This window comes from Paenarthrobacter sp. 4246 (assembly GCF_040546855.1).
In the GTDB taxonomy this organism is placed as follows: domain Bacteria; phylum Actinomycetota; class Actinomycetes; order Actinomycetales; family Micrococcaceae; genus Arthrobacter.
In genome coordinates this window covers 112,970-170,477 of record NZ_JBEPOP010000011.1, presented here as the reverse complement: position 1 = coordinate 170,477, position 57,508 = coordinate 112,970, and the positions used below count along the sequence as shown (strand labels likewise).

Sequence of the window (57,508 nt, the reverse complement as noted above, 5' to 3'; positions counted from 1 at the left end):
TGGAGGCAGTCACTGGAAGCGACGTCGTTTCGCTGGTTCGCTCGGGGAATTTGGTGGCTATCCAAGCGGTCCGTCAAGCGGGTCGCGACATCGGAGAAATGCTCAACATGTGTGTGAGCTTCATCAACCCCGCCCTCATTGTTGTGGGCGGCTCTCTTGCCCAATCCGGAGAACACCTTATGGCAGGGATACGCGAAACGGTCTACGCACGATCAACTCCGCTGGCCACCCAGCACCTGAGTATCACCCAGTCCGAAACCGGGCCGGAGGCTGGCGTCGTTGGCGCCAGTATCCTGGCACTCGAGTATGTCCTCTCCCCTCAACGGGTCAATCACTGGGCAACAAAGCTGCTTTGCGGCGAAAACGAACCTAACAACACTCGTATAGAGGAGCATGTGCTCCAGAAATCCCGGCCGCTCCTTGAGTCCATGGGCAAACAATTTCAGAACACATAAAAGCACCAGCCGACGGTGCATTCAGAGGTAAAATTGACCTACCAGCGGACATCATTTTCGGTCGGTCTGACGAGTCACCGCAAGCGCTTCCCTAAGCCGCCGTGCCAGCTCGCAAGACTGCCATGATGTTCAGCTGGTGAAGGAGGACGGCATGCCTCAATCTGCTGACGGGAACAGCGCCCGGGTGCGACGATACGCCGTTCCGGAGGGGCTCAATCCCGAACAACGATTCGAGCATTGGCGGGTGTGGTACGGCAACGCCGTCGAAACACCGATGCGGCTGGAGAGGTCGGACAGCGAGACCCCAGCGTCCACGAGTCCCTCAGCCATTAATCTTGCCGGACCGGGCTTCAGCCTCATAGAGATGAACAACTCCCCCGCACTGGGTTTCTGGGGGCCTAATCCCGATTCCAGGGATCTGCGCCTGGCATATTTCCGCAAGGCACCGGGCCTGACCCTCGATCTCAACGGCATACCCGAGCCAGTTCCGCAGGGCTCAGTCAGATTCATCGACACCTCACTGGGCGGAAGTTTCGATGCGCCCGGAGGGTTTCACGCACAGCAGCTCAACATAGACCGCGTCAGTCTCAACGTCAGTGAAGGCGAATTGCGAACCCTTCTTCGCCTTCCCGACCTTGCAAGCCACCCAATTGTAGGCACCTTCGTGATCCCCGCGCTGATGAGTTGGAAGCGGCCGGGCATCGACAGTGAGGCGACAGCAACCGGCGAAATCCTGAGATCCGTCATGGCCACCCTGGTGGGCTCTCTTCTCGAAACGCCGGTGGACGATGAGGCCCAGAGACCGGCACTGAGCCGTGCGGTAAAGAAGTATCTTGAGACCAGCTACGACAATCCAAACCTGGACGTGGCAATGATCGCCGGAAAGTTCAACCTCTCCCGTCGCTCGTTGTTCTACTTTTTTGAAACTGAAGAACTCCGCCTGGGGGAACGAATACGGGCATTGAGAACCCGGAAAGCACTGGAGCTCTTACTTCAAGCCGATGTCAAAAGAGTCACTTATTCAGAAATTGCGACTCTCTGCGGATTCACCAACATCCAAAGCATGCGCCGTGCCATCAAAGAATTTACCGGGATGAACGTGAGGGAAATTCATAAATCCGAGCCCGTCGTTCATCTCGCACTGCAACAATTGCGTCAGAGGCTCAACCTCGGAGTCTGAACAACCATCTCCGTAGACGCCTCCCGACACGCCGGCCATGACACTGTCCTCCATGCGCGCCTTCATAGTTCCACCAGGAACAGCGGTTACCGCAGTGGAGGATGGTCTGCAGTTTCCTTGCCGGAAGGTACTGACCGAAGGGGCCGCGAAGGGTGGGCGGCGTGAAAGTTGGGCGCCGCACTCCCCATGGATTTCAGCTGGGCAAGGGCAATACGGGCGCGCCGGATGAATCGATAAGCCCGCCATGAGCCGAAGAGGACAGCCGCAAAGAAGACCAGGCCTATGGCAAGGAGCGGCCACGGTGCGTAAAAGACGCGCGTGCCAGCCTCACTGGTGCCGGCCTCAGAAGTCACCGTTGCCTCGGCCGTGCCGGTCTGGAAGATGGGTGCCCGGGCGAAAGTGGCGTGCAGGTCGATGCTCTCTCCTGGAAGGAGACCATCGGGTGTGTCGAATTCCAACCTCGTCGCCGTTGCTGGCCAGCCTGAGAGGTTCAGGTGAGCGGACGGATGCAGGATGGTGTTTCCGGTGTTGCGTACGGGCAAGATGAAGTCGAGGTTGTCCCCGTTTTGTTTCCAGCTCAGGCTGCCATGGGCCAGTGATTTGGCCGCGGTGCCAGCAACGTTGAGGTAAATACGGACGCCTTGGCGTTGAATCGTGTCCAGTCGCACAGCGGTATCGCCGTTGACTGCCGTGGTCTTGCCTTCGACGGTGGGGCTCTGGATGATGAGCCCTCCTGCATAGTCTCCTGGAGGTGTGCCTTCGGGAACGGTGAGACGGAAGGGAACTTTCAGCTGCGTGTTGGCGGGGACGGTGATCCGTTCCGCCTCAAGCTCGACCCACGCGCCGACACCTTCGCGGGGGGTGGATTGAGCGGCCATCGCAAAGGTTCCCTGCACTGTGTTCTCCCCGTCCACTGGATAGGTCAGCAGGGTCACGGGCGAGGAAGTGTGGTTGGAAACGACGGCAGTGGCCTCTGTCGCGGCGCCGGGATGGAGGGACAGGTGGAAAAAGTCCGATTCTGTCTCCGGGCGGATACCCAAAGTCCCATTATCTACCGCAGAGGCGGGGGCGGCCACGAGGAGAATATCCAGGATCAGCAGTGACATGGCGACGATCACTCGGCCGGGCCGGTGTGGGGAAGGTGTTTTCACGTTTTCTCAGTCCTGAAAGCATCCGGATCAGCGATTGTGGTGCTGTGGTGTGGAAAATGACGGGTCGTCCGGGCGGCCAGCGGATATTGGCCGCTTACCGGCCCGCCCGGCTCCCCTATAAAGAGGACGGCGGACGGGCCCACGTGTTTTAGCCCATGGTGTAAGTGATGGTGGAGGTGTAGGGGTTCAGGGCTCCGCTGGCGCCAACCGCGTAATTGGAGCGGTAGGCGTTGGCCGGAATGGCGAGGCTGAACGCCGGGGCCAGCGTGTACGTTCCCATGTTCTGGCCCACGGAGGAGACCAATGCCTGGGAGGACGTTGACAGAGCCAAAGCCGGAGCGGCGATGGTCGCAGCAGAGTCTGAGCCCGCGCCCGCTGTGACGGTGCCGGGCGTGATCGTCAAACCGCTGACAGGGATAGTGCGCGGAATCGATTCATCTGCTCCTGCGGCGCTGGTGGGCGTGGATGCGCTCACCGTAAGAGCCCACGCCGAGCCCGTGCCGCGGGCATCGGTGATGGTCCATTCCGAGGAGGCATTGCCCGTGGAGGTCTGGGTATTCGATCCGTCCAGCGTGACCCCTGTCAGGGTGGCTCCGTAGGTGGTGGCCGTAAGCGTTCCGCCGGAGATCGTGGAGTCGACGACGTCGGCCGAGGCAGGGGTCAGTCCGACGGCCAGAGCGACAGCGGAAGCGGCGAGGATAGCCGATAGTTTGGTAATTCTACGCATGGTTGTTTCCTGTGTTTGAGCTGACAAAAAGTGAAAACGCGCATCCCGCTGGGACGGTGAACCCGACGATCAGCGTGGATTTAGTCTACGAATCTTGATGTCCCGAAAAAGTGGCGAAGAATTCGTTTCATGCAGACCTTTCGCGAAAGGGCATCACTTCGTGCACATTGGGTGGTGAGCGCGGGGATACAAAAAGAGAAGACCGCAAATTACCGGTCTTCTCTTTAAAGGCACGCCAGCGGAACTCTGCCACTGCCCGTCGTCGTCCGCTGTTCCCCGGGCTACTTCGTGAGTGCCTCCTCCAACCAGGACCTCAACACCGGCGCGGGAGCCGCACCGGCCTGCCTAGCGACGATCTTGCCGTCAACGATGACCATCAACGTTGGCACTGCCTGTATTGCGAACCTGGCGGAAAGCTGCGGCGAGTGGTCCACATCGACCTTCACAAGTTTGATCTGCCCAGCGCGTTCGTGGGCCAACGTGTCCAGCACGGGGCTCACCACCCGGCACGGTCCACACCACACCGCCCAAAAGTCCACCAACACCGGAACGCCTGCCTGTTCGGCGATCGCACTGAAGTCATCGTCGCCCGCTTCAACCACCCAAGGAAGCTCCCTGTGGCAGTTCCCACAGCGCGGTCGGCCGTCAGCGGCGGCCGGAACGCGGTTCGACTTGCCGCAATGAGGACATTTAATGATGGCTTTGTTCATGTGGTTCCGGCCTCCGTAAGCTCTGTTGTGCTGTATTCAACCACGAGCTCGTTTCCGGACACGGTCACGCTGACCACTCCGCCTTCCGCGATGCTGCCTCGCAGCAGGGCCCGACCCACTTGTGTTTCGACCACATGGGAAATATACCGGCGCAGCGGCCGGGCTCCGTAGACCGGATCGAAGCCGCGTTCAGCAATCTGAAGGCGTGCCTCTTCGGCCAAGTGCAGCTCAATTTGCTGCTCGGCCAGCCGCTGCCGCAGCTGCTGGAACAGCAAATCAACGATTAGTTCGATTTGTGGCAGACCCAAGGGTGCGAACAAAACCGTGTCGTCGACACGGTTAAGGAACTCGGGTCGGAAATGAGCCCTGAGCTCACCCAGCACCATGCCGCGCGCCTCATCGGTGATCGTCCCGCCTTCCGCCGAGCCTTCCAAGAGATACTGGGAGCCGATATTTGAGGTCATGATGATGACAGTGTTGCGGAAATCAACGGTCCGGCCCTGCGAGTCCGTAATCCGCCCGTCGTCGAGAACCTGCAGCAAGGTGTTGAAGATGTCCGGATGGGCCTTTTCAACCTCGTCGAACAGCACCACCGAGTAGGGCTTCCGGCGTACCGCTTCCGTGAGTTGCCCTCCTTCGTCGTAGCCGATGTAGCCCGGTGGTGCCCCCAGCAGGCGGCTCACTGTGTGGCGCTCCTGATACTCGCTCATGTCCAGCCGGATCATTGCGCTCTCGCTGTCGAATAGCGATGCAGCCAATGCCTTGGCAAGCTCGGTCTTCCCGACGCCCGTGGGGCCGAGGAAGATGAAGGATCCGATTGGCCTGCGGGGATCCCGGATACCGGAGCGGGCCCTGATGATGGCATCCGACACCGCGTCAATAGCTTCTTCCTGCCCGACGACGCGGGTACGCAGGATTTCATCCAGATGCAGGACTTTTTCACGTTCGCCCTGCTTCAGCCGGGCGACCGGTATCCCGGTCCAGGCCGCCACGATGTCGGCGATCTCGTCCTCGGTCACCACCTCGCGGAGCAAACGATTTTCACCTTGTTTCGCGGTAAGTCGTTCCTCTTCGCTGGCCAGCCGCCGTTCGAGGTCGGCAAGTCGGCCGTAGCGCAGCTCTGCCGCCAGGTTGAGGTCGTAGTTTCGTTCGGCTTCCTCAGCTTCCAGCCGCGCCCGTTCCAGTTCTGTACGTATTTCCTGCAGCTTGTGGATTGCCTGCCGTTCGGCTTCCCACTGGGCCCTCTTGGCGTCCGCTTCGGCGCGCAAGTCAGCCAACTCACGCCTTAGTTCCGTCAGCCGGGCCTTGCTGGCCGGGTCGGTTTCCTTGGCGAGTGCAGCTTCTTCGATTTCGAGCCGCGTCACCTTTCGGGTGAGCTCATCCAGTTCCGCCGGCATCGAGTCAATTTCCGTCCTGAGCCGGGCGCACGCTTCATCCACAAGGTCGATGGCCTTGTCCGGAAGAAACCGGTCAGTGATGTACCGGTGGGAAAGGGAGGCCGCAGCCACAAGGGCACTATCCTGGATCCGTACGCCGTGGAATACCTCGAGGCGCTCCCTCAAGCCTCGAAGGATTGAAATGGCGTCTTCGACGTCGGGTTCCTCAACCGTGACCGGCTGGAAGCGGCGCTCCAATGCGGGATCAGACTCGATGTGTTTGCGGTATTCGTCGAGCGTGGTGGCGCCGATCATGTGCAGCTCCCCGCGGGCCAACATGGGCTTAAGCATGTTACCGGCGTCCATCGACCCCTCGGAAGCGCCTGCCCCGACGACGGTGTGCAGTTCGTCCACAAAGAGCAGGATCCTTCCTTCTGCCGCCAGCACCTCGGCCAGCACCGCCTTCAACCGCTCTTCGAATTCGCCGCGGTACTTGGCACCGGCCACGAGGGCACTCAGGTCCAGCGAGAAAATGGTCTTGTTCTTCAGACCTTCCGGTACATCCTGCCGGACGATCCGCTGGGCCAGTCCCTCCACGATGGCGGTCTTGCCGACTCCAGGCTCGCCGATTAGCACCGGGTTGTTTTTGGTCTTGCGTGAGAGTATCTGGACAACCCGCCGAATTTCCGCGTCGCGGCCGATGACGGGATCCAACTTTCCGGTACGCGCGTCCGCCACCAAATCGCGGCCGTACTTCTCCAGTGCTTCATAGGTTTGCTCCGGCGTTGCCGAGGTTACGCGCTGGTTTCCCCTGACCTGGGTCAGGACCGACAGGAACGCCTCGCGGGTAATGCCGTGCTCAGCCAGCACCCTGCCGGCTGCAGTGGACCGTCCTTCCTCGGCCAGCGCAACCAGCAGGTGCTCCACCGAGACGTACTCGTCTTTAAGCCGTTTGGCTTCACGTTCAGCGGCATCGAGGAGTGCGCCAAGCCTACGGCTGACGTACACCTGGCCGGGCGCTGCGCCTGGCCCCGTGACTTTCGGTTTCTTTCGCAGCTCGGTCTCGACCGCCCTGTTCAGCTCCTCCACGTCAATCTGCATGCCCACGAGCAGCCGGGGGACCAGTCCCCCCTCCTGTTCCAGCAGGGCCGCAAGAAGGTGCTCCCCGTCGGTCTCGGTATGGCCGTGTTGCCGGGCGATCCGCTGTGCCCCCGCCAACGCCTCGTGCGACTTCTGGGTAAAGCTCTCCATGTTCATCGCGAAGCAGTCCTTTCCACGTACGAGACTTCAACCAAACGTCGTTCCAGCGCGTCTACCCTCGCCAGCAAATCCAGTACCAGCGGGATTGCCGCATAGTTCAGCGAAAGCTCCGAATGCAGCCGCAGGATGCGCGCAATCAGTTCCGGAGCCCTCGGAGAGAACCAGGGGCCGCCAGGACCATCGCCTCCCAGCGGCCGGACCAGATCCAACTCCACGAACCTCAGGACGACGTCAGAGTGGACACCGCTGCTGCGAGCCACCGCTTCAAGACTCAGGCGCCACGGATAGGCGAGCGGATATTCCCGGCTCATAACAGCCCCTCCCTCGGGTGAAAGTCGGACACGGCTGAAAGCTGCTCGTAGAGCTTGCGCACCTCACCACTCAACCGCGGGGGCACCATGACGCGGATCTCCGCGTAGAGGTTCCCCGGGTGGCCCTTCGGATCGGGCACTCCCTGCCCGCGAAGCCGAAGTCTGCGTCCGCTGGACGATCCTTCGGGAACGGTAATGGTCACCGGGCCGCCGGGCGCGTTGACCTTGATCTTGGCCCCGAGGGCAGCTTCCGACGGAGTGACGGGAAGGTCGAAATGGATGTCCCGGCCCTTGAGACGGAATCTTGCGTCCGGCTGGATGCGCACTGACAGGAAGAGATCCCCCGGCCGACCCCCATCGCGGCCAACGGCACCCTCCCCCGCGAGCCGGATGCGCTGGCCGTCCACCACACCGGGGGGCACGTCGACGTCGTAGTTCCGCGTCTCGCCACCCGGCTCTGTCAGGCGAACCGTGCGCCGTCCGCCGCGGATCGCTTCTTCCAGGGTCAGCCGAAGCTCTGCCTCATGGTCTGAGCCAGGCGCCGGACCCATCCCCTGCTGACGGAACCAGCCACCAAGCAGATCCTCCCAATCAACGTCGCCTCCCATGTCGACATGGGCGCCGCCGTACGCGCCGCTTCCCGGACGGGGACCCGGGCGCGGACCACCGGAACCCGGCCCCGTGCCGCCGCCCTCGGAACCAGCACCGCGACCGGCATACTGCCGGAATTCCGTGCCGAAACGGTCATAGCGCGCCCTGGTTTCGGGATCAGATAAAGTATCGTACGCCTCGCCTATCTCCTTGAACTTGTCCGCAGCATCCGGCTCACGGTTGACGTCCGGATGGTATTTTCTTGCCAGTTTGCGGTAGGCCCGCTGGATTGCATCCGGCTGTGCCGTGCGAGGGACGCCGAGCACTGAGTAGTGATCCTTAGCCACGGTCAGCGTTCACCGCCCGGCTCACCACGACGGCGGCAGGCCTGAGGACGGTATCAGTCCCGCCGTAGCCCGGGCGCAGAACGTTGAGCACTGTCCCCGGCGGAACGTCGTCCGTCTCCGTCACGCTCACCACCTCGTGAATCCGCGGGTCAAAGGGGACATTCTCGCCGTCGATCCGCGGGTACCCCAGGCGGGCCAGGATCTCGATGGCCTGAGTACGGATAGCGGCCAGGCCGTCGACGAGGGGGTCCCTGGCAGAGGGGGCATGCGCGAGTGCAAGTTCCAGATTGTCCAAGACAGGCAGCCAAAGCAGCGAGACCGCTGCGCGCTCCTGGGCCCTTAGCTGTGAAGCCTCCCGGGCAGCGCGTTTTCGAATGTTGTCTGCGTCAGCCAGCGCGCGGCGCCAAAGATCCTCCATCTTGGCCAGCGCTTCCGCCGGCACCCCCGTCCCGGTTGCGGTTGCGCCGGCTGAGGCGGCTTCTGCCCCATCACTCCCTGGATCGGCGTGCCCATCCAGCCCTGTGTGGTCGCTCACGGCCGCACCTAGCCACGATCGAATTCTGCATCGACAATGTCATCCTCATCCACATTGTCAGAGGACCCGTGCTGAGACACAGGTCCCGGGCCCGCCCCCGCACCGGCCACGGAGGCGGCCGAGGCACTCAACGCTGACTGCAACTGTTGAAGCTCGGAAATCAGTTCCCTCGCGGCGCCAACGTCCGTCTGGTTACTGACGGCATCCCGCGCCTGACCAACCAGTAGTTCAGCTCGGGCCTTATCGTGCACCGGGACTGCGTCACCAAGCTCATTGACGGCCCGTTCAACGCGATAGGCCACCGCATCGAGTTCATTGAGAGTGTCAATGCGTTCCCGATTCTGCACATCCTCGCTTCTGTGGGACTCGGCCTCGGCAATCATGCGCTCGACTTCCCTGGCGTCGAGGTTGGAGCCCTCGCTGATCGTGATGCCTTGTTCCTTGCCCGTGTCCTTGTCACGGGCGGTGACGTTGAGAATCCCGTTTGCGTCGACGTCGAACGTGACCTCAACCTGTGGTTCGCCGCGAGGTGCTGGTCGGATATCGGTCAGCTGGAAACGGCCCAAAACCCGATTATCCGCAGCCATTTCCCTTTCCCCCTGCAGGACCACGACGTCCACGGCGGGCTGGTTATCATCGGCAGTGGAGAATACTTCGCTGCGCCTTGCGGGGATGGTCGTGTTGCGCTCGATGATCTTTGTCATCACACCGCCGCGGGTCTCTACTCCCAGCGAAAGCGGCACGACGTCCAGTAGCAAGACATCCGAGACCTCGCCCTTGAGCACTCCGGCCTGAATCGCCGCGCCGATGGCCACGACTTCGTCCGGATTGACGCTCATATTAGGGTCTTTTCCACCGGTCAGGCGCCGAACAACGTTCTGTACCGCGGGAATGCGGGTGGAGCCGCCGACCAAAATCACTTCATCGATGTCATTGGCGGTAACTTTGGCATCCGTCATCGCCTGTTTGACTGGATCCATGGTCCTTTCCACCAGGTCATGGGTGATGTCTTCAAAAACGGAGCGCCGAACGGTGGTCGTCAGATGCTTGGGGCCTGTCGCATCCGCAGTGACGAAAGGAAGGCTCACCTGTGTCTGGGTCACAGAACTTAGCTCGACCTTCGCTTTCTCGGCCGCTTCGAACAGCCGTTGCAGTGCCTGCGCATCCGCCCGAAGATCGATGCCCTCCTGCTTCTGGAAATCGTCGGCCAAGTAATCGACAAGGCGGCGGTCGAAATCGTCCCCGCCAAGGTGCGTGTCGCCGGCCGTGGATCGGACCTCCACAACGCCGTCGCCGACATCCAGCAGGCTCACGTCAAAAGTTCCTCCGCCCAGGTCAAAAACCAAAACCGTCTCATGCTGACGTTTGTCGATGCCGTAGGCCAGGGCAGCTGCGGTAGGTTCGTTGATGATCCGCAGGACTTCCAACCCCGCAATTTTTCCAGCGTCCTTGGTCGCTGTGCGCTGTGCATCGTTGAAGTACGCAGGAACCGTAATGACAGCTTCCGTTACCTTCTCACCCAACTGCTTCGCGGCGTCGTCCACTAGCTTACGGAGGACGAGCGCGCTCACTTCCTCAGGTGCAACTTTCTTACCCTGCACTTGGAAACGCGCCACACCGTTGTCGTCCGCCACCACGTCGAAACTCACCGCCTTGGCCTCATCAGTGATCTCATCATTGTGACGGCCGATAAATCGCTTGGCAGACGTGATGGTTCCCTTCGGGTTGAGGATCGCCTGCCGGCGAGCGAGTTGCCCCACAAGCCGTTCCCCACTGTCGGTGTAAGCCACAACAGACGGGGTCGTCCGCGCTCCTTCCGCGTTGGGAATGACGCGTGCCTCCCCACCTTCCCAGACAGCAATCACCGAGTTGGTTGTTCCGAGATCAATTCCTACTGCCTTGCCCATGACACACTCCGGTCCTAGAGGACGCGACCGGCCCTGCGACGATGTCCGCCCGAGGTTGCACCGCATGACGTACGCGCCGCTGAGCCAAAAGCTCAAGGTTTTCATGGCTGGGTCATGCAGACTTATGAGGTTGAGTCTGCCCCTCGGACGGGAGAGCCGCATGACCCTGTGAGGTCAGATATGCGCCATCGAACTGACCTGTCATGCGAAGGGACCAGGAGCGTGGAGTCCAAGGCACTGAAATAGTAGGGAACCGCCCAGCAGCTGGCCGGACCATTCGAGGGTCACGGGCACGTGAACCACTTGACAGGCAGCCGAGCCGGGTCTACTACTGGGCTTTATCTGGTGCACCCGCTCGCAGGGCCGGATGGTACCTACGCCATCGGTCAATGCCGACGTACCATCTCTGTTGGCCCTCACGGCCGGTCGGCTCCATGGACGAACCAACATAGGAGCCGACATGGCTACACGAATTCCTGACCCGCATCTCGCGCACATTAATCCGGTCAGGGTTCGCACACCGCAAGGCTGCGAGGAATGTCTCTCCCTGGGTACTCCCTGGGTTCACCTTAGGCTGTGTCTGACCTGCGGCCATGTAGGGTGTTGTGATTCCTCCCCCATGCGGCACGCCAGAGCCCACGCCACGGAGTTGCATCCAATCGTTCTTTCCATGGAGCCCGGCGAAAACTGGCGTTGGTGCTATCCCCATGAGGCGTTTGTCTAAGAAATCGACGGGTGCACCCAGCTGATGCAGCCTTTTGCAGACTCTGCGCCGGCCGAAACACCGGATGTTTCTGGCGCCTATCCGCGGCTGAGCCATGCCCAGATCGAACTGCTTAACCGCGTCGGCGCTATAAGGGCAATAACAGCGGGAGAAGTCCTCACGCCGGAGGGCGAGCCCGGAGGTGATTTCTTCGTCATACTGCAGGGCAAAGTTCTGGTCGTGGAGGGGCTGCATGACGTTCACAGCAAACAACACGCGGAGCTGGGTCCGGACACCCGAATCCTCGAAGTCCACGGTCCGGGGCGGTTCCTCGGTGAACTGGGCTTGGTCGAGGGGCAACCGGCCTTTGTCAGCAGTGTGTCCGCCGAAGCTTCTGAAGTCCTCCAGATCAGCGGGGATGATCTGCGCCGTGTGGTCCTGACTGACGCCGCGGTGGGCGAGACCATCCTGCGTGCCTATCTTCAGCGCAGAGTCCTGCTGATCGGCTCTGGCGCAGGGATCCGGATCGTTGGCTCCCGCTTCAGCCGGGACACCCTTCGCCTCCTTGAGTTCTCAGCATCCAATCGCTTGCCTCATCGGCTGGTTGATCTGGAGAACGACGACCAAGCACAAGCCATCCTGGACCGGGCCGGTATCCTCGCAAGTGACCTTCCCGCAGTGGTGCTGAATGCTTCGCAAGTCCTCAGGAACCCGTCAAATGCAGACCTGGCACTCGCCACAGGCTTGCGCGCTGTCAAAGAACATTCGGCCCCATACGATCTCATGGTGATCGGGGCTGGCCCGGCCGGCCTGGCAGCCGCAGTCTACGCAGCGTCCGACGGCTTGTCCGTCGTCCTCAAAGAAAGCGTCGGATTGGGTGGGCAGGCCGGAACGTCGCCGCGGATCGAAAACTTCCTGGGCTTCCCCGCCGGCATCTCCGGCGGCGAACTCACTGAAAGGGCGATCCTTCAGGCCCGTAAATTCGGGGTCCAAATTAACGTCGCGTGCGGGGCACGCACCATCGAATTGAGGGACGGCGAGTTCCGCGCCGAGTTTGACGGCAGCGGCCCTGCCTCCTCGCGGGCAGCGTTGCTGGCGACTGGGGTCCGCTACCGCCGCCTGCCGATCCCTGGGCTTGAGGAACTGGAGGGAAGCAGTGTCTTCTACGCCGCCACAGTCCATGAAGCCAGACTCTGCGGGTCGCAGGCAGTGACAGTCGTCGGCGGTGGAAACTCCGCCGGTCAAGCCGCGCTTTTCCTGGCCGGAACCGGAGCAGCAGTACGTTTGGTGGTGCGGGGGGCAGACCTACGCGCGGACATGTCCCGATACCTCGCGGAACGGATCGAAGAGCAACCCGCCATAACGGTACTGCTGGGGGCCACCATCGTGGGCGTGGGTGGTTCAGGCGAACTCGAGCGGATCGTGGTCAATCTGCGCACCACAGGTGAACGACGCATCTTCGAATCCCGCTACCTCTTCATTTTCATCGGTGCTGTGCCGCACACAGAATGGTTGCAAGGTATCCTCGCGCTGGATGACCAAGGCTTTGTTCTGACCGGGGCTGATCTCGAGGACCTCCCTCCGGAGTCCAGCCATCTGGGGCGCAGGCGCCTGCCCCTTGAAACAAGCCTCCCCGGGATGTTCGCGGTCGGGGACGTTCGACATGGATCGGTGAAACGCGTAACAGCTGCTGCCGGCGAAGGATCAACAGCCGTAGCAATGATCCACGAGCACCTGCGCATCCTCCGCGATGGACCAATTGGCAGGCCAACGACAACATCTTAACATTGGCGCCATACGGGCGTAGGTTGGTGGTGCAATGCTGATCCAGCCCGTGCCGCATCGGCCGCAGAGTGGGCGGGGCCGGCAAGAGAGGATGGATCCTCTATCGGACCCACCCTTCGTTGGATAGTGGGCCCCGGACTGCCGTCCATCCAGGCATGTGTCCACTCCTTAACGCCCTCCGGACAGACACGAGGATCAAATGATTGATCGACGTGCGGCAGAAGAGTTCCTTAACACTGCCGCGCAAGCAGTATCGGAGTTGTCGTTCTGTGAAGTCCAGGACCGCTACCTCGCAGTGGATGGCCAGCTGAATCCCGTCCTCGCAGGCACGGCGGTTCCCCAGGATTATGACCTCCGACTCCTCAACGGCAATGACGCAGTTCTGCCATGCGCAACGCCGGGGTGGCGATACGCACTGTTCACCGTTAGCGAGGGCGAACTGAACGGATGCTTGGTACTGTCCGCCACCGAACCTCCGGACGGTCCGCAGCTGACACAGCTCCGAAAGATTGCGGGGATGGCCACCAGGACTGGCGCCACGGTTTCCCCCGCCGAATCCCGGGATGACGCAATGGGTCAGACGAGCCACAATGTGGACCTCGACCAACATCTGCTGTCCCTCTCGGCGCGAGTCCTTGAGCTGGAAGAACAAGACCGTATCCGGGATGCTTTGGACCAAGGTGCGACCCGCGACCTCGGGCAAAATGACACCAGGGAGGGATTCCTGGCGGAGGTCCTTTCACGGCTGACAGGGCGTCCCATCTATATTGAAGACGCATTCGGGAAGATCGCTGCGGAAGCGGGGATCGGGTCGACGTACCCCTACCCCAAGCTGACCGCGGCGGCCAGGTCGCGCACGGCCCAACTCTGGATGTCCTCTGGCTCACCAGTCCGCGAACCCCGAAGGCTCGTCGCCGTTGCTCTGTCGCACAGTGAGGTTCTGGGAGCTGTTTGCATGTTGGAAACCGAGCTGCCGATCACAGCTGCCAACGTCTTCGCCTTGAAGTATGCCACGCGGCTCTTGGAAGCAGAGTTGTCGCACCGCCGCGCCCTTGCCCTGCTGGAACTAAAGCTGGGGCGGGACCTCGTGGACGAACTCGTATCCGGGATGGAACCCACCAACGCAGGCGTTCGTACCGCGGCATTGGGCTATGACATCAAGGGTCCGCAACACGTCATCGTTACTGTGTGGGAACCGCCGCGAACTGACGATACGGTCGTGGTCGCACTGCGCCGCACGCTCCAGGAACTCCATTCATCCGCACTGGTATCACGGCGCTCGGACATGGTAATTGCTGTAGTACAAGGAGACCCGTTGGGTGCGGAGGTCTTTTCAGTCCTGGCCAAAACCCTGCGAAGTGCCACCGGCTCCATGGGCATCGGCGGTCCATGCCTGGATGTCGGCCACATTCCGCGTTCCTTTTCGGAAGCCTTGCACGCGTTGCATATTCGATCCTCTTCAATTGATTGCTACGGCCTCACCCGCTTTGATCAACTGGGGATCTACCGGATCCTGGACACAGCCGGGAGCGAACCGGACCTGGGGGGCTACGTCGACGAGTGGCTTGGCACGCTCCAGCGTTCCGACGACAGCCGGGGGTCTGACCTGGTTCAAACCTTGGCCCAATACCTTGACCACGGCGGCAACTACGACAGTACAGCCGAAAGTCTGGCCATCCATCGAAGCACCCTGCGCTACCGCTTGAACTCCATTCGGCAGGTCACCGGCTTCGACCTTGCCGATCCCGAGACCCGCCTGAACCTGCACGTCGCGACGCGAGCATGGCGCCTGCGTCCGCACGGCGACCCGTTTCACATCCCCTAGCCACGTTGTGATCGTGCAGAGCGACCGTGAGCATGCCCACAAAGTCAAACAAGGATAAGCGGTATCCAGGGTGACGGTGACACTCATTTGGTAACGACACTGAACCAAGGGAGGCAAAGGCGTGCCGGACCATTCGGGTGATGCTAACCCCAAAATCGCACGTACGCTGGGCGTCCTCGCCGAACCGGAGGTCACTGCTGAGTTCGCCGAGCGCAATGGGCGCGAAGTGCGCGATCTGCTCAACCTTGCCGATGAGCGCCATGTCTGGTCCGTGGTCGTCGAATACCAGGACTTTACTGCCGGCAATGGGTTGGCGCCCATGCTGAACTCCTTAGCCAAGCACCGCAGTCTCCGCGCCTGGGATGTCATGGTCTGCCTAACCGATCTTCCGATTCGTCTGGATGGCCGGACTGTCGTAGCGGAAGTAGCGCTTGAAGAACAAATTTCCTTGGTTTCCTTGCCTGCCCTCGGCGCCGTCAACATCGACCGCCGGGTCCGCACTGCCGTCGTCGATCTCAGCTGGGCAATGCACCGCCCCTTCGATCCCGAGGATAACGTCGTGGAGTTCGGTCCACCTTCCTTCCACGAATCCAGGCACATTCAGACCACCGTTCCCGACCAAGGGCCGATTGGGTTCCGCTACGTCTCCGCAACCCGCCTCGGCCGGGGACGGTTGCTGGCGGGCATGCTGCGGGCGAACCGCCCTTGGCGACTCGTCTTTGGACTGAGAAGCGCAATGGCCGCCGCGATCGCTACGGGCGCCTTTGCACTTGTCACGGACACCATTTGGCAGCTCGCTGACCTCCTCGGGGCACCAAGGCTGACTTTGCTGATGGCGCTTTCCATCAGTTCAATGGTGTTCTGGATCATCGCCCAGCACGACTTGTGGGAAGGATCCAAACGCAACGATGCCCTCGAACGATACAAGGCTTCCTTGTACAACATCTCGACCGTGTGGTCACTGGCAATCGGCGTCGTGATCAGCTATACCCTCTTGTTCGTCGCCGTGCTGCTGGCCGCAGCGTTCACCATCGACAATGCCCTGTTGGCGTTGACCCTGCAACATCCAGTAACTGTGTGGGACTTTGCTGAAGTCGCATGGATGACCACCTCTGCGGCGCTTATCGGTGGAGCGTTGGGCTCGGGGTTCGAGTCAAAGGACGACATCCTTCGAGCCGCGTACGGTCAGCGGGAACGCCATCGTCGCCAGTCGGTCGACGACGGCGAATGAGCCCGTCATGCCGGAGACTGCTATTTCGCACTGAGTCATGCCCGCTAAGACCGGCGATGCAGTGGCCCTGACTTGTCACCCGTTGGCTCAAAGGAAGCACCAACGCAAGCGACTTCACCTGGACCTCAGCAAAGTGGCCACTTCCGCGCGAGTAGTCCGACCGTCCGCGGATGCATCTGTTGACCAGCCGCAGGTAGTATTTACTGTCGGTCAGCCACCCCCACAACATGATTACTCACTGTCGCAGGGACGCGTCGCGTTGAATCCAGTTCCAGCCAGAAAGTCCCACCCCATGGAAAACACACCTCTCGACGATTCGGCTGGCGGCCCGGATGTGTCACCTCATGACCAACTACGACGCTACGCCGTTCCGGTTGGGCTCACTCCCGAGGAAAAGTTCGAACACTGGCGGAGTTGGTACGGCAGTGCAATCGACGCTCCCGTTCGGTTGGAGAAGACCGGCAAACTGGTGGGGACGAGTTTCAATCCCACCGCAGTAAGTCTTGACGGTCCCGGCTTCAGCCTCGTTGACGTCACAAATGAACCCGCCAATTGCTTCTGGAACGGGCAGACATTGCCCAGCGACTGGCTTATATATTTCAGGACTGCATGCAACAAGTTCAGCTTCTCGGGACGCTCGGAGTCCGTCTCTCCCGGAACAGTCAGGTTCTTTGATCTTTCTTTGCCAGGCAACTTCCATGCACCAGCCGGATTCAGCGCCGTACGCGTCCACTTCGATCCGGACCTGCTGGGCTTGGATGAGAAAGCGATGAAACGGCTGAAAGGGCTGGCAGACATCAGGGAAAATCCCATACTGCGTGGGCTGATTCTTCCTGCCTTGTCGGGCTGGCAGGGCTCGGTCATTGCGAAGGAGATTCAGCATCTCCAACCGGTCGTCCGATCGATGATGCTGGCTCTGGTCAGCTCCTTGCTCGAGGCCCGGGCCGATCCCGACGATCTCAGGCTGGCCCGCATCGCATCGATCAAGAAATTCGTGCGCAAGAACTTCAGAAATCCTGCGCTCACTGTTGACGAGGTCGTGGCATATTCTTTTCTCTCGCGCCGAGCGCTCTACTATCTTTTCGACGACGAAAGCCTTCAGGTCAGCGGACACATCCGCGCCCTCCGAACCTTGGAAGCCATTGAGCTCCTCGCCGAAGCAACTGCCTGGAGACGTTCCCTGACCGACATCGCCGGCGCCAGCGGGTTCACAAGCCTCCCCGCCATGCGGCGCGCCGTCAAGGAATTCACTGGCCTCTCGCTAAGGGATGCGCAGGAGAGCCCTGTGCTCCTGCGAACTCGAGCCGACGAATTAAGAAAACAGACCGAGCTGTGAACCGTCGGGCTGAAGCTTGCCCTGCATGAAATCGCCAGACCGCATTGTGTCAGAGTGATAAGCCCGGAGACTCGGCGTCGGATTCGGAGGGGCACCGGAGCCGGTGGACATCAATGTACTCGCCGACGGTCGCGGCCCCTTACTCCCAAGGATCAGCCCTGGATATGGTGACGATCGTCAATCCCACATGTTGGCGACCCGTTCTGCAACCGCGACCAGTCCGCGGGAAGTACGGATGGTCGTCCCAACAGGTACCCCTGCCCGGTGTCCACCCCCAGCTCAGCGAGCGTAGCCAGTTCCGAACTGGTTTCGATCCCCTCGGCGACCAGCCCCGCCCCAACGTGTGAAGCGAAACTGAGCATCGCCGCGAACAGAGCTTTCTGGCCGGGGTTGTCATCGATTCCTGCGACAATCGACCGGTCAAGTTTGATGAGCTCCGGGCTGAGCCTCAGGATGTGTCGCATGGATGAGAACCCGGCTCCGACGTCATCAATAGCTATTCGTACCCCGGCGCTTCTCAGTGGGGCTAGTGCCGCCGTGAGACGGGCGTAGTCAGCCACGGGTGAGCGCTCCGTCAGCTCAACGACGATTCGTTCGGGCCTGAGACCTGATTTCCCCACGATCCCACTTAGCCTCAGGTCAAGGCACGCAGATGGGGAAAGATTGACGGCCACGTAGACGTGGGCAGGAAGACGCGCTGCGGCGGTCAGTGCTGTTTCCAGGGCAAGGAACTCGACTTCGAGGCCGCGACCGATGGACTCTGCGTCTGCGAACCACTGATCCGGAGGCCTGAAGGGAGGGTCCATGAACCGCGTGAGCGCTTCGGCGCCGACGATCTCGCCCGTCCCCAAATGACATATCGGCTGGAACACGGTAATCAGTGACCGGGTCGCAAACAAGGATTCGACGCGTGCAGCGACGTCCTGGTCCCCGTGCTTCGGCGCACGAGGGGCCTCCGCGGTCTTGAGCTCCGTGAGGCCGGAGGTGTGTGACACTTCGATGAGCCCACCATGTCGTGTCCGTATGAGTTGCCACGTGCCATGAACAGCGGCCGGAAAAAGCAGGATCGAGATGAGGGCACAAACCCTGGCATGCGCCTCCAGGTCGGCCCACGGCTCGAGTCCGAGAGAAAGGGGCAGGAGTACCGACAACGTCGATAGCACCGCGCCCAACTGCAGGGATAGCAACCATCGAGCCCACACACTTGCAGGAGGGCGGACGCCGTCAGTCAACCCTGGAGACATAGGCATCAGACGCCGACGGAGAGATGCTCCGAAGAACGCTCTAAGCCGCTCCATCAGTCGTGGCAGTGTAGTCATCGAGCGCATCGTGTGTCCACTGCATGAGGGGCGATCGATGGCGCTTCAGACGAAATCCGCATTCTCTGCGGACCCGCTTCCAAGCCATCTTCTCGGCGGAAATGAGGACGTAGGGCAATCACCTGTGGCCGACAGCCCACTCTGCGCAACGTCGGCACGGTGTCGACGGTCACCATGGGGGCCTCCTGTTCCTGTGGCCGTTGCATCCAGTCTCTTCACGGCCTCATTCCCCGAAAAGGAAGCCATCAGCGCAGCAATGAGAGCCGACCGGTTTCAAATCCTACGGATGATGCCAGCCCGCCGTGGGCGGCAAGCGCTCCAATGCGTGCACCCTTTGATTCGTGACCGATCAATTCGTGCTGAATCCTGTCCACGCCCGACATTGGCGACAGCTTGCTGCCTTGGACCAGGGCTGGTTCCGATTGCCGCCGACAAAGTGGACGCGTGAGAAAAGGCACATGCGCTCGTTCGTAACTCTGCGACAGGCCTGAGCAACTGAGCGTCGGCTGGCGTTAACCAGGAAATCACGACGGCGGCGGGCCGGCCCGCCTGGGCAACCCACCGCCGTCGAACCTAACAGCGTTCTATTGGAAGTGCTATGAAGCTGATCCTGCTGCCGGGAAACGCTCCCACGCCCGGTGTGCAGAGAGCAATTCCCCAACCACCGGAATCACCGCATCCGGACCTTCACCACTGATGATTCCGGGGGCATCTTGAGGGACGCCGGCCGCGTCCAGAACTGCGGCACCTGGACCCCAAGCACCAATGGCTTTGCCATGACGGAAGGCTTCAGCGACCATAAGAACCACGCGCGGATCAAGGGTTGCCCCCGGTTCACCCGCTTTTGCGTCGCGGCCCGACATGGCATCGGGTGCTGGAGTGCCTCCGCCAGCCACAATGACTGCGTCGAATTCGGTGGAGCGCGCAGTGAGATAGCTCCTTTGAACAGTCACTGCGGCTCCCTCTCCCGCCTCAATAACGCCCCCGGACGGTGCAATGACCAGCGGGACCATGCCTGCCGCGTCAAGCTCCTCGCGTGCTGCCGCCACCAAGGACAGGTCGCTTTCACTGTCCGCGACGATGCCAACGACGCGGCCAGCAACAGGCCATTTCCCACCAATCTGGGACACAGCAGGGCTGGGCTCCACGTCCGGTGTGTCAACGGTGGCCGTAGGAGCGGGCATCCCGAGGCCCTTGGCGACGGCAGCGCAAAGTCCGGCGTCAATATTGGCCAGCGCCATGAGTTGCCGTTCCCGGATCGCCGCTTCATAGCACTTGCCAAGCTCAAATGTGTAGGCCTGAATCACATGGTCCTGCTCTACGGGAGTCAAGCTGCGGAAGAACAGCCGGGCTTGGCTGAAGTGGTCATCGAAGGACGCCGGGTTCCTCCGTTCCTTGATTCCTGCTGCAATTTCCTCAGGAACATCCACAAATGCACCCACGTCCTGCCCGGCCATGAAGGGGCAGCCACCATCAAGGGAATTCGGATGGTAAGGGGCCACTCCCCCATGCACGGCAGTCTGGTGCATCCCGTCCCGCAGCATGTCGTTGACCGGGGCGTGGGGACGATTGATGGGAATCTGGGCGAAGTTCGGTCCACCGAGCCGGGAAATCTGCGTGTCGAGGTAGGAGAACAACCGGACCTGCAGCAAAGGATCATTAGTAACATCGATGCCTGGGACGAGGTGTCCAGGGTGGAAAGCTACCTGCTCGGTCTCGGCAAAGTAGTTGGTCGGGTTGGCGTTCAGCGTCATCAGTCCGATTGGCTGAACCGGCGCCAGTTCCTCAGGGATGAACTTGGTGGGATCCAGAAGGTCGATTCCTTCGAACATTTGATCTTCAGTGTCCGGGAATGTCTGGATGCCAAGCTCCCACTCCGGGTACGCACCTGATTCGATCGCATCGGCCAGATCACGACGGTGGAAATCGGGATCCATGCCGTTAATAATCTGGGCCTCTTCCCACACCAGTGAGTGGACACCCAACTTTGGCTTCCAGTGGAATTTCACCAGAGTGGTCTTACCTGCAGCATCCACCAACCGGAAGGTGTGGACGCCGAATCCTTCCATGGTCCGGTAGGAACGGGGAATTCCGCGGTCGGACATATTCCACATCGTGTGGGCTTGCGCTTCGGTATGCAACGAAACGAAATCCCAAAATGTGTCGTGCGCACTCTGAGCCTGCGGGATTTCCCTGTCAGGGTGCGGCTTTCCCGCGTGGATGAGGTCCGGGAACTTGATGCCGTCCTGAATGAAGAAGACAGGGATGTTGTTTCCTACCAGGTCGTAGGTGCCCTCGTCCGTGTAGAACTTCGTGGAGAAGCCACGGGTGTCACGGACTGCATCAGCGGACCCCCTGGATCCCAAAACAGTGGAAAACCTCACGAATACCGGGGTTTCCACATCCGGAGCCAGGAACCCTGCTTTGGTGATTTTTGAAGCCGTGCCGTAGGAGCGAAAGGTTCCGTGCGCCCCGGCTCCTCTGGCGTGGACCACGCGTTCGGGAATTCTCTCGTGGTCAAAGTGCGTGATCTTCTCACGCAAGTGATGATCCTGCAGCAGAATGGGGCCCCGCGGCCCGGCCTTCAAGGAATGGTCTGTATCTCCGATCCTCAGACCTTGGGCCGTTGTCAGGTACTGGCCGGACTGGGCACGTGAGTTTGCGGGTGCGCCGGTGGGGCTCCCCGTGGGTGACACGGCCTCCGGCCCCTGCTGATCAGGCTTCGGCGGCAACGGCTCACGCGACGCTGTGGGCTCTTCTACGGCGGGCTGCTCAATCGACGGAGCCCCTGGAATCTTAATGTTGTCCTCAACTGGCACTGCGCGTTCTCCTCGATGTTGATCGGCAAATCGATTACTGCACTCAACCAAAAAGGTAAGCTTCCTTAGTACCCTAGGGGTCGGGAATCCCGCTTGCAACGTAAGTGTGGCCAAGTATCGCGACTACGGCTGGATATGGATGGTGGAATGCGTCAGGCTTGCAGCCGCCGAGAATGATTTCTTCTCCAGCCGATGGCGGTCTTCAACCACCTGGAAGGGTTTGGGCAAGGAGAAGTCGATTCGTCGAACTGGAGGGCAAACCAAGCACACGTACCTTGCTCCTGCTCAACGACGGAACATGCGGAGCGGAGGAAATCCGCGACGTCCTTCTCCTTGCCGTGTTTGGCCCTCAGGATCACCGACAATGCAACCTCAATCACGCTCCAGCACCCGGCCCGATCCCGAAGCTTCAAGTCAGCAACATGGTCTGGAATGCCCGCGGATCCGCGACATTCGGCTTGCTGCTGAAAGACGTTCTAACTGTCCGTTGCATCTGGGTTCCGGCGGGGACTGTGGTTCGTTTCGTAGTTTTGAAATACCTCTGAGGTTGTCAGGCCCGAGTGACCAAACTTCCCGCGAAGGACGTCGGCCAGGTCATCAAGGGCGGCATGCATCATCCGGCCGGCGAAGCGCAGGTCAGGGTTGGTTTGTTTCTGGGCTTCTGCGGCTACTTGTTGTGCATAAGTGATGGTGGCCGGCAGCGATCCCCGCTTCTGGGCTTCGTGAAAGTAGTACGTTTCGTTGAAGGCCAGCAGGTCCATGCTGACCGTGGCTACACTTCTGGCAAAAGATTCGAGCAGTGCAGCAGCATGTCCGGGTTCCAACGCGGATATCCCCTCCGAGCCGATTGCCGTTCGAAACAGATTCAGTTCGTGGGCAAGGGCCCGGCGACGGCTCAGTGCAGGATATGTTTGCAGAATCCAGGAGACCGTGGCGGTGAGCAGTCCAAAACCAGTCACTGCCTGGGCTGCCGTGACCAGGCGAAGCAAGGGCGCCGCTGGAACTATCTCTCCGTAGCCGACGGTAGACAGGCTGACCATCGAAATGTACAGGGCCTCTGTGATGTCTCCGCGGTCGGGGACGCCGTCTGCATAGACGAACCCGTCCGGCAGGTGTGGAAGATACACCAAGGCCCACCCGCTGACGGACAAGGACACCCATGCTCCGATCACTGCCGCCATTGCAACGGGGGCTGCTACAGGTGCTGAGCGGTCGTGGACCCGTCGGGACAACAACCACAATGCGCGCATAATCAGCTTGCATACTGGCCCCGCACCGTGAGGGTAGAGGAGTGTATGAAATACGTCGACGGCCATCAACAGGATCAGCGCCACACCGATGACTGTCAGCACAATATCTGAGAAGTCCATGGTCCACCTTACGGTCAGAGCTTGGGCATCGGTGGTCCAGCTATTTCGCTCTGCGGGATCTCAAGGTCGGGCTCGAGCTCAAACGCAAATTTGTGGCCGGTGACCTACGGCGGAAGTGGCCCTACTCGTGATCAGCATTGTGGACCGCTGAACCGATTCAGACACCGGCTTGGGGCTTCCGCCCACGTCTGCACGGTCGTAAGCTGTGCAATGGAGAGCCGGGAAGCCTGGTCGGCCCGTGGGGCATGTTGCCCGCGGAACGCCGTGGCGACCGCCTCGGTTGTTTTGGTGGACCGAGGAAGCGGTACGGCTATGACAACAACATCTACCCCTGTCATTGACACAAGGTCGCTCACCAAAAGATTCGGAATGACGGCCGCGCTTAACCGCTTGGACCTGTCTGTGCTACCGGGTGAGGTCCACGGATTCCTGGGCCCCAACGGGGCAGGGAAGTCCACTACCCTCCGCATCCTCTTGGGACTGATCCGGCCAACATCGGGCACGGCCCGAGTGTTCGGCATTGACCCGTGGACAGAACCTGCCCGTGCGCACCAGAACGTGGCATATGTGCCCGGTGATGTGACGCTCTGGCCCAACCTGACCGGCGGTGAAGTCATTGACCTTCTTACTGGCCTGCGCGGGGGCGCAGACGAAGGTTTGCGACGCCGGCTCATTGACGAGTTCGACTTCGATCCCCGCAAGAAGGCACGGACCTATTCCAAAGGCAACCGGCAGAAGGCGGCCCTGATAGCGGCTTTTTCCCGCCCTGCCATGCTCTACCTACTGGACGAACCAAGCTCTGGTCTGGATCCTGTGATGGACGCAGTGTTTCGCAGCCACGTCCGCAGAGTCACGACCGACGGTGCCAGTGTGCTGCTGTCCAGCCACATACTTGCCGAGGTGGAACAGCTGTGCGACAGGGTGACAATTATTCGCGCGGGGGCTGCCGTGGAATCGGGGACGCTGACCGAGCTTCGGCACCTCACCCGCACTCGCTTCCGTGTCTCGATGTCAGCGACACTTGAGAACCTGTCCAGTTGGCGGGGCATTCACGATCTCCGCGCTGAGGGTAATGTCATGGAATTCGACGTGGATGCAGCCGACCTGGGCGACGTCCTGAAGTCTTTGGCGACAGCAGGCGTCACGGGCATCACTGCTGCACCGCCATCCTTGGAGGAGCTGTTCATGCGCCACTACGGCGGGCAGGCCGACGGGTATCCCAGCCAGCCGAGCCAGGTGTTGTGATGCCAGCTGTTCTCCGCCTGGCGCTGCTCCAAGCGCGTCAGGACCGCGGAACGTTGGCGGGCTGGATCCTAGGCATCGCTGTGCTGGGCTATTCGGCCGCCATCGCCGTTACCACCCAGTTCGGCGGGGACAACGAGAGAGCTGCTCTCATTTCAGTGGCTGCGTCCAGCCCGGCCTTCCTCTTCCTACGGGGGTTGCCCGACGGCATCAGCTCCGGGGCTGTCACCTTTTTCCAAGGATATTCGTTCACAGCAGTGATGGCCGGGCTGATGAGCGCTTCGCTGATGATCCGGCACACCCGCGCGGATGAGGATCAAGGCCGGGCCGAGCTGGTTGGCTCCGCCCAAGTCACCAGGATTACATCCCTATACTCAACCCTGCTGCTCGGCACCTGCGCAAACGTCATCCTTGCCGGTGTCGTGGCCACCGGATTCATCATGGCCGGCCTCCCGCTAAGGGGATCGCTCTTGGCAGGGGTGGCCGTTGGCGCGGTGGGCCTATTCTTCGTGGCGACGGCCGCACTGATAGCACAGGTCATGCCATCGGCACGGAGTGCCAACGGGACAACTGTGGCGCTGGTGGGCGGCGCCTACCTGCTGAGGGGTACCGGAGACGCGCTTGGATCAGCCGACCTGTCACTGATGCATGTCGCGGCCGCCTGGCCCTCCTTGCTCTCACCCATCGGCTGGGGCCAGCGCATCCGGCCCTTTACCGAGATGGACACGCAACCAGTGCTGGTGATTGGAGCCGTCGCCCTGGTGCTGGCAGGAGTCGCCGTAGCGCTCCGTAATGGCAGAGACCTGGGCGCCAGCTACATCCCCGCGCATGAAATGGGCGCGCCTCGGGCGGGAGCGGGCATGGCGTCAATGCTGGGCCTGGCATGGCGGTTGCAGAGGGGAAGTACTGCCGGCTGGTCCATCACCGCCGTCGCGCTGGGAGCCGTGGCGGGCGGTTTGGGCCCGGTGGTCCGCGACGCATTGGAAGGAAACCCCTCCGTGGCGGAGCTTATGAACCGCATTGTTCCCGGAGACGCCGACATGGTTGACCTGTTCACTACCGCCATGTTGGGCATTGCCGGGGTCCTGGCAGCTGCCGCCGGGGTTGAGGCAGTGCTACGGCTACGGGCGGAAGAGGCAGAAGGCCGCGCCGAGCTGCTCCTGTCCGTGCCGGCGTCACGCTTCCGCTGGCTGGGCGGCGGTCTCGCCGTCGCAGTCATGACAACGATGGTTGTTGGCGTTGCAGCCGGAGCCTCGGCCGCCGTCGTGCTTGCCTGGGGGCAAGCAGGGGGCAGCAGTCCCGGAACGGTTTTTGCCGCCGCTGTGGCACACATCCCGGCAGCACTTGTCTTCCCTGCCATGACGGCTCTGGTGTTTGCCCTGGCACCGCGATGGAGCAGCCCTGTCGGCTGGAGCACCCTGGCCGTAGCGCTGGTGCTGGGCCAGTTCGGTGAACTCCTTGGACTTCCCGGTTGGCTGCAGGATCTCAGTCCTTTCCATCATTCCTCGGCGATGCCGGTGGAGCCGCTAAACTTCCAAGGGGCCGTGGCCATGACTGCCGTTGCCGCAGTCGTTGCTGGGATGGCGGCCTACCTGTTCCGGCGCCGCGACCTCACGGCCTAACCCGAGCGACGGGACGGCTCTGTGCTGCGAGCGAGGCCCTTAGCCAGTTGCGCTTCCCCCAGGCGTCGTCCACAATCGCGTTGTCCGGAGCCGACCCCGTGGACCGTCTTGCCGCGTCGGAGCCTCTCGTGTCGTGAGTAGGACTTTGGACTCTGCCCAGGGATGGGTAAGCCTGCGATTCTGCTGTTTGGGTAACGCAGGATTCCGTGGGTCAGAGGCGCGTTTCCTTCACTGGGAAGCTAGGAGCAAGGTCAAATGGAACAACTTATTCCGTGGCTGATATTCTGCATGGCCGTCTTGCTGTTGTGCCTTTTCAGGCCTGGCGCAGCCCGGATCTTCGTCGGAGTCTTCTTCATCATTATGGCCGTGGGCGTCAACACGGTTCTGAGTGTCACCGCTCCGGAGCAGCACCCGAAGAACATGTTGCATGTGTTGCGCCCGTCACAGCGCAGAACGGCCGCCAAGGGAGCGTTGACGTGAGGTCAGCCGGAAACAACCTCGTAGTGGCCCTTGAGAATGTCGGCGACACATCCTGGTGGGCGAGCATCCTCACCACTCTGGGATCCCAGTACGGAAACACCCAGCAAAGGTTCGTGGGCCAAGTCGATGGAAAGGTCCGCTACAAGAGCCCCACATTTCCGGCGGCACGGTCGGTCACCCCCGCCTCACCAGAGGAAGCTTGGGCTCCGGGTATGACCGCCGCACTGGCCGAATTACAGCGGGATCTAATTAGGGACGGCTGGGTACAAGTTTCTCAAACCAGTGCTTCCGGGTGGCCCGTCTACAAGCGCAAATGATCCTTCGTTTGGTCAACTCCGCTCACGATCGGGCTGGCGCCTGACGAGCAGGAGTGCAGATGGAGTAACGGCGTGGTGCTGCCATAGCCGTTTCCGACCAGGGGATTCCTGGCAGTGCAACGATCGGAAGGTCCTGAATCATGAATTTCCCGCTTTCCAGCAAACCCTTTTCACGGGTACTGGTTGTCCTGCTGATCTTCAATGCCGTGTCGTCATTCGGCGGCGCCATCATGGCCATTTTCTTCAACGGAGCTGGCATGCCGCTGGAAGTGCTTGCCGGTTCATGGTTTCAGTCGTTTCTGGTGCTGGGTCTCATTTTGGGAGTCATCCTCGGCGGCACCCACGTACTTGCCGCGTTCGCGTTGCTGAGACGGCGTCGGTGGGCTTTGCTGGCATCCGCGGTTGCCGGCTTCGCGATGCTCATCTGGAATTTCACTGAGCTGGCCATCATCGGATACTCATGGCTGCAAAGCGTGTACTTCGGGTTGGGCATCGTGGAGCTGGTGCTCGTTCTCGCCCTGCTTGGTATCGCCCCGGCAGTAGTTTCACCCTGGCACGCCTCGCTGGAACGACCTGCAAATCAACACATGGCAAGCAGCCGGGAACGCGGGCTGAGCCTGAACCCGCCTCCCGGCCTCGTCCAACGGGACCGGGCGACATGAGTGAAAAGGTGATCAGTGAAGAGCCGGAGACGCAGGGTTTCGACAGACTGCCGGCACTGTGGGTGCGCCTGTCGGCTGCGGCCGCCGTCCTCGCGGCCGCAGGCAGCGTTATCGGGTTACTTGTACCGAACGTGATTTACGGCCGGGAAACACCGGTCCTGTTCAATGCCGGGATCGCTCAAGACCTTGTAAACCTTTTCATCGTCGCACCGCTAATGTTGATTCTCGCTATTCGCGCATCCCGGGGCTCGCTGCGGTCCGGGCTTTGCTTGGTCGGTTTCCTAGCGTTCACCGCCTACAACTACGCGATCTACACATTTTCCGTTCACTTCGGGCCACTGTTCCTGCTCTGGGTAGCCGTACTGGGGCTGTCCGTTTTCGCTGCCGCAGGCAGCCTGGCAGGGCTCCTCCGGCCCGGCTCGGGAGCAGCATCCGTGCGTCAGCACGTGGGCCTGCCCGCTTGGTTCCTTATAGCGCTGGGGGTGATGTTCGCCGTGTTGTGGCTCAGCCAAATCGTTCCGGATCTACTGGCGGGCAGACCATCAACCAGCGCTGCGCTCTGGGACGTTCCGACCGACCCCGTCCACGTTCTTGACCTTGCCCTATACATCCCGGCCATCTGCGCCAGCGGCGTCCTGCTTCTACGCCACCATAGGATCGGCTATGCCTCCGCCCCGGGCTCGCTGATCTTCCTCAGTCTGACCTGCCTGCCGATTCTAGTCATTCCCTTCGTAACACATGCCCGCGGCGAGATAGTTAATTGGACCATCCTCGTGCCAATAGGCCTCCTCGCCGCCGCCACGCTTGCCGTGCTGTGGCGGCTGCTCCAAACCATGAGGCCCCGTTCCGTCGCCGCAGACAATCAGCCCGGGTGACCTTCCAACCGCTTGCGGCGAAACTTCCCGCCACCAGCCCCTTAACCTACAGGGCACCCATAGACTCAGCCTCACCTCCGCCGTCGCTGAAGTTCAGGAGGTCCTATGCGGCTCTCGGACTAAGGCTGGTCACCACCCGTATGGCGAGGAATCCCGTCACCGTCTTCTAAGCCGGAAAGCCGCCGCGGCTGCAGTAGAAGCACCCGTAGCTCCTGCAGCAGTTCCAACTGGTGGTTGTTGATGGCCATCAGCCGATCGATCTCCGTCTTGGCCTGCACGTCTGTGTCGTAGTCGTGCTGGGCCATGGCTGCGGCTATGGCGTCCTGCCTCTTGGCGGCGATGAGCAATATTGCGCCTTGGAGGCCTGCCAACATGGACAGGAAAAGATTCAACAGGATGAACGGGTAAGGGTCCCACGCATCCTCAGCCAGCAGGTATGAATTGACTGCGGCCCAGACCACCATCACCAGGACGAAACATCCAACAAAGATCCAGCTGCCCATGCCGTTGCGGAGGTAGTCGGCTGCCCGCTCTCCCCTGCTTAGACTGGCTTGGTGCTGACCATGCCAAGTACTTTCTCGCTCACTCATGGGCACAGACTATGAACACCGGACCGGCGTTGGAAGCCTACTGCCGTTGCGTCCACACCCAGTCCCTGATTTCGGGAAGGTCTTCGAAGTGCTCGCGGATGTAGCGCGAATGGGCATCCAGCTGGGTCCTGCAGTGTTCCAGGAGTTGGTCCGCCCCCGCAAATTGGCCGCTTGCCCGGCGTAACGCTTCCATCACCAAGTGGTAACGGCTGACCCTATTCAGAACCACCATGTCGAACGGTGTGGTGGTGGTGCCTTGCTCGTTGTAGCCACGGACATGGAACCGCTCGGGATGTGGGCGGCCGTGCAGGAGTTGGTGCAGTGCCCTCGCGTATCCGTGCCAGGCCATCACCACATCCACGTCAGCAGTGAAGAGTTCTTCGAACTTGTCACCATCAAGCCCATGTGGATGCGTCTCTGGAGGTGGCAACACCATGGCATCCATGACGTTGACTACCCGGACGCACAAGTCCGGGACGTACTTCCTAAGCAGCCACGCGGCCGCCAATGTCTCCTGCGTAGGAACATCTCCGGCACATGCAAGGACAATGTCCGGCCCCTTGCCGGCCGGAGATCCGGGCGTTTCACTTCCGGCCCAGTCCCATCTGGCTGCGCCCGCAGCCGCATGCTTCCGGGCCTCTTCGAGCGTCAAGTATTGAGGATGTTCCTGCTTATCGATCACGACCAGATTTACGTAGTCCTTGCTATTGAGCATGTGTTCCGCGGTGACAAGGAGAGTGTTTGCATCGGGAGGGAAGTAGACACGGATGACGGTGCTGGACAGTGATAGAACCGTATCGATGAGTCCAGGGCCTTGATGGCTGAAACCGTTGTGATCGTTACGCCAACAGGTAGAGGTCAACAGGATGTTCAGGCTCGGAACCGGATGGCGCCATGCCAGGTCCCTGGAATGTTGAAGCCATTTGGCGTGCTGAATGGTCATGGAAGCACTCACCATCGCAAACGCCTCATAGCTCGCGAACAAGCCGTGGCGGCCCGTCAGCACGTATCCTTCCAGCCACCCTTGGCACAAGTGTTCGGACAGGACTTCCATCACGCGTCCGCTGGCAGAAACGTGATCGTCGGCAAGCCCGGCATCCTTGTTCGCAGCTGGTTCGAGGAGACACCTGTCGGTCGCTTCAAAGACGGCGCCGAGCCTGTTGCTGTTGGTTTCGTCGGGGCAAAAGAGTCGGAACCTGGGGTCACCGGCCGTATCGACGTAGATATCCCGCAGCATCTCCCCCAGTGGTTTAGTGCTCCCGTACATCACGGCACCACGGGGAACAGCGTCTATGGCATAGCGGCCAAGGTCCGGTATCACAAGATCCCGGCTTCCACCCCCTCGGCTGGCGGGAAGCGCCCCCATGCGTCGGTCGCCGTCCGGGGCCAGCGCAGTCAGCTCAGCGGTGAGCCGTCCGTCTGCGTCAAACAATTCTTCAGGCCGGTAGGAACGCATCCACAATTCAAGTTGTTTTAGGTGGTCGGGGTTTTCCCTGACTGCGGCCAGTGGGACTTGGTGGGAGCGGTGGGTTCCTTCTACGGGCTTTCCGTCCACTGTCACCGGCCCTGTCCATCCTTTAGGGGTACGCAGGATGATGGCCGGCCATCGTGCGGGCCCCGTGACTCCCTCTGTGCGGGCGTGGGACTGGATGGCCCGGATCGATGCGTAGGCTGAATCCAGAGCTGACGCCAGAGCGGGGTGGACAAGGGCGGGATCGTCGCCGGAGACAATCACGGGATCCCAGCCGTGCGCTTCCAGTAGCGACGCAACGGCCGTGTTCGAGCGCCTGCCCAGGACGGTGGGGCCGGAGATCTTATGACCGTTCAGATGAAGGATGGGAAGTACGGCCCCATCCCTGAGCGGGTTGATGAACGAGGGCGCCTTCCAAGAACCTTCGAGTGGACCGGTTTCGGCCTCACCATCACCGACTACGCAGGCTACGATCAGGTCCGGGTTGTCCATGGCCGCGCCTGTGGCATGCATCAGCGAGTAGCCCAGTTCGCCGCCTTCATGGATGGAGCCAGGCGTGGCAGGGCCGACGTGGCTGGCGATGCCTCCCGGCGTCGAAAACTGCCGGATCAGTCTCCGAAGCCCTTTCAGGTCTTTGCCAACAGCGGGGTAAACCTCGGAGTAGCTGCCCTCCAGATAGGTATTGGCAACGACGGCGGGACCTCCGTGGCCGGGACCGGCCACGAACAGGACTTCCGAACCCGTGCGACGGATAAGGCGGTTGAGGTGTGCATAGATCAGGGACAACCCGGGGCTTGTGCCCCAATGACCTAAAAGCCTTGGTTTGATGTGCTCCACTTGCAACGGCTCTCTAAGCAGGGGGTTCTCCTGCAAATAGATCTGGGCAACTGTCAGATAGTTGGCCGCGGACCAATACCGGTGCAGGAGGTCAAAATTCTCGACTTCCGGCTCAGCGTCGATAGCGGTGGCGTTCTCGTCCAGGCTCATGTTGCGATCAACCTTCGTTAGGGGCAGCGAGCAAAGCCGCCGTCGATTCTGCAATGGCGCGTTCTTCGTCGCTGGGCACTACCAGCACGGGAAATGCGGAGTCCTTGGTGCTGATTATGCGGGCGCCTTCCTGGACGGCCATATTGAGGCGCTCATTAAGGCCGAGCGCCAGTGGTCCCAGCCAGGCGACCACCTTGTCCCTGAACAGCGCAGAGTTCTCACCCACGCCGCCGGTGAACACCAGAGCGTCAGGCCGGCCGACCACCATGGAGTAGGCCGCGATGTACTTGGCGAGACGGTAGGCAGCCATGTCCAATGCGAGGATCGCAGCAGGTTCTCCTCGGAGAGCAGCGGCGCCAATCTCACGCATGTCGGCGGTGCCGGCCAGCGCCAACAAGCCCGAGCGGTGATTGAGGATGTCATCAACTTCTTCCGCAGTTGCACCGCCGTGCTGCAGCAACAAGACGATGGAAGGATCCAGATCCCCCGATCGTGTGCCCATGACCAGGCCTTCCAAGGGCGTCATGCCCATGGAGGTGTCCACACTGAGCCCATTTCTGACGGCGGTGACGGAGGCGCCGTTGCCAACATGCGCCACGATCGCATTCAACGACGACACGTCGAGAAACTGTGCTGCGTCACGGCAGGCCATCTCCACCGAGATTCCATGGAAACCGTAGCGCCGCACGGGATAGTCCAGGTAAGCGTCCTCTGGAATGGCGTATCGGGCAGCGAAGACCGGGATGGAGCGATGGAACGCTGTGTCAAAGACGGCCACTTGTGGGAGGCCCGGCCAACATTTGCCAGCGGCGTCAATGCAGGCAACACTGGCCGGGTTATGTAGGGGGGCCAAGGGACTTAGTCCTTCAATGTCCGCTATGACATCCTCCGTGATACGTACCGGGGTGCTGAACCGCTGACCTCCGTGGACTACGCGGTGTCCAATCGCCTCCGGGTGCAAGGATCCGAGGCTCTTAGTGTTCTGGACTATCTCTTCAAAGGCAGCTTGCAAACTGCCGGGTGTGGAGCGTTCTTGCGGTGGCCAGTTAACCTGTCCGGAGGCCAGGATGCCCGCGGCCGGATTCGTAGCTGCTGTGTCTCGCAGGTGGTACTTCAGCGATGAGGACCCGGGGTTCAGCACAAGGACACGCATGTTCTCCTCTCGCTTCTGTTGGCAAGCTACGATCGATGGTTCTGCTGTGGACCCTAACGCACTGCGCCGCTCAGTGGGAGGGCCTTCCGGCCCTTGCGACGGCGGCTCATCCCACCGATAGTGGAGACCACCACCGTTGGCCATTCGAAGGGAACGTCGGTTTTCGTGAAGAAACAGATCCTCGTTGCCCTTGACGGTTCCCGGGCGGGCGGTCATGTGGCCGATTGGGCCGCTGCCCGCGCGGACGCCCTTGGCCTTGGCTTGGACCTGGTCCATGTGGTTCCCGGGAAATGGGCCTACCCTGGGGAGAACGACCAACAGTTGGCGGTAAGCCGCGCTGACGACTTGCTCAACAGCGAAGCGCGACGGCTCGCGGCAGCCTTTCCCACGCTGCGTATTGCCACGAAACGTCTGTCCGGCGAACCTGCCGAAACAATCGCTTCCATGTCACCGGGCTACCTGATGGTGGTGGTGGGCGCCGACCGCGGACCCGGCACGGAGGGGCAAGGATACGGTTCGGTCAGCTTCCAAGTGGCTATGACCAGCGGTTGCGACGTCGCCGTCGTACCGGGGCTTCCACCTGAAAAGCGTTCCGGTGTAGTGGTTGGCGTTGACGGCTCAGCTGAGTCGGTCGAGGCCCTGGATCACGGGGCCAGGGAGGCTCAACGTTTGGATGATGAATTGATCGTTGTCCATGCAGCAGGTTCTGCCGCCCACCTTGCCGAAGGCGGGGATGTCCTCAGCACGGCCGTCCAGCGGATCAACCAAAAGTTCCCGGCCGTCGTCGTGAAGGAAATCCTTGATAAGACCCATGACCCCGGAGAAGCGCTGAAAGCTGCTGCAAGAGAAGCGCAGCTGCTGGTAATGGGCTGCAAAGGGCGTGGAGGTCTGAGCGTACTGCTGGGGTCAGTGGCCCAGCATGTGCTCCTGCATGCGCGGTGCCCCACCATCCTGACCCGGCCCCATCGAGAGGTGCCGGGCGGCAATTACTGAGATCCGTCGTCGTCCCTGTCAGAAGCTTCCCCTTCAGAAGCCGCTGGATCCAGCGGCGGCCACCACTTGGACGGCGGGCTGATAACGAACCGCCGTCCGCTGATTTCCGTGGGCGTTATCCTCACCAAAATGTCCTTTGTGCCGGGCTGCCAAGGTGATAGGCCAGCATCCACCGCTTCCTGGATGTCTTCGGGCTGCGTGACGAATTCCGGCGTCCCCTTGAGGATAACGCTCCATGCGATGGTTCCATACCGGTTGAATCCATCGGCTTCCAGAACTACCACCGCCCCCTCACGAAGAGCATTGTGCTTCGTCCCGGGTCCGGTCCTGAAGAGAAGCGTTCCGAAATTGGGCACGTAGTTCACTGGAAAGATCTCAGGCTCGTCGCCGTTGATGAGGGCGATCCTGCCAATGGACACCGATTGAAGGTATTTCCAGCAGTCGTGGACACTGAGGTCTTTAACGTCTTGGTCCCTCGATGTGTTCTCCATGGGGCCGAGCCTATCCTTCCCGGCAACGCACTTATAGGGCAGAAGGTCCTTCCCTTAACCATGCCCTTCGGCCCTAGACGCACATAGTCCCCTGGTGGAGTCTTTCAACGAACAGGCATCCCGCATTGGAGAAATGATGTCCCTTGGGAGGAAATCCCCTGCGCCGCTGCCCGAAGCGCCAAGCGCCGAGGGACTGAGTTCGCGTGCCGCCAGTGAATTGCTGCAAAGCGCCGGACCAAACGTACTGCCCACCGCCAAGAGGGTCCCCCAATGGCGGAAGCTGCTTGGTGAACTGACACACTTCTTTGCCGTGATGCTGTGGGTTGCAGCGGGGCTCGCCTACGTGGCAGGGATGCCACAACTGGGCATAGCAATCATCATCGTGGTGATCGTCAACGGCGTTTTCGCCCATGTTCAGCAGGAACGCGCCCAACACGCTGCCGAACGGTTGCAGGGGCTGCTTCCCGCGGAAGTCACTGTCCGGCGGGATGGGCGGCTTCAGAACGTGCATGCGAGTGCTTTGGTACCAGGTGATGTTGTGGTCCTGACTGCGGGCGACCGCTTGCCGGCAGACGTGCAGTTCATCTCGGCGTCAGCGTGCAGCGTCGATGAATCCATGCTCACCGGTGAGAGCGAGGCCGTACCCAAAACTGCGACGGCCATAGCGTGGGGCGGCACGTTCCTGGTCAATGGCGAAGCGGAAGGGCTGGTGACCGCCACTGGGGCCAACACCAGGCTGGCGGCCATCGCAGCGCTGACCAGCGGCACCAAATCTCCGCCAACTCCCTTGACAATGGAACTTCGCAGAATAGTTCGGCTGGTGGCCACAGTGGCGCTCGCGGTCGCCGGACTGTTCTTCGTGGTCTCCGTCCTTGTCGGAATTGTGTGGCGTGACTCCTTCCTGTTTGCCATTGGGGTTGCGGTTGCGCTGATCCCCGAGGGACTACTGCCAACGGTTACCTTGTCCCTCGCCATGGGCGCACAGCGGATGGCGTCGAGAAACGCACTCGTCCGCAACCTCGAAGCAGTGGAGACACTTGGCTCGACCACCTTCATTTGCACCGATAAGACCGGAACGCTGACGCAAAACCGGATGAACGCCGTCGAGGTCTTTACGTTGGAAGGGCCGCTGTTTATCAAGGGTGACGGATACGCGCCCGAGGCCCAGGTGGAAGGCCCGGGGCTGCCGGCCGCAATCAGGGTGGCCTGTGCGGCCCGGGCCGCTTCGCAGGGGCGCGCAGTGCTCCACGGCGAAGAATGGGTGGCAAGCGGGGATCCCATGGAAGCAGCGATCGACACTTTGGCACGACGCGTTGTGGGGAGCGCACCAGAGGATCTCCAGCCATCGGTACGGTTTGCCTTCGACGCCGACCGTCGAAGAGAGTCTGTGATTGTGGGCAACACGCTATACCTGAAGGGAGCCCCGGAATCCGTCCTTCCCCTCTGCGGAGTCGAAGCGGCTCAACTGTCCGAAGAAGTAGAAACCATGGCTGCCAAAGGCCTGCGCGTCATTGCCGTCGCCACAAGGGAACTGCCTGGAGCAGCCGGCGGTTGGCACAACCGGCCGGCGGACGAGGCTGAGCGGGACCTCGAGGGAATAGGCCTCATCGGCCTCCATGACCCACCCCGGCCGGACGTCGCCGATGTCATCAAGACTGCCAGGGGTGCGGGAATCCGTATTGCAATGATCACAGGCGACCACCCCTCAACAGCAGCAGCAATTGCACGGGAAATCGGACTGCTGGGGCACCCGGACTTGGTCTTTCAGGGTGCAGACCTCCCCCACGATGAACAGGTCCTCGGGGCTCTCCTGGACCGCGATGGAGTGGTGGTGAGCCGGGTAACCCCCGAACAGAAACTGAGGGTGGCCAAAGCCTTGCAAAGCCGTGGGCACGTTGTGGCCATGACCGGCGACGGCGTCAACGACGGTCCCGCCTTACGTCAAGCTGATATCGGCGTGGCCATGGGACTCAGCGGAACCGATGTAGCCCGTGAGGCCGCAGACCTTGTGCTCCTGGACGACCATTTCGCCACCATCGTCGCCGCAATAGAACAAGGCCGGGCCACCTACTCGAATATTCACCGGTTCCTCACCTATCACCTGACTGACAATGTCGCTGAACTAACGCCCTTCGTGATCTGGGCACTTTCCGGTGGTCAATTCCCTTTGGCCCTCGGCGTCCTCCAGATACTCGCCTTGGACATTGGAACCGATCTGCTTCCCGCCTTGGCCCTCGGGGCGGAACCACCAGGTAAACGCGTGTTGGGCAGGCCTCCCGAAAAGCGACATCTCCTGGATCGACAACTCATGCTGAGGGTGTTTGCGGTGATGGGTCCAACGGAGGCGTTGTTCGCCATGGGCGCCTTTTCTGTGGTTCTCTTCGGCAGCGGTTGGAGTCGTGGGGATCCGTTGGACCCGGACGTCCTGATGAGCGCGTCGGGGTCTGCGTTCACGGCAGTAGTCCTTGGCCAATTGGCAACCGCCTTCGCATGCCGCAGTGCTACAGCTCCTGCGTGGAAGCAGGGATGGTTCACCAACCGTCTCCTGTTGTGGGCTGTAGCGGTGGAACTGGCGGCCTTGGCGCTGTTCCTCTACGCACCTCCCGTGGCGGGGATTCTCGGGCAGGCGCCGCCTCCCCTCTCCGGGTACGCGGTTGCGCTCCTGGCGATACCCGGCGTGCTGGGCGCCGACTGGCTCTACAAACGGCTGCGTGGGTCCGCGCCTCTCCGGTGATCTTGACCGCCAAACCCGTGCCCTTCGGCCCTAGTGAGCGAACGGAAGCGGAGGCATTCTGGGTCCATGAACCCACAAGCCCGGTCGAACCGGATCGTCGTCGGCGTCGATGGCTCGGAATACTCGTCCAACACTCTGCAGATGGCCGGTCGAATAGCATCGGCGCTGGAAGGCGCGCTGGACGTGGTCACTTGTATTGGCATGTCCGACTACTTCCTCGCTTCCCGCTTCGAGCCCGAGCTGACTCGATTCACAACGGAGCTGGAAGACACTGCCATGCGGCTGGTGGACGAGGCGTTGGAACGAGCCTTTGGTGCAGACCGCCCGGAAGACCTGCAAGTCACGGTCAAGTTCGGCGAACCAGCCAAGGTCCTCGTCGAGGAAAGCCGCGGGGCACAACTACTCGTGGTGGGGCGGCGGGGCTCCGGTAGATTCCTTAATCAGCCCATAGGATCCGTCAGCCGGGCTTGCGCAGCCCACGCGCAGTGCCCTGTCCTGGTGGTCACTCAGGACGAAAAGGGCTAGCTCCGCCCCTGCGCTTGGACGGCGGTGATGGCGACAGTGTTGATGATGTCTTCGATCGTGGACCCCCTGGACAGGTCGTTGATGGGTTTGCGAAGCCCCTGAAGAACAGGCCCGACGGCGACAGCACCGGAAGACTGCTCCACGGCCTTATAGGTGTTGTTGCCTGTGTTCAGGTCAGGGAAGATGAAGACGGTTGCTTTTCCCGCGACAGCAGAAGATGGCAACTTTGAACTGGCGATGGCCGCGTCCACAGCGGCGTCGTACTGAATGGGCCCGTCCACAGCAAGGTCCGGCCGGGCAACCGTCACCATGTCCGTGGCACGCCTGACCTTATCCACCGCCGTTCCGGCGCCGGATACGCCAGTTGAATACGACAACATCGCCACCCTTGGCTCGACGCCGAACTGCGCCGCCGTCGCGGCCGATGCGAGCGCGATGTCCGCCAGTTGCCGGTCCGTGGGATCGGGCACCACGGCGCAATCCCCGTACACCAGCACGCGGTCCGGGAAAAGCATGAAGAACACCGAGGACACCAGTCCATTGCCATGCTGGCTCTTCATGAACTCCAGGGCAGGACGGATCGTGTTGGCCGTGGTGTGCGCCGCGCCGGAGACCATTCCGTCGGCCTCCCCCAAGTGGACCATCATGGTGCCAAAGTAGGCACCATCCAGCATGACTTCCTTTGCTCGTTCCAGGATCATGCCCTTGTGGGCGCGTAATCGCTGATATTCCATCGCGAACCGCTCATGTAATGGCGATTGGGTGGGGTCGATGATGGTGATGCCTCCCACCTCGATACCTTCGGCATCGGCCAGCTCCCGGACCGCCGACGGGTCCCCGAGAAGCGTTACTTTGCATACGTCCCGGCGACGGAGAATCTCCGCTGCACGCAACACCCGGCTATCTGTGCCCTCAGCCAGAACGATGCGCTTTTTCTGCTGGCGGGCGCGTTCCACGAGGTCGTTGAGGAAGCGCTGCGGAGTCATGGTGGCCGGACGAGGGAGTGCCAGGCGTTCCAGTAGCTCTGTTTCGTCGATGGAGCGGGCCCAGATGCCCAACGCCGCGGCCACCCTGCGGCTTTCTCCGGCGTGGATCTCGCTGCGGACGTGCGAGACCCGTTGAGCCGTAGTGTAGGTATCCGCTGTTTCAGCGAAGACAGGAAATGGCGCATGTGCCACCAAAGGCAACACGTAGCTGGCAGGGACCAGGCCATCAGTAAGGATGACTCCGGAGGGTGTGGGCAGCTCAGGTGACAAGGCCGCGGCCATGCAAGCCATGACGATGTCAGCGCGATCCCCGGGAACAATCACCAGGTTTCCTGGCTCGAGTAGCCGCAGGAAGTTCTCTACGTTCATCGCCGCCACTTTCATGCTGCCCACGTCCCGGTCCAGCTCTGCGCTGCCCGAGAGCCGTTTGAGCGACAGTGACATGGCCACATCGGCCACGGTGGGTGCCGAGATTTCAGCAACCTCGGGAATCACATAGCTTGGAAGGCTTCCGGTGACTGTCCGAACGGCGCGCCGGGCTGAGTCAATATCTGCTGGCTGGGCACGGTTGACCACGACGGACAATACTGTGCTTTTGGCTGCGGCGAGCTGCCGTGACGCGTCTACTACAGCCTGTGTGATTTCCCTAAGACCCAAGGTTTGGGCCCCGATGACGGCTAGGACCGGCAGGCTGAGATTGTTGGCAAGTTGAGCGTTCAGGTCAAACTCCCTCCCGGCGTCCGGTCCCCTCAGGTCCGAACCATCCACCACAACCACGTCACATTCTTGGGCGATGCGCCCGAACTCCTCGAGTGCCCGGGAAACAATCTCGTCCTCGCGGCCCGCCGCCAGTGCTGCCCGGGCATCGGCTAGAGTCATTCCGCCCCTGCAACGGGATGACTCCATCTTGTACAGCCGCTGAAGCATCCGGAGCAGCGGGTCGTCGTCCGGATCTGTTCCGTTCACGATTGGCCGGTAGAAACCGAAGCGTCCTGTTCTGCGGTGCAGCGCGTCAGCCAGGCCCAGGACCACCAGTGACTTCCCGGCTTCCGGTGCAACGGACATGACATAAACGCCTTGGACCATGGTGTAACCCTCCGGGCAGATCATCCGATGCTTCACAGGTTCCACCCCGTAGGCGCACAACACCAGAGTCGAAGGTCATGATGGCTGCTTTCGCCCTTGGGACCTTGGACTCTGTTGGTGGCGGGGAGCGAGCCATAGGCTCGGGAACATCTAAACCGACGGCGACGTGGCGATTCGCCAACTACCACCATCCCACGCAGGAGACATAGACCATGGAAACCGATGAACGTCCCGGAACCGTCCTATCCGAAGCCGACTCATGGAAGGTCTTGGAACGTAACCAGCATGGTCGTTTGGCTGTCAGCGTTCTGGGCGAGCCGGACATCTACCCACTGAATTTCATCGCCCACAACCAGCGGCTGCTTCTGAGGACAAATCCGGGGACGAAGCTCGCTGAGCTGACCGTCAACGAGAAGGTTGCTTTCGAAGTGGAGGAGATCGTCGACGCCGAAGCCTGGAGTGTGGTCCTTAAGGGAACTGCCAGGGTGATCGAGTCACAATCGGAGATCGACGAAGCGGACAAGCTGCCTTTGAAGCCGTGGATTCCGACGCGCAAATACACCTACGTAGAGATCACTCCTACCCGGGTCCACGGCCGCCACTTTGAACTCGGTAATGAGCCGGAACGGTATTGATGGCGTGGACGGCCGTAGATCCCACTGACGCTGCAGACCGTCCGGGGCTCAAGGCCCTGAGGGCATTGAGAATGGTGGCAAGATCCACCAGCTCCTGCAGCAGCGCCCCGGCGACGGCTGGAATCATGCCAAACGAGGCCATCACCATCAGGCCGAGACTAAGAAGAATCCCGGTCCAAATGCTGGTCCGGGCGATGCGAAGAGTACGCTGCCCGATGCCAACAGCGACGGCGGCTTTGGACAGGTCGTCGACCATAATCACCACGTCCGCTGACTCGCTGGCAGCGGTGGCGCCTTTGGCACCCATGGCGATGCCGACGTCGGCCGCCGCCAGCACAGGGGCGTCATTAACGCCGTCGCCCACCATCATCACGGGCCTGAGTGGAAGTGCGGAGACGGCGGCAACTTTGTCAGCAGGCAGGCATTCGGCCATGACGTTGCTGATGCCCGCCTCCGCCGCGATGTGCCGGGCTGTCGTTGCAGTGTCTCCGGTCAGGAGCATTGTCTCCGAGACCCCGAGCCTCCGAAGTTCCGTGAGTGTGTCCTCCGCATTTGGGCGAAGTGGATCGCTCATGATCAGAGTGCCGGCGAACCTGCCATCCACACCCACGTAAATCCCGAGATGGCCTCCGGGCATCGCCTCCTTCTCGAAACCGCTCACCAGGGAACCGACGTAAGCAGGCTTTCCGACCACTATGTGGTGGCTACCGCAGTCGGCAGTGACACCGTTGGTTGCGTGTTCACTGGCGCTCGTTGCCGTTATAAGTACCAGGCTGCGCGCTCGGGCTGCTGACATGACTGAAGCAGCCAGGACGTGAGTGGAATACTGCTCGGCGGAGGCGGCGAACTGCAGCAGGGCGTCTTCGGACAGATTTGAGGCTGGAGCCACCCGGATTCCGGCCAAGGAGGGGTTGCCTTGGGTGAGGGTCCCGGTCTTGTCGAAGACGGCGGTCTTGACTCTACTGAGTTGCTCAAGCGTCCCCGTGTTTTTGATGATGATGCCGGCATGTGCGGCCCTGCTGGTCCCGGCGAGGAACGCGACAGGTGCTGCTATCAGCAAAGGGCACGGGGTGGCTACCACCAGAACCTCAGCGAACCGTCCTGGATCCTGGCTGAAGAACCACGCAGCGCCGGCCAGCACCAAGGCGACCAGAGTGAACGGCACAGCATATTTGTCGGCAAGCCTTACGGTTGGCGCGCGGCTGGCCGCAGCTTCCTGAACCAAGGCAACTATTTGGCTGTACTGTGACTCCGCTGCGGTGGCCATGGCCTTCATCCGCACGGCATCTGCCCCGTTGACAGTGCCGCTGAGGAGCAAGTCGCCCTTGGTTCGCTCAGCAGGCAGGCTTTCGCCTGTCAGCGCGGACTCGTCAAAGATTCCGACGTCGGACAGCAAGGTTCCATCCACCGGAACCAACTCTGACGGTCTGACCAGCAGCACGTCTCCCGGAACCACAGCATCCACCAGGATATCTTCCACGGGCATGCCGGGCCGTTCCCGGTGCGCGTTCCGTGGGGACCGATCAAGCAGTGCACGGAGCTCCTTGGTGGCGCGGCCTTGGGCATACTGTTCCAGCGCTTCGCCGCCTGTCAGCATCAGCACCACGATCAGGGATGCCAGGTATTCCCCCACCGCAACAGTTGAGCATATGGCCATCACGGCCAGGAGGTCTATGCCCCATCGTCCGTGGAGGAGCCCCTTGATCATGGTGCCTGCCCGGTAGAGGGCAACGCTGAGGGCAAAGATACTCGCCAGCCCTTGGGCTGCTTGTATTAGTCCGATGACTGTCAGGACCGCGACGGTGCCAAGCGCCACCACGGTTGCTGTCACTAATGGAAAGCGCAAGGCCGAGTGCAGCAGACGTTGTGTCATGTCCGCTGGTCAGTCATGAGGGTTTCGGCTGAGAACCACCTTCAGGGCACCTGTTTCCGCCGCTCGCAAGAACGTGTCATAGGCATCCATGATCTGTTCCAGCCCGAAATGATGCGTAGCGAACTTATCCGCCGGGAGCTTGTGTTGGGCTACCAAGCGAAGCAGCATCGGGGTGGTGTTGGTGTTGACCAGTCCCATGCTGATGTTGATGTTTTGAATCCACAGGTCCTGGAGGGGCAGTTGGACGGGTTTTCCGTGGACCCCGATGTTGGCTACGTACCCGCCAGGGCGGACCAAGCGCAGGGCCATGTCAAAAGTCTCCGGTAGTCCGACGGCTTCCATGGCCACGTCCACCCCGGCACCATCAGTCACGGCGAGGACATCCGCAATCCATTCGGGGTTGCTGGGATTGACCGTGTGTGTGGCTCCGAATTCGCGGGACTTGGCGAGACGGCCCTCGTCTGGATCTATGGCCACCACGGTGGCTGCACCGTGGAGTCCGGCTGTTGCCGTGGCCGCCAGGCCAATTGGCCCAGCCCCCACGATGGCCACGACGTCACCCGGGGCCACGTGCCCGGCCTGGACTCCGATTTCGAAGGCCGTGGGCAGTATGTCGGAGAGCATCACGGCTTCGTCGTCGGTCACGCCGTGGGGCAGTTTGTGCAGGGAGTTCTCGGCATAGGGAACCCGCACGGATTCGGCCTGGGTACCGTCGATGAGGTGGCCGAAGATCCAGCCGGTTCCGGCTTGTCCTTCTTCACCGAGGCAGTGCGAAAACAGGCCCTTCCTGCAATTGCCGCAATGCCCACATGACTTGATACAGGAGATGATCACTCTGTCCCCCCGGCGGAGTGAACTAACCGAACTGCCGACATCGGTGACGGTCCCCACCCCTTCGTGCCCGAGGATGCGTCCTGGCTGGACCGCAGGGACGTCTCCTTTGAGGATGTGCAGATCCGTACCGCAAATGGTGGTGGTGTCGATGCGCACAAGTGCGTCGGTGGGGTGCAGGATGACGGGGTCCGGAACGTCGGTCCAGGACTTTTCGCCGGGGCCGCCGTAGACGAGTGCCTTCATTGTGTTGTTCCGTCCTTGTTGTGCTTGGCTGAAACACCGGGCGTGGGTGCTAGTGGAAGTCGTCCAGGCGGGCGTCGTTCAAGGGGGTCCCCCAAAGGTCTGGCCTGGTGGTTGTGAACCGGCGCCCCGTAACGGCATGCGGAGTCAGCCTCAGGTAGCAGTCCTTGGTGCCTGGTTGCCAGGGATCCAGTCCCAGAGCGTCGACGTCGGATCTTTCCTGCCGGTCGAGTATCAGGTGCGTTTGCCCTCGGACAACCACGCTCCACGCCTTTCCGCTGAGAGTCCGGTAGCCATCACTTTCCAAGGCGCAGGGGGTTGTCAGTGTGCTCCAAAACTTGGTGCCCGCCCCGGTTCGGAACACGATGCTGTCACCGTCCAGCACATAGTTCACTGGAAAGATATCGGGATGTCCGTCCACCAGGACGGCCAGGCGGCCAACGTTGGTCTGCGCCAACAGGTCCCAGCATTCGTCCGGGGCAAGACGTTCGACGGCGGCACTTGTCTTTGTTTTCATTCCAAACCCGCCCGGGTGGCGTCGTCGAGCGGACTCCACCACGTCAGCGGCGGGGTCACTTTGAAGCGGCGCCCGGTCAACGAGGTAGGAACGATCCGGACAAAATGATCCTTCCGCCCGGCCTGCCACGGGAAGAGCAGCAGACCGACAGTGTCGAGTACTTCCTGGGTCAGCTTGATGCTCTCTGCTTTTCCCTTGACCACCACGCTCCAGGCGACGCCCGACTGCGGGTCTACTCCGTCAGCTTCCAGCGCTACCGGTGTGGAACTGAGTGCGGCGTGGAGCTTACTCCCCTCGCCGGTGCGGAAGACAAGCGTGCCGTGGTCTGCTTTGTAGTTAATGGGAAAGATGTCGGGATGGTCCTGCGCCCAGACTGCGAGGCGGCCCACCGAGACACTGCGCAGCAGCTCCCAACACTGTTTGTTGTCCAGGATTTCAGCTTCCGGAACCGTGGGTTTGTTCGTCATGGTTTGACCGTAGGTCCAGGGGCGCCCGGACAACAGGGCACAAAGGCCCACATGCACAATGTCCATGGCTGCCGCGCGGGCGCCAGAGTAGTCTGGCAACAGGGCGCCGTTCGGTCCCACAGGAATTCCGGCCTTCTTCGAAAGGAACTGGTGAACGACTCAGAAGCACCTGAGCCCCAGCCCAACGTTGTGCCGCGGATCCGGATTGAGGACCTCCTGAAGGACTTCGTAGGCCGCGCTGGCGAGCTTCTCCAGGCGCAGGAAAGAACGCGGGGTTTGCTCGAAGCGGTTGTGGCAGTGGCAGAAGACCTGAGCCTCGAAGCGGTGCTGGACCGCGTGGTGACCTCGGCATGTCGGCTGCTTCAGGCGCGCTATGGTGCCTTGGGTGTCATCGGGGAGGACAACGCTCTCAGTCATTTCATTACGGTAGGTATAGACGGCGAGCTCGCCCAACGCATCGGCCCACTCCCTACTGGACACGGTGTCCTCGGACTGCTCATCACAGAGCCGGCGCCGCTGCGCCTCCACGACCTCGGCCACCATCCAAAAGCCTACGGATTCCCGCAGCACCACCCTCCGATGAAGTCGTTCCTTGGAGTCCCGGTGCGGGTAAGGGATGTGGTGTTCGGGAATCTCTACCTGACCGAAAAGGAAGGCGGCGGAGATTTTACGCCGGAGGATGAGGACTTGGCCGTGGCGTTGGCCGCGGCGGCCGGCGTGGCAATCGAGAACGCCCGGCTCTATGAGGATGCACGCCGCCGCGCCTCTTGGCTTGAGGCCTGCATGGACGTTACGGGAAAAATGCTCGGCGCCGACCAGCTGGGGAAGGCAGAAGACTCGGCATTGGACCTGATCGCGGCGAGAGCCCTCAGGGAGTCGGGTTCCCATCTGGCCTTGATCCTGGTTCCGTCTCCTCATGAGCCCTATGTAGTGGCGGGCACGGCTGGAGCCCGTGGCGCTGAATTCGCTGGCGCGTCTTTGGCGATGAAAGCCACGGAAGTGCAGGGCGTCGCAAGCACCGGGAAGGCCACTTGCCTTGATGACTCCACGGATCTCCTCGGCCTCGCCATTGAAGGGGCGTCGGCCCGGCTGCTGATCATCGACCTCAGCGCCCAAGGAGCCCATCACGGTCTGTTGGTCCTTGCCCGCGATCCCGGTACAGGCAATTTTTCAAAGACCGATGTGGAGATGGGGGCGGTCTTCGGTTCCCATGTGGCCCTCGCGCTGGCGCTGGAGCGAATTCACCGGCTCCGGGAACAAGTGGTGGTCTTCTCCGACAGGGACAGAATCGCACGGGATCTCCATGACCTGGTCATACAACGGCTGTTTGCAGCTGGCCTGAGCGTCCAAAGCCTCCGGCGTTTCACAACTGGCGAGGCTGCCTTGAGCAGGATCGACTCAGTGACCGAAGAGCTGGACACAAGTATCCGCGATCTCCGCAACACCATCTATTCGCTGCAAGCCAGTACCCGTGAGCGGGAGTCGTTGAGCGGCCGCATCCTCCAGTCGATCCAGGCCGGCGCCAAGTCACTACCGTACGCGCCACATCTGACGCTGGCTGGTGCCGTTGACTCGGTAGATGACGAAGCCATCATTAAACACCTGTTGGCTGTCGTATCTGAAGGCCTCAGCAATGCCGTGCGCCACTCAGGAGCTCAATCCATCAACGTTTCAGTATCAGTGGCAGAAGGACGGCTGACCTTGGAAATGGTGGATGACGGATGTGGGTTTGTCGATCCTGCCCCGGGAAACGGTCTGGCCAACATAGCTCTGCGTGCAAAGGAGATGAACGGCACCAGTACCATCACCAGTGCGCCTGGAAACGGGACATCGATGACATGGTCCGTGCCGCTGAGCTGATCCTTTAGCGCAGGGAACCGGCATCCTCTTCAGGTGCTTGCGCCATGTACACCGCCGCCTGGGTTCTGCGCTCAAACCCGAGTTTGGCCAGCAAGGATGAGACGTAGTTCTTGACCGTTTTCTCTGCCAGAAGCATTTCCTCGCCGATCTGGCGATTGGTCATGCCTTGACCAACATACTCAAGGACACGGCGCTCTTGCGGCGTGAGGGAAGCTGTCCTGGGATCCTGCCTCTTCGGCGCCGTGAGGCCCTGGACGATTCTCGTCTTGACGGCTTCGTCGAACAACGACTCGCCGTGGGCAGCTTTGCGTAAGGCGCCCAGCAGGTCTGTGCCCCCGATTTCCTTCAGGACGTAGCCTGCAGCCCCGGCAAGAACAGCGGCGCGGAGGGCTTGTTCGTCGTCGTAACTAGTCAAGATCAGGCAATTAAGTCCAGGGTCCACGGAGCGAACGTCCCGGCACACCTCGATTCCGGTGCCGTCGGGCAACCGTGCGTCCAGGACAGCGACATCGGGACGCAATGCCGGAATCCGGCGCGTCGCTTCTTCCGCCGAACCAGACATGCCGACAACCACGAAACCTTCGCCTTCCAAGAGTTCCTGGAGGCCTCTGCGAACCAACTCATGGTCGTCGAGGATGAAAACGCGGATTGGCTCTCCGGGGGAAACGCCGGTGGCTTGACCGGCTGTTTCTGGGCGATCCATGATTCTCCTGTCCGGCGGCCGATGGCCGCAATATCGAGAGCTTTGTGTAGGCAGCTCTGCCAAATTCTTGCCGACTGCCTGCCCTGCCCACAAGGGCCCAAGGACCCTGCCGACGCGTGTGACTTTAGGCCCTGTTGGGAACGCGCCTTTTTACCGACGCTGGAAGAACGGGAGACCCGAAACCGCTCGCAGAAGGTGGGCGGCCCCGGCATCGAACAAAATGAAGGAGAATCGATCCCCATGAAGAAATGGACGCGTTGGCAGGACTATACCGTGATCGCTGCCGGCGCATATGCAGCGTTGTCTGTCCTGTGGACCACACAAACCGGGTCGTCGACGGCAATCATGGTCACGTTGGGCCTCTTGCTGGTCATTGGAGGAGCGGTGAACCTGGCGATGCCTGGAATGCCCGCCGCTGAGTGGACCCAGGCAATCGTGGCAGTAGCCCTTCTCCTGGCTCCTTGGGTGGGTGGCTTCACCTCCGCGACCGGCGCAGCATGGAGTGCTTGGATCCCGGGGGCTGTGGCCTTGGTGGTGACAGCTCTGGCGATCAAGCCAAGCACTGAGGAATACCGGCATCACCATGTGGCGTCTACCCAATAATCACCAAACCACTGATTGGCGCCGCGTCACCGCGTGGCGCCAATGGCTTTATTGCAGCGATCAGCCCTCAACGGCCCGGCCGTGGTTCACCCGGTGGAGCCGAACCCTCCCTTAAGGATGGAGCATCGTCATGGCCAGCAAAAACCCCGCAACGCTGCGCTTTCTTGGCGCCACGGACACCGTAACCGGCTCCCGCTACCTTGTGGATTTCCACGGAACACGAATCCTGGTCGACTGCGGGCTGTTCCAAGGCTACAAACGGCTGCGCCTTCGGAACAGGCAGCCTTTTCCTGTGGCCCCCGCATCCATCGACGCTGTCCTGCTGACGCATGCCCACTTGGATCACACAGGGTACGTTCCCAGGCTCGTGAGTGATGGTTTCAGAGGTCCCGTCCATGCCACACACGGGACCACCGAACTGTGCAAACTCCTGCTGCCAGACAGCGGACACCTGCAGGAAGAAGAGGCCAGGTACGCCGACCACCGTGGATCGTCCATCCACACTCCTGCCTTGCCCCTGTATACGGCGGCGGATGCAGTGAAGTCGCTCAATAGTTTCCGCCCCGTTGAGTTCGACGAGGCATTGGACCTCGGCAGTGACGTCGAGGCCACTTTCGTGCCGGCCGGTCACATCCTGGGAGCGGCGCAGCTACATATCCGGGTGGGCGGCAACTCCATTCATTTCACCGGCGACCTGGGCCGCGACGATGACCCGCTCATGTATCCTCCCCGGGAGCTTGAGGCCGTCGACGTGTTGGTAACGGAATCCACCTACGGCAACAGGACCCACCCAGCAGGTAGCTCTGAGGTGGAACTCGGCGAGGTGGTTTCCCGAGCGGCGAAGCGCAGCGGAGTCATACTGATCGCGGCATTTGCCGTTGGCCGGGCGGAGACACTCATGCTTCAGTTGGCGCGGCTTCGCCGAAAAGGCCTCATTCCGGATATTCCCGTGTATCTCAACAGCCCCATGGCCATCGATGCTTCCTATATGTATCAGCAGCATCCGGACGAACACCGCCTTCACCCGGATGAATTCAAGGACATGTACCGGGTGGCCACTATGACCCGATCAGCGGACGACTCCAAGCTCCTTAACCTCCGGGGTGGTCCCATGATCATCATCTCAGCCAGCGGAATGCTGACCGGAGGTCGAATATTGCATCACATCGAGGCGTACGGCAATGACCCCAACAACGCGATTGTCCTGAGCGGATACCAGGCCGCCGGCACCAGGGGTGCAGCGCTGGCGGCGGGATCGCGTGAACTGAGGATCTATGGACAAGACATCAAGATCAGGGCCGAGGTGGTCCAGCTGGAAGGATTCAGCGCACATGCCGACTCGGACGCCATCATCCGATGGATGCATTCAGCCCCCCAAGCACCACGAATGACGTACGTCACCCATGGAGAGCCGGATGCATCTGACGCGCTTCGCCTCCGCATCAAGCACGAATTGGGTTGGAAGGCCCGCGTCCCGGAATACCAAGAGACCATCTCCATCGCCACCCCGGAATAAGGACTTCCGGCCCTAACCGGCACTAAGAACCCGGTACAAACTGGCAACAAGGCCCCGGCCGACGTCCGGGGAACCCATCAACGTAGAACGGGCCCAGCCATGAATGAAGCAATTGTCGTCGGTGTCAATGATTCCCCCAGTAGCGAGGCCGCCATGGGGTGGGCAATGCATCGAGCAGCCGTTTTGAAGTTGCCGGTACAGCTCGTGCATGCTGTCGATGACCGCTGGGCCTATGACGCCGTCGGCTACAACGAGTGGATCCGCGAATCCGGCGTCAACTTCCTGGCAGCCGCCAAGGAGCGGGCTGCCAAGTTGGAACCCACCGTCACCATCACCACTGACCTGGTCTCGGGCGGGGCCGGTTACGCTTTGGGCAAACGCTCCAAGAAGGCCTCAATGGTGGTCATTGGTTCCGGCCATGGCTGGGTGGGCGGTTCGCTGACGGACCGGGCACTTCAGGTAGCCGCCATCGCACGCTGTCCGGTTGCGGTAATCGGTGAGCACGACATGACGAGTCGACGCGGCATTGTGGTGGGCGTTGATGGCTCGGAGGAATCGACACAGGCTGTCGCGTTTGCCGCGGCAGAGGCCGACCGCCAAGGCCAGGAGTTGACCGTACTGCATGCCTTCCGCACACCCGAACCATGGGTGACCCGCGGGGTTCCCAGTGGCAATTACTTCGAGATCGTCACGGAGGAGGCGCGGGTCGTCTTGGCCGAGACTGTCGCCGGCCTGGCGGACAAGTATCCGGATTTGGTAGTTCACCAGGTCCTGGACACCCACACACGGCCCGCCGAAGCACTGCTCGCGGCCGGTGCCACTGCACAATTGCTGGTGGTCGGAAGCCGCGGCCGGGGCAGCTTTAAACGCCTCCTGTTGGGTTCGACGGCGCACGCGGTTCTCACCAAATTGCCCTGCCCCACGATCATTACCAGGATCAGCGCAGTCAAGCACTCCGACTGAAAGCAACGAATGCTGGTCATGAAAAGTGTGGGCTTCACCGGTTCTCCGGTGAAGCCCACACTTTCCGATGCCAGCTAGGCGAGATGAACGTGCTTGCCTGTCATGATGGTGGGTTGGATACAGATGAAGAGGCCTCGGTCCCCACCGGCCCACGGTTCTACCGTCATATGGCCCCATAGGCGTGTGAGTAACTCCCGGTCAACCACATGGGATGAGGACCCGCTAACCAGCACCGACCACCCTTCGCTCCGATCAGCCCTGGCATCGTCGATCTGGAAAGACGTCTGCATTCGGGCCGCCGGCCCACCTATCAAACCTCCGAGCGAGGTTCGGAAGTAGATGGCATGATCATGAACCACATAGTTGACGGGCAAAATCATCACTCTGCCGTGATGGACGAAACCTATTCGCCCTGTGTCGTGTCCACGCAGCCTCTCCCAGCATTGCACCTCATTGAGTTCTTCGCTGACGTGCCGGGCACCGTCTATGCGAACAGGTTCTTGGCCGGGCGCCGTCATCTCATGCTTCCTTTTCGGGAGTGTGCACCACAAGAACCGGACAATGGGCGTGGGCGACACAGGCGGAACTGACCGATCCCATCAGTAGGCCGCCGAATCCGCCATGGCCGCGCCTGCCCACGACCACCATCTCCGCTCCGCGGCTTGCTTTGATCAGTCCTTGCCGGGGATGGCCCTGTTCCAGATGCGAAGTGACGTTGTCCGGCACGTCAATGCCGAATGCCTTTTCGACTGACACCTTCAGGACTTGCCCGGCAGCCTCCTCAAATCCCGTGATCCCCACGGCCACATAGCCCTCATAGACCGGCGGAAAATCCCAATACGCAATCGCCTCCACTGTTGCCCCCAAGGCGACTGCCAAACGTTGGGCTTCGCGGAGCGCCTCGATGGACGGCTCCGAACCATCCACCCCTACAACAATCTTCCCTGGTGATCCGTCAATGCCCATCTTTGTCCTCCTGGCGCTTGTGACTTTCCTTTCTGTCAGAATGCCGTGAACAGACAGCATCGAACAGGGCCGAAGGTCACAGTGGAGACCCCGGTGTCCGTTGCCTTCGGACCGAACCTCGTTTGAGATGAGCAGGCTCCCCACTCCCTTTTCTGCAGGACCTTTGACTCTTGCTGCCGGATCACATCTCCATCACGCTCATTGCATGGCAAACATGATGAAGGCGTGGTGGGTGGGAAGGCCAGGAATCACTTCGACTCACCCGCTGGAGCAAGGGACCAAGCACGTGCCGATACCTGACGAGGGCGAATTGCTGGTCAAGGTCAATGTGTGTGGGGTCTGTCGCACGGACCTGCATCTGGTTGAAGGTGACCTTCCTCCGCGTCATTCCCGGATTGTTCCAGGTCATGAAGCTGTGGGAATCGTCGTGGAATCAGGCCCCCGTGCCGGCAGATTCAAATCAGGCGACAGGGTGGGCGTGGCATGGCTCGGCGGCACCTGCGGGGTATGCCGCTATTGTCGGCGCGACGCCGAGAACCTGTGCAGCAGACCGGTTTTCACGGGCTGGGACCGGGACGGCGGCTTCGCGGAAATGATGACGGTCAGGGAGGACTTCGCCTACGCCATTCCTCCCCAATTCAGCGATGAGGAGGCTGCGCCGCTCCTTTGCTCGGGAATCATTGGCTACCGTGCCCTGAAACGGGCTGCCCTTCCCCCCGGCGGCCGCTTGGGCATCTACGGGTTCGGAGGCTCAGCCCACTTGACCGCGCAAATCGCAATCCATTCAGGCGCGTCGGTCTTCGTCATGACACGATCCGAAGAGGCCCAGGTTTTGGCCCGAAGCCTGGGGGCGGAATACGTCGGCGGCGCATTCGACGCTCCCCCCGTGAAGCTGGACTCAGCCATTCTTTTCGCACCGGTCGGTGACCTGGTACCTGTCGCGATGAGGGCATTGGACAGGGGCGGAACTCTTGCGGTCGCCGGCATCCACCTCTCCGACATCCCCTCGATGAGCTATGCCGACGAACTCTTCTACGAAAAGCAAGTCCGCAGCGTCACGGCAAACACCCGGGCTGACGGAACGGAATTGCTTGCCCTCGCAGCGCACATGCCATTGATTCCCACCACCACGGCATACCCCTTCGCGGCAGCTGACCAGGCGTTGGATGACCTCGCGAGTGACAGAATCACTGGAGCTGCTGTGTTGAGGATTTCATGACGAGTCAGCGTGCTCTGGGCTTTAGGTCTTCTTTCTTTTAGCGAACCGTTTCTCAAGCTTCGCTTCCGCGTCCTCGCGGCGTTTTCCCAGCCGGAACAACTGCTGAACCAACGGATTCTGTGGGATTGAACGGACCCTTCCGCGTTGTGGTTGCCGGCCCTGATTGCCCGTCGCTGGCTCAACCGCCTCAGATGGGCGTTGACGTCCGACCGGATCCGGATTCTCAGGAATGCGTTCGATCTTCATTCGGCAGCCCTGCTCATCCGCCCATTCGCAGGAACCCGGCCTCCTGCGGGCTTCGTGTCGGCTGACGTCATAGGCGAACAATGGTCCTGGACCAAACCCATCCCTGCACACTCACGGACATGGGAGATGCCCTGCACCGCGGAGTCCTTGTCTACGTAAGAGCACGAGACTGCGAGTTCCCGCCCCTCGGAGTCCACCAGCCGGAACCTGACGTTGGCCTGGCCGTCCGTAAAAAGCTCAAAGATCCCATTCATGGGGCCGCCCCTTCTGCACTTGCTGATCACGGCATCATCGGTCCCCCTATGCCTTCCATCAGCATGCCCGCAGACAGAGTTGGGCCGTAAGGGCCGGAAGTCCCGCTTCTTTTGGATCCCCGGTCCCATTGCGGGACCTTGGACGCTGGAGGGAATACGTCCAACGGCGGATGCTGGCACTAGGGAGCCTAAGCCCCGATACGGGACGCTCACCCATCGACATCCTCGAGCGGCTGTTCGACGCCGATACAGGAACAGCCGCGATCCGGGGCGTGGGAGATCAGGTGAGACGCTCCCACCGTTAGGAGCCGCACCGAGGTGTGAAGTGCACTGCTAACGCGCTCCCTTTATGAATTCCGATCTAAGGATTCCGCGCCACTTTGGATTGATGGCTTGGTGACGGCGTTCAGTGATGCCGTAGTAGGGCGCCCAGAATGCGGCCACAGAGTCAATCTCGCGCTGGCGCTTGGGTAGGTCGGTGCTGCGACGATATTGCTGGCCATACCTTTTTCAGGAAGAGTGTCGAATCAAGGCGATCCCGTTCGTGGCACTTCCGGAACACGTCAACGCACTAACGAACCATAGGGAGAGACTGGGCAGACATGCGGCTTTACAGGATTCCAATCATCGGGCCAGACACACAGCTGCGAAGAATAGAGCACCACGTACTCAGAGTCGGACCAGGAGTCCTGCAGTTGGGGTTAGCGCCGTGATGCATGCGAAAAATGCTGTAACGGCGGCTGAGGAGGCGATCTCACGCACGCATCGAGAGGAGTGGGCGCGGATTGTCGCCGGCCTGGTCCGCCGATTCGGTGACTTGGATATCGCCGAGGAGATGGCTGCGGAAGCCTTCGCCGCAGCGTTCGAGCGATGGAAAACGGAAGGAGTTCCTCCGAATCCGGGCGGATGGATCACCACCACAGCGAACCGAAAGGCTATCGATTGGTTCCGCCGTGAGGCCCGACGCGAAGCAAAGCACGTGCAGGCGTTTCTGATCAACGACCCAGAACCTCCCTCACCATTGGGCGTGCTCGAAGACGATCGACTGCGGTTGGTTTTCAGTTGCTGCCACCCCGCGCTTCCCTTAGACGCACGGGTGGCCCTCACTCTTCGTATCATCGGTGGCCTCACCGTCCCGGAAATCGCACACGCATTCCTGGTACGGGAAACAACGATGGGCCAGCGAATCAGCCGTGCCAAAGAAAAGATTAGAACTTCCCGCATCCCGTACCGTATCCCCGTGGCAGAAGACCTGCCGGCCAGGATCGACGGGGTGCTGGCCGTGCTGTACCTGATATTCAACGAGGGCTACTTCGCTTCGGCACCAGACACGCCTCCGATTCGACGCGAGCTCACTGGCGAAGCGATCCGGCTTACCCGCCTTGTCCATGCCCTGCTGCCAGAGGAAGGCGAAGTAGCAGGTCTCCTGGCACTAATGCTCCTCACTGAGGCCCGCACGCCCGCGCGCCTGTCCATCGAAGGGGACCTCGTACGGCTGGATGCCCAAGACCGCGGATCCTGGGATCGGAACCTCATCGCTGAGGGCCTGGCCATCATCGGTCAAACACAAAAGTCACTCCAACTCAAACAAACGCCACCAGGACGGTACCTGCTGACAGCGGAGATCAATGCTGTTCACGACACCGCCCCAAATGCCGACAACACCGACTGGTCTCAGATCGTTGACCTCTACAACCAGCTCGAACGCCTGGATCCAGGGCCCATCGTGACCCTGAACAAGGCCATCGCGATCTCAGAACTCAATTCACCCGAGGTCGCCCTAACCATCGTGGACAGCCTCAAAGTCAGGCTCGACGGCTACCACGCCTTCCACGCCACCCGAGCAGAGCTGTTACACACCCTTAAACCAACCGAATCCCGGACCGCATACGACCGCGCCATCGCCCTGGCAACCAATACCGCGGAGATCGCCCACCTTATCCGTCGTCGCGACCAGCTCGCACCAACACCTGTGCCCGGGACACCGGGGATGACAACGAATGGAGAGACAGCATGAGTAATCAATACCTCGTTATCCACATGAGCGACCCGACCGGCACTCCGCTGCCCCACACGGATGATCAGCGTCTGCTCGATAAATGGGCAGAAGAAGGAAACGCAACGGGGAGACTGCACGACGGAGCGCCCGTCGCAGGCCCTGACGAAGCCAAATCGGTTGCCATCAGAAACGGCCACGTGGTCATTACTGACGGCCCATTCCCCGAATTCAAGGAATGGTTTGCCGGCTATGACATGATCACCGCGGAATCGATCAACGACGCAGCAGCCTACATGGCCAAGCACCCCACCGCGGTGAACGGCCGAATATACATACTTCCTGTCGTAGCACTTCCCTGGGACAAAAACTGACAATCCCCCGGCTATCAGCCAGAGAGGAACGCATGCCTGAATTCGCAGTACTCATCTACGCAAACGACTCCCTGCACGCGCCCACCGCCACGAAAGAGGAACTCAAGGAGTGCGACGAGCACTTCGAGTCCCTCGTCGCCACCGGACGCATGCACATCGCCTATGCCCTCACGCCGCGGGACCATGCTCGCACGATCCGTGAGGCCGGCAACGCAGACGGGCCATACGCTCCGGGTAGTGACGTGGTTGCAGGGTTCTACATCCTGAACGCGGCCGACATCGACGAAGCAATGAACTTGGCCAGCAAAGATCCGGCCATCCTCACAGGTGGTGGTGTGGAGGTCCGTCCGGTGCACAGCGGCGGCGTCATCGCCGGCACTTGAGGAAATCCTGTCGAAATCTGTCTTCGCCTTTCGTTGCATAGATGACTTGGCCGCCAGAACCGCGGCTACACGTGACAGGAGAATATGACCATGACGACCCAGACGCTGTACTTGTGGTTTCCAGGCAACGCCGCAGAGGCGCTCAGGTTTTACCATGAAACCTTCGGCGGAGAACTGACCCTGCACACCTTCGAGGAGTTCGGCCGCACCGATGGGCCGCCAGCCGCCATCGCACACGGCGAGCTTTCCGGACCAGTGAACTTATACGCCACAGACACCTCCGATGGTGAAGAATCCGTTTCGATGACAGGGGTCAGCATCGCCTTGCTCGGCACGGCCGACGCCTCTACTCTCACGCAGTGGTTCGCTACCATCGCCCAAGGCGGCGGATCCGTTCTCGATCCGCTGCAAAAACGCAGCTGGGGTGCCTACGACGGACAAATCATCGACAGGTTCGGAGTTCGCTGGCTCATCGGCTACGAAGCATCCCAAACCGACAAGGCCGATACTGGTCTCGAGACTCTGCCATCAGGCCCCAGCGAAGCTACCTTCGAGGCTAGTAAGGCATACCACTCATGATCCGCACTTTGCGTGCCGCCGTCGCGGCCCTTCTTATCGCGGCCGGGCTCTCAGCAGCGGGCGCCGCAGCTCCCGCCCAAGCCGCGTACGCAAACTGCAACGGCACCCCGTACGCCTACAACATCTACAGCACCAGCTCAAGCAAAGTGAGGGCGTCGCTTCCGGCTCTGAACGGAAACACGAACAACTATTGCGAACTTGGATCCTGGCTGGGCGGAACATACAACAGCACAGCTCTCTGGGAGTGCTGCTCCACAGGCGGAGTCCGATCTTCGTTTACTAACTAGCGAGATGTCGCATGCTCTCGACGCAGCTTGCCACTTCGGTCAGCAAACCAGCTGGAGATGCTCTTTGCCAGGGCTTTATCATTTGCAGACTCAACGAGTTCGTTCAAGAGACGGTGGCGAGGGCGTATTTGCCCGGAAGACCTTTTCGCCTCCGGGGCCGCCCAGCCCACAAGCAGGTGGGATTTTTCGGTGCCCGAGTCACTAACAGGGCGCAGGGGCTTGCCCCTTTACGTATCCAATCTACGTTGACCAAGGTGTGGATTGTGGCTTGGTTGATATGTTTGAGTTCGCTTCAACATGAAGAATCACCAAGCCGCTCATCCCGCGGGAAGCCCGTTGAGTTGACCCTCGGATGGAGGACCGCCGAGCGAAGATCGATCGACCCGAGGAGTCAACACCCGGGCAGTCACCACCACTTGTAAGAATCCCCAAGCGCCTCATGACCGGCGCGCCTCCTGGCCAGGCTTCATCCTGAAACTCCTGGTCTCCCCGGGGGCCAACATGACAGCCTGCCCTTCCATCCGAAGAGAAATGGGAGCGGCATCGCCATCCGCGGAAAATACGCGGAGGCGACCGTCCTTCAGCTGGATCTTCAACGAATGTCCCTTGTACTTCACATGAAAGGTAACCGCGCGCAATCCCCTCGGCATGGACGGCGTGAAAGACAAACCATCCCGCCCCAACTTCAAACCGGCAAAGCTCCTTTGTACAACGTCTATGGAACCGGCCATGGCACCCAGGTGAATGCCCGCTTTGGTTGTCCCGTGCTGCGTATCGTCGAGATCTGCGTCCAACGCCTCCCGAAAGCTATCCCAAGCCCGATCCGGGTCCAAGGAAGCCAGGACAGAGGCGTGGGCAACGCGGCTCAGGGTTGAACCGTGGGCTGTCCTGGCCAAGTAGTACTCAACGGTCCGGTCCAGTTGCTCGTTCGTCACGGTGTAACCAAGCCTCATCATGAACTCACGAAGCCCCTCACGGCCCAGCAGATATGGCAACATCAACACATCGGCCTGCTTCGCGAGCTTGTAACGGTTGACGTCGTCGCCCTCCGCTTCAAGGATGAGATCCAGCCGCTCAATGTTCTCGTACAGTTGGCGGTACTTGTCCCAGTCAAGTTCTTCAAGGGAGTCGTACCCATGAAACTGGCTGATGACACCATCGGTGTGGAACGGTACAAACATCCTCCGGGACACCCGCTTCCACAACGACACTTCATTAGCCGTGATGCTCAAACGCTCCGTGAGGTCGGCTAACTCATGGCCTTTCAGCATCCCGTGAATCTCTGCAGCGCGTTCGCAGGTCCATGCCGCCATGACGTTGGTGTAGGCGTTGTCATCCAGGCCCGGATCGGGCTCCCCTGGACGGCGGGTGTGATACTCATCCGGGCCCACAACGCCTTTCAGGTGGAAGCGGTGATCGTTGTGGTCATACGCCGCCATGGCAGCAAAGAAGCGTGCCACCTCCACAACGAGTTCTGCTCCCTTGTGCAAGAACCAAGCTTTGTCACCAGTGGCTTCAAAGTACTCCCAGACGTTGAGGGCAACCGCGAGCCCCACGTGCCGCTGCATTCTGGAATGGTCCGGCACCCAGCCCCCGATCTGGCGTTGTAGAGCCAATGCGGAGTTTCTTCGCCGCCGTCGCTGGCACTTTGCCACGGGAACATTGCTCCGGGCAATCCAAGCCTGGACGCCGCTTGTCTTGCTGCGGGGAGCCGCCGCCACCGGTATTCAATCAGAGCCCGGGCCACCTCGGGGGTTCTGGCCGTAAGTACGGGCAGGACGAAGAGCTCGTCCCAAAAGACATGCCCCCGATATCCCTCGCCGTGCAGTCCCCTGGCCGGG

General features: G+C 61.1%; 51 protein-coding genes and 1 pseudogene (2 of these 52 cut by a window edge). 26 read left to right on the top strand and 26 right to left on the bottom strand.

Annotation, left to right across the window (positions count from 1 at the left end; all coding sequences use genetic code 11):
• Positions 1-455, top strand: the 3' end of a protein-coding gene (locus ABIE35_RS19055; RefSeq protein WP_354517363.1) for an ROK family transcriptional regulator. It extends 811 nt beyond the left edge of the window; the window shows 455 of its 1,266 coding nt (coding positions 812-1,266); its start codon lies off the left edge, out of view; the stop codon is at positions 453-455.
• A 151-nt stretch (positions 456-606) separates the two neighbouring features.
• On the top strand, positions 607-1,635 hold the full coding sequence (locus ABIE35_RS19050) for a helix-turn-helix transcriptional regulator (protein ID WP_354517361.1): 1,029 nt from the start codon (positions 607-609) through the stop codon (positions 1,633-1,635).
• 86 nt (positions 1,636-1,721) lie between these two features.
• On the opposite strand, the gene ABIE35_RS19045 is transcribed toward ABIE35_RS19050, so the two are convergent.
• The 8 genes from ABIE35_RS19045 to dnaK form a co-directional block, all read right to left on the bottom strand.
• Complete coding sequence (locus ABIE35_RS19045; RefSeq protein ID WP_354517359.1) at positions 1,722-2,786, bottom strand: WxL protein peptidoglycan domain-containing protein; 1,065 nt, start codon at positions 2,784-2,786, stop codon at positions 1,722-1,724.
• A 148-nt stretch (positions 2,787-2,934) separates the two neighbouring features.
• Positions 2,935-3,513, bottom strand: a complete 579-nt coding sequence (locus ABIE35_RS19040) for a WxL domain-containing protein (RefSeq protein ID WP_354517357.1) — start codon at positions 3,511-3,513, stop codon at positions 2,935-2,937.
• A 281-nt stretch (positions 3,514-3,794) separates the two neighbouring features.
• Entirely contained in the window at positions 3,795-4,223 is a 429-nt protein-coding gene (trxA, locus tag ABIE35_RS19035; RefSeq protein WP_354517355.1) for a thioredoxin, read from the bottom strand.
• Positions 4,220-6,856 carry an ATP-dependent chaperone ClpB gene (gene clpB / locus ABIE35_RS19030; RefSeq protein WP_354517353.1) on the bottom strand — a complete coding sequence of 879 codons (2,637 nt, stop codon included), beginning with the start codon at positions 6,854-6,856 and terminating at the stop codon, positions 4,220-4,222. The genes trxA and clpB overlap by 4 nt, the downstream gene beginning before the upstream one ends.
• The gene (locus tag ABIE35_RS19025; protein ID WP_354517352.1) at positions 6,853-7,170 is read right to left on the bottom strand and encodes a chaperone modulator CbpM; all 318 of its coding nucleotides are present in this window, start codon (positions 7,168-7,170) and stop codon (positions 6,853-6,855) included. The genes clpB and ABIE35_RS19025 overlap by 4 nt, the downstream gene beginning before the upstream one ends.
• Positions 7,167-8,108, bottom strand: a complete 942-nt coding sequence (locus ABIE35_RS19020; protein ID WP_354517350.1) for a DnaJ C-terminal domain-containing protein — start codon at positions 8,106-8,108, stop codon at positions 7,167-7,169. The genes ABIE35_RS19025 and ABIE35_RS19020 overlap by 4 nt, the downstream gene beginning before the upstream one ends.
• The gene (locus tag ABIE35_RS19015) at positions 8,101-8,643 is read right to left on the bottom strand and encodes a nucleotide exchange factor GrpE (protein WP_354517348.1); all 543 of its coding nucleotides are present in this window, start codon (positions 8,641-8,643) and stop codon (positions 8,101-8,103) included. The genes ABIE35_RS19020 and ABIE35_RS19015 overlap by 8 nt, the downstream gene beginning before the upstream one ends.
• 8 nt (positions 8,644-8,651) lie before the next feature.
• On the bottom strand, positions 8,652-10,550 hold the full coding sequence (gene dnaK, locus ABIE35_RS19010; protein ID WP_354517346.1) for a molecular chaperone DnaK: 1,899 nt from the start codon (positions 10,548-10,550) through the stop codon (positions 8,652-8,654).
• Positions 10,551-10,917: 367 nt separating this feature from the next.
• Between dnaK and ABIE35_RS19005 the strand changes: the two genes are divergently transcribed.
• From ABIE35_RS19005 to ABIE35_RS18985, 5 genes are all read left to right on the top strand, one after another.
• Positions 10,918-11,274, top strand: a complete 357-nt coding sequence (locus ABIE35_RS19005) for a UBP-type zinc finger domain-containing protein (protein WP_354517345.1) — start codon at positions 10,918-10,920, stop codon at positions 11,272-11,274.
• 24 nt (positions 11,275-11,298) lie between these two features.
• On the top strand, positions 11,299-13,038 hold the full coding sequence (locus ABIE35_RS19000; protein WP_354517343.1) for an FAD-dependent oxidoreductase: 1,740 nt from the start codon (positions 11,299-11,301) through the stop codon (positions 13,036-13,038).
• Positions 13,039-13,237: 199 nt separating this feature from the next.
• Positions 13,238-14,863, top strand: coding sequence for a PucR family transcriptional regulator (locus ABIE35_RS18995; RefSeq protein WP_354517342.1), 1,626 nt, complete (start codon positions 13,238-13,240; stop codon positions 14,861-14,863).
• Positions 14,864-14,984: 121 nt separating this feature from the next.
• Positions 14,985-16,094: a hypothetical protein gene (locus ABIE35_RS18990; RefSeq protein WP_354517340.1), complete on the top strand. Its 1,110-nt coding sequence runs from the start codon at positions 14,985-14,987 to the stop codon at positions 16,092-16,094.
• A 448-nt stretch (positions 16,095-16,542) separates the two neighbouring features.
• Complete coding sequence (locus ABIE35_RS18985) at positions 16,543-17,430, top strand: AraC family transcriptional regulator (RefSeq protein ID WP_354517338.1); 888 nt, start codon at positions 16,543-16,545, stop codon at positions 17,428-17,430.
• A 152-nt stretch (positions 17,431-17,582) separates the two neighbouring features.
• Here the strand turns inward: ABIE35_RS18985 and ABIE35_RS18980 are convergent, their stop codons facing one another.
• The 3 genes from ABIE35_RS18980 to ABIE35_RS18970 form a co-directional block, all read right to left on the bottom strand.
• Positions 17,583-18,425 (bottom strand): EAL domain-containing protein, encoded by an 843-nt coding sequence (locus ABIE35_RS18980; RefSeq protein ID WP_354517336.1) that lies wholly within the window; start codon positions 18,423-18,425, stop codon positions 17,583-17,585.
• Between the two features lie 920 nt (positions 18,426-19,345).
• Positions 19,346-21,568 (bottom strand): catalase, encoded by a 2,223-nt coding sequence (locus ABIE35_RS18975; RefSeq protein WP_354517334.1) that lies wholly within the window; start codon positions 21,566-21,568, stop codon positions 19,346-19,348.
• A gap of 476 nt (positions 21,569-22,044) precedes the next feature.
• Positions 22,045-22,938, bottom strand: coding sequence for a potassium channel family protein (locus tag ABIE35_RS18970; RefSeq protein ID WP_354517333.1), 894 nt, complete (start codon positions 22,936-22,938; stop codon positions 22,045-22,047).
• A 369-nt stretch (positions 22,939-23,307) separates the two neighbouring features.
• Between ABIE35_RS18970 and ABIE35_RS18965 the strand changes: the two genes are divergently transcribed.
• From ABIE35_RS18965 to ABIE35_RS18945, 5 genes are all read left to right on the top strand, one after another.
• Positions 23,308-24,183: an ABC transporter ATP-binding protein gene (locus tag ABIE35_RS18965; RefSeq protein WP_354517331.1), complete on the top strand. Its 876-nt coding sequence runs from the start codon at positions 23,308-23,310 to the stop codon at positions 24,181-24,183.
• The gene (locus ABIE35_RS18960; RefSeq protein WP_354517330.1) at positions 24,183-25,802 is read left to right on the top strand and encodes an ABC transporter permease; all 1,620 of its coding nucleotides are present in this window, start codon (positions 24,183-24,185) and stop codon (positions 25,800-25,802) included. Before ABIE35_RS18965 ends, ABIE35_RS18960 begins: the two co-directional genes overlap by 1 nt.
• A 255-nt stretch (positions 25,803-26,057) precedes the next feature.
• Positions 26,058-26,282: a hypothetical protein gene (locus tag ABIE35_RS18955; protein WP_354517328.1), complete on the top strand. Its 225-nt coding sequence runs from the start codon at positions 26,058-26,060 to the stop codon at positions 26,280-26,282.
• A gap of 457 nt (positions 26,283-26,739) precedes the next feature.
• A complete protein-coding gene (locus ABIE35_RS18950; RefSeq protein WP_354517326.1) occupies positions 26,740-27,261 on the top strand; it encodes a hypothetical protein in 522 nt (173 codons plus the stop codon).
• A complete protein-coding gene (locus ABIE35_RS18945) occupies positions 27,258-28,136 on the top strand; it encodes a hypothetical protein (RefSeq protein WP_354517324.1) in 879 nt (292 codons plus the stop codon). The genes ABIE35_RS18950 and ABIE35_RS18945 overlap by 4 nt, the downstream gene beginning before the upstream one ends.
• A 119-nt stretch (positions 28,137-28,255) precedes the next feature.
• Here ABIE35_RS18945 and ABIE35_RS18940 read toward each other — a convergent pair whose 3' ends face one another.
• Genes ABIE35_RS18940 through ABIE35_RS18930 form a run of 3 tightly spaced genes read right to left on the bottom strand, consistent with a single transcriptional unit; the run spans position 28,256 to position 32,337 of the window.
• Positions 28,256-28,726, bottom strand: a complete 471-nt coding sequence (locus tag ABIE35_RS18940) for a DUF1003 domain-containing protein (RefSeq protein ID WP_354517323.1) — start codon at positions 28,724-28,726, stop codon at positions 28,256-28,258.
• A gap of 37 nt (positions 28,727-28,763) precedes the next feature.
• A complete protein-coding gene (locus ABIE35_RS18935) occupies positions 28,764-31,184 on the bottom strand; it encodes a phosphoketolase family protein (protein WP_354517321.1) in 2,421 nt (806 codons plus the stop codon).
• A gap of 7 nt (positions 31,185-31,191) precedes the next feature.
• Positions 31,192-32,337 (bottom strand): acetate/propionate family kinase, encoded by a 1,146-nt coding sequence (locus ABIE35_RS18930; RefSeq protein WP_354517319.1) that lies wholly within the window; start codon positions 32,335-32,337, stop codon positions 31,192-31,194.
• A gap of 165 nt (positions 32,338-32,502) precedes the next feature.
• On the opposite strand from ABIE35_RS18930, the gene ABIE35_RS18925 reads away from it, so the two are divergent.
• A complete protein-coding gene (locus ABIE35_RS18925; RefSeq protein ID WP_354517318.1) occupies positions 32,503-33,330 on the top strand; it encodes a universal stress protein in 828 nt (275 codons plus the stop codon).
• Here the strand turns inward: ABIE35_RS18925 and ABIE35_RS18920 are convergent.
• On the bottom strand, positions 33,324-33,821 hold the full coding sequence (locus tag ABIE35_RS18920; protein ID WP_354517317.1) for a pyridoxamine 5'-phosphate oxidase family protein: 498 nt from the start codon (positions 33,819-33,821) through the stop codon (positions 33,324-33,326). The two genes, ABIE35_RS18925 and ABIE35_RS18920, sit on opposite strands and share 7 nt — an antisense overlap.
• A 136-nt stretch (positions 33,822-33,957) precedes the next feature.
• Between ABIE35_RS18920 and ABIE35_RS18915 the strand changes: the two genes are divergently transcribed.
• Both ABIE35_RS18915 and ABIE35_RS18910 read left to right on the top strand, forming a co-directional pair.
• Complete coding sequence (locus ABIE35_RS18915; protein WP_354517386.1) at positions 33,958-36,555, top strand: cation-translocating P-type ATPase; 2,598 nt, start codon at positions 33,958-33,960, stop codon at positions 36,553-36,555.
• A 66-nt stretch (positions 36,556-36,621) separates the two neighbouring features.
• The gene (locus ABIE35_RS18910; RefSeq protein ID WP_354517315.1) at positions 36,622-37,080 is read left to right on the top strand and encodes a universal stress protein; all 459 of its coding nucleotides are present in this window, start codon (positions 36,622-36,624) and stop codon (positions 37,078-37,080) included.
• Here ABIE35_RS18910 and pta read toward each other — a convergent pair.
• On the bottom strand, positions 37,077-39,152 hold the full coding sequence (pta, locus tag ABIE35_RS18905; protein WP_354517384.1) for a phosphate acetyltransferase: 2,076 nt from the start codon (positions 39,150-39,152) through the stop codon (positions 37,077-37,079). The genes ABIE35_RS18910 and pta overlap by 4 nt on opposite strands.
• Positions 39,153-39,364: 212 nt before the next feature.
• Here pta and ABIE35_RS18900 point away from each other — a divergent pair, with 212 nt between their 5' ends.
• Positions 39,365-39,787 carry a pyridoxamine 5'-phosphate oxidase family protein gene (locus ABIE35_RS18900; protein ID WP_354517313.1) on the top strand — a complete coding sequence of 141 codons (423 nt, stop codon included), beginning with the start codon at positions 39,365-39,367 and terminating at the stop codon, positions 39,785-39,787.
• Here ABIE35_RS18900 and ABIE35_RS18895 read toward each other — a convergent pair.
• From ABIE35_RS18895 to ABIE35_RS18880, 4 genes are read right to left on the bottom strand one after another with little or no spacing between them, the layout of a single operon-like run.
• Complete coding sequence (locus ABIE35_RS18895; protein ID WP_354517311.1) at positions 39,732-41,660, bottom strand: heavy metal translocating P-type ATPase; 1,929 nt, start codon at positions 41,658-41,660, stop codon at positions 39,732-39,734. The two genes, ABIE35_RS18900 and ABIE35_RS18895, sit on opposite strands and share 56 nt — an antisense overlap.
• 9 nt (positions 41,661-41,669) lie before the next feature.
• A complete protein-coding gene (locus tag ABIE35_RS18890) occupies positions 41,670-42,737 on the bottom strand; it encodes a zinc-dependent alcohol dehydrogenase family protein (protein ID WP_354517309.1) in 1,068 nt (355 codons plus the stop codon).
• Between the two features lie 49 nt (positions 42,738-42,786).
• Positions 42,787-43,251 carry a pyridoxamine 5'-phosphate oxidase family protein gene (locus ABIE35_RS18885; RefSeq protein WP_354517307.1) on the bottom strand — a complete coding sequence of 155 codons (465 nt, stop codon included), beginning with the start codon at positions 43,249-43,251 and terminating at the stop codon, positions 42,787-42,789.
• Positions 43,248-43,718, bottom strand: a complete 471-nt coding sequence (locus ABIE35_RS18880; protein ID WP_354517305.1) for a pyridoxamine 5'-phosphate oxidase family protein — start codon at positions 43,716-43,718, stop codon at positions 43,248-43,250. Before ABIE35_RS18880 ends, ABIE35_RS18885 begins: the two co-directional genes overlap by 4 nt.
• Before the next feature lie 150 nt (positions 43,719-43,868).
• On the opposite strand from ABIE35_RS18880, the gene ABIE35_RS18875 reads away from it, so the two are divergent.
• Positions 43,869-45,578: a GAF domain-containing sensor histidine kinase gene (locus tag ABIE35_RS18875; RefSeq protein ID WP_354517303.1), complete on the top strand. Its 1,710-nt coding sequence runs from the start codon at positions 43,869-43,871 to the stop codon at positions 45,576-45,578.
• Positions 45,579-45,582: 4 nt separating this feature from the next.
• Here the strand turns inward: ABIE35_RS18875 and ABIE35_RS18870 are convergent, their stop codons facing one another.
• Positions 45,583-46,281, bottom strand: a complete 699-nt coding sequence (locus ABIE35_RS18870; protein ID WP_354517301.1) for a response regulator — start codon at positions 46,279-46,281, stop codon at positions 45,583-45,585.
• Between the two features lie 240 nt (positions 46,282-46,521).
• On the opposite strand from ABIE35_RS18870, the gene ABIE35_RS18865 reads away from it, so the two are divergent.
• From ABIE35_RS18865 to ABIE35_RS18855, 3 genes are all read left to right on the top strand, one after another.
• Positions 46,522-46,884, top strand: coding sequence for an SPW repeat protein (locus ABIE35_RS18865; protein WP_354517299.1), 363 nt, complete (start codon positions 46,522-46,524; stop codon positions 46,882-46,884).
• A 130-nt stretch (positions 46,885-47,014) separates the two neighbouring features.
• The gene (locus ABIE35_RS18860; RefSeq protein WP_354517297.1) at positions 47,015-48,400 is read left to right on the top strand and encodes an MBL fold metallo-hydrolase RNA specificity domain-containing protein; all 1,386 of its coding nucleotides are present in this window, start codon (positions 47,015-47,017) and stop codon (positions 48,398-48,400) included.
• Between the two features lie 99 nt (positions 48,401-48,499).
• Entirely contained in the window at positions 48,500-49,363 is an 864-nt protein-coding gene (locus ABIE35_RS18855; protein ID WP_354517295.1) for a universal stress protein, read from the top strand.
• A 74-nt stretch (positions 49,364-49,437) separates the two neighbouring features.
• On the opposite strand, the gene ABIE35_RS18850 is transcribed toward ABIE35_RS18855, so the two are convergent.
• Together ABIE35_RS18850 and ABIE35_RS18845 are read right to left on the bottom strand one after the other, a co-directional pair.
• Positions 49,438-49,881, bottom strand: coding sequence for a pyridoxamine 5'-phosphate oxidase family protein (locus ABIE35_RS18850; RefSeq protein WP_354517293.1), 444 nt, complete (start codon positions 49,879-49,881; stop codon positions 49,438-49,440).
• 1 nt (position 49,882) lies between these two features.
• Positions 49,883-50,329, bottom strand: a complete 447-nt coding sequence (locus tag ABIE35_RS18845) for a universal stress protein (RefSeq protein WP_354517292.1) — start codon at positions 50,327-50,329, stop codon at positions 49,883-49,885.
• 205 nt (positions 50,330-50,534) lie between these two features.
• Between ABIE35_RS18845 and ABIE35_RS18840 the strand changes: the two genes are divergently transcribed.
• Positions 50,535-51,548: a zinc-dependent alcohol dehydrogenase family protein gene (locus tag ABIE35_RS18840; protein WP_354517290.1), complete on the top strand. Its 1,014-nt coding sequence runs from the start codon at positions 50,535-50,537 to the stop codon at positions 51,546-51,548.
• Between the two features lie 242 nt (positions 51,549-51,790).
• Here the strand turns inward: ABIE35_RS18840 and ABIE35_RS18835 are convergent, their stop codons facing one another.
• The gene (locus ABIE35_RS18835) at positions 51,791-52,048 is read right to left on the bottom strand and encodes a YegP family protein (protein ID WP_354517288.1); all 258 of its coding nucleotides are present in this window, start codon (positions 52,046-52,048) and stop codon (positions 51,791-51,793) included.
• Positions 52,049-52,760: 712 nt separating this feature from the next.
• On the opposite strand from ABIE35_RS18835, the gene ABIE35_RS18830 reads away from it, so the two are divergent.
• From ABIE35_RS18830 to ABIE35_RS18810, 5 genes are all read left to right on the top strand, one after another.
• Positions 52,761-54,065: an RNA polymerase sigma factor gene (locus ABIE35_RS18830; protein ID WP_354517382.1), complete on the top strand. Its 1,305-nt coding sequence runs from the start codon at positions 52,761-52,763 to the stop codon at positions 54,063-54,065.
• A complete protein-coding gene (locus ABIE35_RS18825) occupies positions 54,062-54,418 on the top strand; it encodes a YciI family protein (RefSeq protein ID WP_354517286.1) in 357 nt (118 codons plus the stop codon). The genes ABIE35_RS18830 and ABIE35_RS18825 overlap by 4 nt, the downstream gene beginning before the upstream one ends.
• 32 nt (positions 54,419-54,450) lie before the next feature.
• Positions 54,451-54,801, top strand: a complete 351-nt coding sequence (locus tag ABIE35_RS18820) for a YciI family protein (protein WP_354517284.1) — start codon at positions 54,451-54,453, stop codon at positions 54,799-54,801.
• Positions 54,802-54,891: 90 nt separating this feature from the next.
• Complete coding sequence (locus ABIE35_RS18815; RefSeq protein ID WP_354517282.1) at positions 54,892-55,380, top strand: VOC family protein; 489 nt, start codon at positions 54,892-54,894, stop codon at positions 55,378-55,380.
• A complete protein-coding gene (locus tag ABIE35_RS18810) occupies positions 55,377-55,667 on the top strand; it encodes a hypothetical protein (protein WP_354517281.1) in 291 nt (96 codons plus the stop codon). The genes ABIE35_RS18815 and ABIE35_RS18810 overlap by 4 nt, the downstream gene beginning before the upstream one ends.
• A 437-nt stretch (positions 55,668-56,104) precedes the next feature.
• On the opposite strand, the gene ABIE35_RS18805 is transcribed toward ABIE35_RS18810, so the two are convergent.
• Together ABIE35_RS18805 and ABIE35_RS18800 are read right to left on the bottom strand one after the other, a co-directional pair.
• Positions 56,105-56,317: a glycosyl hydrolase family 65 domain-containing protein gene (locus tag ABIE35_RS18805; RefSeq protein ID WP_354517381.1), complete on the bottom strand. Its 213-nt coding sequence runs from the start codon at positions 56,315-56,317 to the stop codon at positions 56,105-56,107.
• Between the two features lie 126 nt (positions 56,318-56,443).
• A pseudogene (locus ABIE35_RS18800) lies at positions 56,444-57,508 on the bottom strand (HAD-IA family hydrolase); its annotated part runs 1,676 nt beyond the window's last position; the annotation flags it as partial.

Bases quoted from the DNA above. Each gene is read 5' to 3' on its own strand.
- ABIE35_RS19050 (WP_354517361.1), top strand. From the start codon at position 607: ATGCCTCAATCTGCTGACGGGAACAGCGCCCGGGTGCGACGATACGCC.
- ABIE35_RS19040 (WP_354517357.1), bottom strand. From the start codon at position 3,513: ATGCGTAGAATTACCAAACTATCGGCTATCCTCGCCGCTTCCGCTGTC.
- trxA (WP_354517355.1), bottom strand. From the start codon at position 4,223: ATGAACAAAGCCATCATTAAATGTCCTCATTGCGGCAAGTCGAACCGC.
- clpB (WP_354517353.1), bottom strand. From the start codon at position 6,856: ATGAACATGGAGAGCTTTACCCAGAAGTCGCACGAGGCGTTGGCGGGG.
- ABIE35_RS19025 (WP_354517352.1), bottom strand. From the start codon at position 7,170: ATGAGCCGGGAATATCCGCTCGCCTATCCGTGGCGCCTGAGTCTTGAA.
- dnaK (WP_354517346.1), bottom strand. From the start codon at position 10,550: ATGGGCAAGGCAGTAGGAATTGATCTCGGAACAACCAACTCGGTGATT.
- ABIE35_RS19005 (WP_354517345.1), top strand. From the start codon at position 10,918: ATGGTACCTACGCCATCGGTCAATGCCGACGTACCATCTCTGTTGGCC.
- ABIE35_RS19000 (WP_354517343.1), top strand. From the start codon at position 11,299: ATGCAGCCTTTTGCAGACTCTGCGCCGGCCGAAACACCGGATGTTTCT.
- ABIE35_RS18995 (WP_354517342.1), top strand. From the start codon at position 13,238: ATGATTGATCGACGTGCGGCAGAAGAGTTCCTTAACACTGCCGCGCAA.
- ABIE35_RS18970 (WP_354517333.1), bottom strand. From the start codon at position 22,938: ATGGACTTCTCAGATATTGTGCTGACAGTCATCGGTGTGGCGCTGATC.
- ABIE35_RS18965 (WP_354517331.1), top strand. From the start codon at position 23,308: ATGACGGCCGCGCTTAACCGCTTGGACCTGTCTGTGCTACCGGGTGAG.
- ABIE35_RS18960 (WP_354517330.1), top strand. From the start codon at position 24,183: ATGCCAGCTGTTCTCCGCCTGGCGCTGCTCCAAGCGCGTCAGGACCGC.
- ABIE35_RS18955 (WP_354517328.1), top strand. From the start codon at position 26,058: ATGGAACAACTTATTCCGTGGCTGATATTCTGCATGGCCGTCTTGCTG.
- ABIE35_RS18950 (WP_354517326.1), top strand. From the start codon at position 26,740: ATGAATTTCCCGCTTTCCAGCAAACCCTTTTCACGGGTACTGGTTGTC.
- ABIE35_RS18945 (WP_354517324.1), top strand. From the start codon at position 27,258: ATGAGTGAAAAGGTGATCAGTGAAGAGCCGGAGACGCAGGGTTTCGAC.
- ABIE35_RS18940 (WP_354517323.1), bottom strand. From the start codon at position 28,726: ATGAGTGAGCGAGAAAGTACTTGGCATGGTCAGCACCAAGCCAGTCTA.
- ABIE35_RS18935 (WP_354517321.1), bottom strand. From the start codon at position 31,184: ATGAGCCTGGACGAGAACGCCACCGCTATCGACGCTGAGCCGGAAGTC.
- ABIE35_RS18930 (WP_354517319.1), bottom strand. From the start codon at position 32,337: ATGCGTGTCCTTGTGCTGAACCCCGGGTCCTCATCGCTGAAGTACCAC.
- ABIE35_RS18920 (WP_354517317.1), bottom strand. From the start codon at position 33,821: ATGGAGAACACATCGAGGGACCAAGACGTTAAAGACCTCAGTGTCCAC.
- ABIE35_RS18915 (WP_354517386.1), top strand. From the start codon at position 33,958: ATGTCCCTTGGGAGGAAATCCCCTGCGCCGCTGCCCGAAGCGCCAAGC.
- ABIE35_RS18910 (WP_354517315.1), top strand. From the start codon at position 36,622: ATGAACCCACAAGCCCGGTCGAACCGGATCGTCGTCGGCGTCGATGGC.
- pta (WP_354517384.1), bottom strand. From the start codon at position 39,152: ATGGTCCAAGGCGTTTATGTCATGTCCGTTGCACCGGAAGCCGGGAAG.
- ABIE35_RS18900 (WP_354517313.1), top strand. From the start codon at position 39,365: ATGGAAACCGATGAACGTCCCGGAACCGTCCTATCCGAAGCCGACTCA.
- ABIE35_RS18895 (WP_354517311.1), bottom strand. From the start codon at position 41,660: ATGACACAACGTCTGCTGCACTCGGCCTTGCGCTTTCCATTAGTGACA.
- ABIE35_RS18890 (WP_354517309.1), bottom strand. From the start codon at position 42,737: ATGAAGGCACTCGTCTACGGCGGCCCCGGCGAAAAGTCCTGGACCGAC.
- ABIE35_RS18885 (WP_354517307.1), bottom strand. From the start codon at position 43,251: ATGAAAACAAAGACAAGTGCCGCCGTCGAACGTCTTGCCCCGGACGAA.
- ABIE35_RS18880 (WP_354517305.1), bottom strand. From the start codon at position 43,718: ATGACGAACAAACCCACGGTTCCGGAAGCTGAAATCCTGGACAACAAA.
- ABIE35_RS18870 (WP_354517301.1), bottom strand. From the start codon at position 46,281: ATGGATCGCCCAGAAACAGCCGGTCAAGCCACCGGCGTTTCCCCCGGA.
- ABIE35_RS18865 (WP_354517299.1), top strand. From the start codon at position 46,522: ATGAAGAAATGGACGCGTTGGCAGGACTATACCGTGATCGCTGCCGGC.
- ABIE35_RS18860 (WP_354517297.1), top strand. From the start codon at position 47,015: ATGGCCAGCAAAAACCCCGCAACGCTGCGCTTTCTTGGCGCCACGGAC.
- ABIE35_RS18855 (WP_354517295.1), top strand. From the start codon at position 48,500: ATGAATGAAGCAATTGTCGTCGGTGTCAATGATTCCCCCAGTAGCGAG.
- ABIE35_RS18850 (WP_354517293.1), bottom strand. From the start codon at position 49,881: ATGACGGCGCCCGGCCAAGAACCTGTTCGCATAGACGGTGCCCGGCAC.
- ABIE35_RS18845 (WP_354517292.1), bottom strand. From the start codon at position 50,329: ATGGGCATTGACGGATCACCAGGGAAGATTGTTGTAGGGGTGGATGGT.
- ABIE35_RS18840 (WP_354517290.1), top strand. From the start codon at position 50,535: ATGGCAAACATGATGAAGGCGTGGTGGGTGGGAAGGCCAGGAATCACT.
- ABIE35_RS18835 (WP_354517288.1), bottom strand. From the start codon at position 52,048: ATGAATGGGATCTTTGAGCTTTTTACGGACGGCCAGGCCAACGTCAGG.
- ABIE35_RS18830 (WP_354517382.1), top strand. From the start codon at position 52,761: ATGCATGCGAAAAATGCTGTAACGGCGGCTGAGGAGGCGATCTCACGC.
- ABIE35_RS18825 (WP_354517286.1), top strand. From the start codon at position 54,062: ATGAGTAATCAATACCTCGTTATCCACATGAGCGACCCGACCGGCACT.
- ABIE35_RS18820 (WP_354517284.1), top strand. From the start codon at position 54,451: ATGCCTGAATTCGCAGTACTCATCTACGCAAACGACTCCCTGCACGCG.
- ABIE35_RS18815 (WP_354517282.1), top strand. From the start codon at position 54,892: ATGACGACCCAGACGCTGTACTTGTGGTTTCCAGGCAACGCCGCAGAG.
- ABIE35_RS18810 (WP_354517281.1), top strand. From the start codon at position 55,377: ATGATCCGCACTTTGCGTGCCGCCGTCGCGGCCCTTCTTATCGCGGCC.
- ABIE35_RS18805 (WP_354517381.1), bottom strand. From the start codon at position 56,317: ATGCCGAGGGGATTGCGCGCGGTTACCTTTCATGTGAAGTACAAGGGA.